Origin of the sequence: Streptococcus nasisuis (assembly GCF_040836615.1) — a bacterium.
Lineage (GTDB): Bacteria > Bacillota > Bacilli > Lactobacillales > Streptococcaceae > Streptococcus > Streptococcus suis_V.
Genome location: NZ_CP162268.1, coordinates 2,302,307 through 2,359,977, shown reverse-complemented (window position 1 = coordinate 2,359,977; position 57,671 = coordinate 2,302,307). Strand labels below are relative to the sequence as shown.

Annotated in this window: 48 protein-coding genes, 1 tRNA gene and 3 pseudogenes (1 of these 52 cut by a window edge); 39 read left to right on the top strand and 13 right to left on the bottom strand. The window is 44.7% G+C overall.

What is annotated here, in order from left to right; translation table 11 throughout:
* Positions 1-93 precede the first annotated feature (93 nt).
* The 5 genes from AB1F57_RS11945 (at position 94) to AB1F57_RS11925 (ending at position 7,112) form a co-directional block, all read left to right on the top strand.
* A complete protein-coding gene (locus AB1F57_RS11945) occupies positions 94-1,008 on the top strand; it encodes a zinc ABC transporter substrate-binding protein (RefSeq protein WP_367985783.1) in 915 nt (304 codons plus the stop codon).
* Between the two features lie 10 nt (positions 1,009-1,018).
* The gene (locus AB1F57_RS11940) at positions 1,019-4,165 is read left to right on the top strand and encodes a pneumococcal-type histidine triad protein (RefSeq protein ID WP_170238901.1); all 3,147 of its coding nucleotides are present in this window, start codon (positions 1,019-1,021) and stop codon (positions 4,163-4,165) included.
* A 361-nt stretch (positions 4,166-4,526) separates the two neighbouring features.
* Positions 4,527-5,111 carry a DNA-directed RNA polymerase subunit delta gene (gene rpoE, locus AB1F57_RS11935; protein WP_105137706.1) on the top strand — a complete coding sequence of 195 codons (585 nt, stop codon included), beginning with the start codon at positions 4,527-4,529 and terminating at the stop codon, positions 5,109-5,111.
* A gap of 149 nt (positions 5,112-5,260) precedes the next feature.
* Entirely contained in the window at positions 5,261-6,859 is a 1,599-nt protein-coding gene (locus AB1F57_RS11930) for a CTP synthase (RefSeq protein WP_167785153.1), read from the top strand.
* A gap of 167 nt (positions 6,860-7,026) precedes the next feature.
* A tRNA-Leu gene (locus AB1F57_RS11925) sits at positions 7,027-7,112 on the top strand.
* Between the two features lie 69 nt (positions 7,113-7,181).
* Here AB1F57_RS11925 and AB1F57_RS11920 read toward each other — a convergent pair.
* Complete coding sequence (locus AB1F57_RS11920) at positions 7,182-8,438, bottom strand: ISL3 family transposase (protein WP_167785830.1); 1,257 nt, start codon at positions 8,436-8,438, stop codon at positions 7,182-7,184.
* Positions 8,439-8,628: 190 nt separating this feature from the next.
* On the opposite strand from AB1F57_RS11920, the pseudogene AB1F57_RS11915 reads away from it, so the two are divergent.
* The 10 genes and pseudogenes from AB1F57_RS11915 to rpsR form a co-directional block, all read left to right on the top strand.
* Positions 8,629-9,293 (top strand): annotated as a pseudogene (locus tag AB1F57_RS11915) (LytS/YhcK type 5TM receptor domain-containing protein); the annotation flags it as partial.
* A gap of 1 nt (position 9,294) precedes the next feature.
* Positions 9,295-9,822 (top strand): annotated as a pseudogene (locus AB1F57_RS11910) (LrgB family protein); the annotation flags it as partial.
* Positions 9,823-9,969: 147 nt separating this feature from the next.
* Positions 9,970-10,851, top strand: a complete 882-nt coding sequence (locus tag AB1F57_RS11905; RefSeq protein ID WP_167785154.1) for a class II fructose-bisphosphate aldolase — start codon at positions 9,970-9,972, stop codon at positions 10,849-10,851.
* A gap of 109 nt (positions 10,852-10,960) precedes the next feature.
* A protein-coding gene (locus AB1F57_RS11900) for an IS630 family transposase (RefSeq protein ID WP_367985596.1) occupies positions 10,961-11,807 on the top strand; the annotation gives its coding sequence in 2 pieces (ribosomal slippage) (positions 10,961-11,268 and positions 11,267-11,807; 849 coding nt in all).
* 269 nt (positions 11,808-12,076) lie between these two features.
* On the top strand, positions 12,077-12,265 hold the full coding sequence (gene rpmB, locus AB1F57_RS11895) for a 50S ribosomal protein L28 (RefSeq protein ID WP_001140948.1): 189 nt from the start codon (positions 12,077-12,079) through the stop codon (positions 12,263-12,265).
* A gap of 133 nt (positions 12,266-12,398) precedes the next feature.
* Positions 12,399-12,764 carry an Asp23/Gls24 family envelope stress response protein gene (locus tag AB1F57_RS11890; RefSeq protein WP_167785168.1) on the top strand — a complete coding sequence of 122 codons (366 nt, stop codon included), beginning with the start codon at positions 12,399-12,401 and terminating at the stop codon, positions 12,762-12,764.
* A 2-nt stretch (positions 12,765-12,766) separates the two neighbouring features.
* Positions 12,767-14,431, top strand: coding sequence for a DAK2 domain-containing protein (locus AB1F57_RS11885; protein ID WP_167785169.1), 1,665 nt, complete (start codon positions 12,767-12,769; stop codon positions 14,429-14,431).
* Between the two features lie 158 nt (positions 14,432-14,589).
* Positions 14,590-14,880: a 30S ribosomal protein S6 gene (gene rpsF / locus AB1F57_RS11880; RefSeq protein ID WP_105111495.1), complete on the top strand. Its 291-nt coding sequence runs from the start codon at positions 14,590-14,592 to the stop codon at positions 14,878-14,880.
* An 11-nt stretch (positions 14,881-14,891) separates the two neighbouring features.
* Positions 14,892-15,386 (top strand): single-stranded DNA-binding protein, encoded by a 495-nt coding sequence (locus AB1F57_RS11875; protein ID WP_002942409.1) that lies wholly within the window; start codon positions 14,892-14,894, stop codon positions 15,384-15,386.
* Positions 15,387-15,418: 32 nt separating this feature from the next.
* A complete protein-coding gene (gene rpsR / locus AB1F57_RS11870; RefSeq protein WP_002939250.1) occupies positions 15,419-15,658 on the top strand; it encodes a 30S ribosomal protein S18 in 240 nt (79 codons plus the stop codon).
* Between the two features lie 237 nt (positions 15,659-15,895).
* On the opposite strand, the gene AB1F57_RS11865 is transcribed toward rpsR, so the two are convergent.
* Positions 15,896-16,558 (bottom strand): DUF1129 domain-containing protein, encoded by a 663-nt coding sequence (locus AB1F57_RS11865; RefSeq protein WP_367985782.1) that lies wholly within the window; start codon positions 16,556-16,558, stop codon positions 15,896-15,898.
* Between the two features lie 15 nt (positions 16,559-16,573).
* Positions 16,574-17,518, bottom strand: coding sequence for a magnesium transporter CorA family protein (locus AB1F57_RS11860; protein WP_105137698.1), 945 nt, complete (start codon positions 17,516-17,518; stop codon positions 16,574-16,576).
* Between the two features lie 863 nt (positions 17,519-18,381).
* Here AB1F57_RS11860 and uvrA point away from each other — a divergent pair.
* Positions 18,382-21,207: an excinuclease ABC subunit UvrA gene (uvrA, locus tag AB1F57_RS11855; RefSeq protein WP_367985781.1), complete on the top strand. Its 2,826-nt coding sequence runs from the start codon at positions 18,382-18,384 to the stop codon at positions 21,205-21,207.
* A gap of 29 nt (positions 21,208-21,236) precedes the next feature.
* Here the strand turns inward: uvrA and AB1F57_RS11850 are convergent, their stop codons facing one another.
* A complete protein-coding gene (locus tag AB1F57_RS11850) occupies positions 21,237-21,410 on the bottom strand; it encodes a YlcI/YnfO family protein (RefSeq protein ID WP_002942417.1) in 174 nt (57 codons plus the stop codon).
* A gap of 138 nt (positions 21,411-21,548) precedes the next feature.
* Here AB1F57_RS11850 and AB1F57_RS11845 point away from each other — a divergent pair, with 138 nt between their 5' ends.
* The 8 genes from AB1F57_RS11845 to nusB all read left to right on the top strand — a co-directional run bounded on the left by AB1F57_RS11845 (position 21,549) and on the right by nusB (position 30,184).
* Positions 21,549-24,449 carry a G5 domain-containing protein gene (locus AB1F57_RS11845; RefSeq protein WP_367985780.1) on the top strand — a complete coding sequence of 967 codons (2,901 nt, stop codon included), beginning with the start codon at positions 21,549-21,551 and terminating at the stop codon, positions 24,447-24,449.
* Positions 24,450-24,506: 57 nt separating this feature from the next.
* Positions 24,507-25,595: a hypothetical protein gene (locus AB1F57_RS11840; protein ID WP_367985779.1), complete on the top strand. Its 1,089-nt coding sequence runs from the start codon at positions 24,507-24,509 to the stop codon at positions 25,593-25,595.
* A 12-nt stretch (positions 25,596-25,607) separates the two neighbouring features.
* Positions 25,608-25,955 (top strand): hypothetical protein, encoded by a 348-nt coding sequence (locus AB1F57_RS11835; RefSeq protein WP_367985778.1) that lies wholly within the window; start codon positions 25,608-25,610, stop codon positions 25,953-25,955.
* A gap of 131 nt (positions 25,956-26,086) precedes the next feature.
* Positions 26,087-27,433, top strand: a complete 1,347-nt coding sequence (locus tag AB1F57_RS11830) for a DUF1266 domain-containing protein (protein WP_367985777.1) — start codon at positions 26,087-26,089, stop codon at positions 27,431-27,433.
* 118 nt (positions 27,434-27,551) lie between these two features.
* Positions 27,552-28,613 carry a M24 family metallopeptidase gene (locus AB1F57_RS11825; protein ID WP_367985776.1) on the top strand — a complete coding sequence of 354 codons (1,062 nt, stop codon included), beginning with the start codon at positions 27,552-27,554 and terminating at the stop codon, positions 28,611-28,613.
* Between the two features lie 184 nt (positions 28,614-28,797).
* Positions 28,798-29,355 carry an elongation factor P gene (efp, locus tag AB1F57_RS11820; protein WP_105111509.1) on the top strand — a complete coding sequence of 186 codons (558 nt, stop codon included), beginning with the start codon at positions 28,798-28,800 and terminating at the stop codon, positions 29,353-29,355.
* Between the two features lie 27 nt (positions 29,356-29,382).
* A complete protein-coding gene (locus tag AB1F57_RS11815) occupies positions 29,383-29,775 on the top strand; it encodes an Asp23/Gls24 family envelope stress response protein (protein ID WP_105111510.1) in 393 nt (130 codons plus the stop codon).
* Positions 29,765-30,184: a transcription antitermination factor NusB gene (gene nusB / locus AB1F57_RS11810; RefSeq protein WP_367985775.1), complete on the top strand. Its 420-nt coding sequence runs from the start codon at positions 29,765-29,767 to the stop codon at positions 30,182-30,184. Before AB1F57_RS11815 ends, nusB begins: the two co-directional genes overlap by 11 nt.
* Before the next feature lie 214 nt (positions 30,185-30,398).
* Here nusB and AB1F57_RS11805 read toward each other — a convergent pair whose 3' ends face one another.
* Both AB1F57_RS11805 and AB1F57_RS11800 read right to left on the bottom strand, forming a co-directional pair.
* On the bottom strand, positions 30,399-31,364 hold the full coding sequence (locus tag AB1F57_RS11805; protein WP_172080019.1) for a LacI family DNA-binding transcriptional regulator: 966 nt from the start codon (positions 31,362-31,364) through the stop codon (positions 30,399-30,401).
* Entirely contained in the window at positions 31,345-32,799 is a 1,455-nt protein-coding gene (locus AB1F57_RS11800; RefSeq protein ID WP_174852624.1) for a sucrose-6-phosphate hydrolase, read from the bottom strand. The genes AB1F57_RS11805 and AB1F57_RS11800 overlap by 20 nt, the downstream gene beginning before the upstream one ends.
* 200 nt (positions 32,800-32,999) lie before the next feature.
* On the opposite strand from AB1F57_RS11800, the gene AB1F57_RS11795 reads away from it, so the two are divergent.
* From AB1F57_RS11795 to AB1F57_RS11740, 12 genes and pseudogenes are all read left to right on the top strand, one after another.
* The gene (locus AB1F57_RS11795) at positions 33,000-34,889 is read left to right on the top strand and encodes a sucrose-specific PTS transporter subunit IIBC (RefSeq protein ID WP_367985774.1); all 1,890 of its coding nucleotides are present in this window, start codon (positions 33,000-33,002) and stop codon (positions 34,887-34,889) included.
* 92 nt (positions 34,890-34,981) lie between these two features.
* A complete protein-coding gene (scrK, locus tag AB1F57_RS11790; RefSeq protein WP_105122504.1) occupies positions 34,982-35,863 on the top strand; it encodes a fructokinase ScrK in 882 nt (293 codons plus the stop codon).
* 111 nt (positions 35,864-35,974) lie between these two features.
* Positions 35,975-36,916, top strand: coding sequence for a mannose-6-phosphate isomerase, class I (gene manA, locus AB1F57_RS11785; RefSeq protein WP_167785175.1), 942 nt, complete (start codon positions 35,975-35,977; stop codon positions 36,914-36,916).
* Positions 36,917-37,162: 246 nt separating this feature from the next.
* Positions 37,163-39,682 (top strand): preprotein translocase subunit SecA, encoded by a 2,520-nt coding sequence (secA, locus tag AB1F57_RS11780; RefSeq protein ID WP_367985773.1) that lies wholly within the window; start codon positions 37,163-37,165, stop codon positions 39,680-39,682.
* 88 nt (positions 39,683-39,770) lie between these two features.
* The gene (gene acpS, locus AB1F57_RS11775; RefSeq protein ID WP_167785209.1) at positions 39,771-40,133 is read left to right on the top strand and encodes a holo-ACP synthase; all 363 of its coding nucleotides are present in this window, start codon (positions 39,771-39,773) and stop codon (positions 40,131-40,133) included.
* Positions 40,123-41,229: an alanine racemase gene (gene alr, locus AB1F57_RS11770; protein ID WP_167785177.1), complete on the top strand. Its 1,107-nt coding sequence runs from the start codon at positions 40,123-40,125 to the stop codon at positions 41,227-41,229. Before acpS ends, alr begins: the two co-directional genes overlap by 11 nt.
* Before the next feature lie 147 nt (positions 41,230-41,376).
* A complete protein-coding gene (gene nagA, locus AB1F57_RS11765; protein WP_170239168.1) occupies positions 41,377-42,525 on the top strand; it encodes an N-acetylglucosamine-6-phosphate deacetylase in 1,149 nt (382 codons plus the stop codon).
* A gap of 103 nt (positions 42,526-42,628) precedes the next feature.
* Positions 42,629-43,630: a tagatose-bisphosphate aldolase gene (gene lacD / locus AB1F57_RS11760; RefSeq protein WP_174852617.1), complete on the top strand. Its 1,002-nt coding sequence runs from the start codon at positions 42,629-42,631 to the stop codon at positions 43,628-43,630.
* A gap of 643 nt (positions 43,631-44,273) precedes the next feature.
* Positions 44,274-44,723 (top strand): pyridoxamine 5'-phosphate oxidase family protein, encoded by a 450-nt coding sequence (locus tag AB1F57_RS11755; RefSeq protein WP_167785179.1) that lies wholly within the window; start codon positions 44,274-44,276, stop codon positions 44,721-44,723.
* A gap of 81 nt (positions 44,724-44,804) precedes the next feature.
* A complete protein-coding gene (locus tag AB1F57_RS11750; protein WP_105111524.1) occupies positions 44,805-45,146 on the top strand; it encodes a metal-sulfur cluster assembly factor in 342 nt (113 codons plus the stop codon).
* A gap of 253 nt (positions 45,147-45,399) precedes the next feature.
* Positions 45,400-45,567: pseudogene (locus AB1F57_RS11745) on the top strand (alanine:cation symporter family protein); the annotation flags it as partial.
* Positions 45,568-45,888: 321 nt separating this feature from the next.
* Entirely contained in the window at positions 45,889-47,091 is a 1,203-nt protein-coding gene (locus AB1F57_RS11740) for an IS110 family transposase (protein ID WP_367985527.1), read from the top strand.
* 619 nt (positions 47,092-47,710) lie between these two features.
* Here the strand turns inward: AB1F57_RS11740 and AB1F57_RS11735 are convergent.
* The 7 genes from AB1F57_RS11735 to AB1F57_RS11705 form a co-directional block, all read right to left on the bottom strand.
* Positions 47,711-48,874: a carbohydrate-binding domain-containing protein gene (locus tag AB1F57_RS11735; protein WP_367986359.1), complete on the bottom strand. Its 1,164-nt coding sequence runs from the start codon at positions 48,872-48,874 to the stop codon at positions 47,711-47,713.
* Between the two features lie 21 nt (positions 48,875-48,895).
* Positions 48,896-49,567: a DUF4956 domain-containing protein gene (locus AB1F57_RS11730; protein WP_367985772.1), complete on the bottom strand. Its 672-nt coding sequence runs from the start codon at positions 49,565-49,567 to the stop codon at positions 48,896-48,898.
* Positions 49,551-50,294, bottom strand: a complete 744-nt coding sequence (locus AB1F57_RS11725) for a polyphosphate polymerase domain-containing protein (RefSeq protein ID WP_174852614.1) — start codon at positions 50,292-50,294, stop codon at positions 49,551-49,553. Before AB1F57_RS11725 ends, AB1F57_RS11730 begins: the two co-directional genes overlap by 17 nt.
* 134 nt (positions 50,295-50,428) lie before the next feature.
* Entirely contained in the window at positions 50,429-52,141 is a 1,713-nt protein-coding gene (gene ilvD / locus AB1F57_RS11720; protein WP_174852613.1) for a dihydroxy-acid dehydratase, read from the bottom strand.
* 135 nt (positions 52,142-52,276) lie between these two features.
* Positions 52,277-52,678 carry a hypothetical protein gene (locus AB1F57_RS11715; RefSeq protein ID WP_105137677.1) on the bottom strand — a complete coding sequence of 134 codons (402 nt, stop codon included), beginning with the start codon at positions 52,676-52,678 and terminating at the stop codon, positions 52,277-52,279.
* Positions 52,659-53,564, bottom strand: a complete 906-nt coding sequence (locus tag AB1F57_RS11710) for a phosphodiester glycosidase family protein (protein ID WP_170239365.1) — start codon at positions 53,562-53,564, stop codon at positions 52,659-52,661. Before AB1F57_RS11710 ends, AB1F57_RS11715 begins: the two co-directional genes overlap by 20 nt.
* Positions 53,551-54,603 (bottom strand): glycosyltransferase, encoded by a 1,053-nt coding sequence (locus AB1F57_RS11705; protein WP_367985771.1) that lies wholly within the window; start codon positions 54,601-54,603, stop codon positions 53,551-53,553. The genes AB1F57_RS11710 and AB1F57_RS11705 overlap by 14 nt, the downstream gene beginning before the upstream one ends.
* Positions 54,604-54,824: 221 nt before the next feature.
* Between AB1F57_RS11705 and AB1F57_RS11700 the strand changes: the two genes are divergently transcribed.
* The 3 genes from AB1F57_RS11700 to ilvC form a co-directional block, all read left to right on the top strand.
* Positions 54,825-56,528: an acetolactate synthase large subunit gene (locus tag AB1F57_RS11700; protein ID WP_167785188.1), complete on the top strand. Its 1,704-nt coding sequence runs from the start codon at positions 54,825-54,827 to the stop codon at positions 56,526-56,528.
* Positions 56,521-56,997, top strand: a complete 477-nt coding sequence (ilvN, locus tag AB1F57_RS11695; protein WP_105137673.1) for an acetolactate synthase small subunit — start codon at positions 56,521-56,523, stop codon at positions 56,995-56,997. Before AB1F57_RS11700 ends, ilvN begins: the two co-directional genes overlap by 8 nt.
* Positions 56,998-57,189: 192 nt before the next feature.
* Positions 57,190-57,671, top strand: the 5' portion of a protein-coding gene (gene ilvC / locus AB1F57_RS11690; RefSeq protein WP_105111536.1) for a ketol-acid reductoisomerase. It continues 541 nt past the right edge of the window; 482 of the gene's 1,023 nt are visible here — the first part of the coding sequence; the start codon lies at positions 57,190-57,192; the stop codon falls past the right edge of the window.

Below are 57,671 nucleotides of genomic sequence, written 5' to 3'. Positions count from 1 at the left end.
ACTGTTTTGTCTTTTTTTATCAAAAAATACTTGACCAGTTAACCATTTTTGTGTTATAGTTAACTGGTTAACAAAAATACAAGGAGAAATTTAATGAAGTGGATGAAATATCTCTTTTTATCACTCATGCTACTAGTCCTCTCGGCCTGTGGCCAGCAGAGCCAGTCTAGCCAAGTCCAATCTGGCCTGCGGATTGTGACTTCCTTTTACCCAATTTATTCACTGGTTAAGGAAATTTCTGGTGACTACAATGACGTCCGTATGATTGGCTCCAGAAATGGGATCCATTCCTATGAGCCCTCGCCAGCAGATGTCAAGGGAATATACGACGCAGATATCTTTATCTACCATTCTAAGATTTTGGAGTCCTGGGCCGGTCGCCTGGAGCCGAATGTGCAAGGTTCTAAGGTCAAGGTCCTGGAGGCCTCCAGTGGTTTAGAGCTACAGCGAGTTCCTGGTCTGGAGGATGTGGAGGTGACAGAGGGCATGGACGAGGCCAGTCTCTACGACCCCCATACCTGGTTGGACCCAGTTCTGGTGGGGCAGGAGGCGGTCTTGATTGGTAATTTACTGGCTGAGGCAGACCCTGAACGAGCTAGTTACTACAACGAAAATGCCAGCAAGCTCCAGCAGCAATACCAGGATTTGGCAGACAAGTACAAGCCTATCTTTGAAAAAACAAGATCCAAGACCTTTGTCACCCAGCACACAGCCTTTTCCTATACGGCTAAGCGCTACGGCCTCCAGCAACTGGGCATAGCTGGTGTGTCAGAGGAAGAGCCTAATCCACGACAATTGGCAGAAATCAAGGAATTTGTCGATACCTACGATGTCAAAACAATTTTTGTGGAAAAGGGCAAGTCAGACAAGCTGGCCCAGACCTTGAAGAGCTCCACAGGTGTTGACCTGAAAATCTTGGACCCGCTTGAGGCAGACCCAGAAAACAATCTAACCTATCTGGAAAATCTAGATGCCGTCTTAGACACCCTCGCCAAGGAATTACAGTAAAGGAGAAAACATGAAAAACAAGAAATTAGTTGGTTCAGTAGCCGCCCTGGTTCTGGGCATGAGCATTTGTAGCTACCAGCTGGGACGTTACCAAGCCACGGAAGACAGCAAGAACCGAGTAGCCTACATCGAAGACAGCCAGACAGAAAAGAGTATGCTGGCTGAACAGTTGACGCCAGAGGAAGTTTCTGCCAAGGAAAATATCGACGCCGAGCAGATTGTGGTCAAAATCACCGACCAGGGCTATGTGACTTCCCACGGTGACCATTTCCATTACTACAATGGCAAGGTGCCCTTCGACGCGATTTTCAGCGAAGAGCTGATTATGACCGACCCAGCCTATGTCCTTCAAGACAGCCACATTGTCAATGAAGTCCAGGACGGCTATGTGATTAAGGTGGATGGCCAGTATTACCTCTATCTCAAAGATAAAAAGCAGCAGAAAAATGTGCGGACCAAGGAGGAAGTTCAGAGACAGAAGGGTGTATCCTCTTCGGACAAGGCCTATCAGGAGGCTGGTGGCGGCCGGACAGCAGATGGTCGCTATAAGACCGATGACGGCTATGTCTTCAACCCTACTGATGTGATTGAGGACACGGGAGACGGCTTCATCGTGCCTCACGGTAGCCACTTCCATTTTATTCCTAAGAAGGACCTGTCTCCGTCCGAGTTACAGGCAGCCCAGGCCCATATTGACGGCAAGTCCCCAAACAAGGGTCAGTCGACCAAGGCCACTTACCCGTCTCAGGGCCAGACTGGCTCGGCCGTCCTTTCAAGCCACTCAGGTCAAGATTTGAACAGCCTCTTGGCCCAGCTGGATGCTACACCGCTCTCCCAGCGCCATGTAGAGGCCGACGGTCTGGTCTTTGACCCACGCATGATTAGCAAAAAGACCGCTGCCGGCGTCATCATCCCCCACGGCGACCACTATCATTTCATCCCTTACAGCCAGATGTCGCCACTGGAGGCTCAGATTGCTCGGATGATTGGGGAAAATAGCAGAGCAGGCTCAGGGCATACATCTGACCAGCCGACGCGGACTGACTATCCGACAGGCACAACCCAGCCAGCCACACCAGCCAAGCCCCCTCATCAAGCCCAGCCAAGTCCTGCACCAAAACCAGGTCCTACTGATTCCCAAGCCACTAACCAGCCATTTGTTACCTATCTAGGTCGCCGCATCCCTGCCTACGGCAAGGGATTGGATGGCAAGGTCTATTTCACCAGCGACGGCTACACCTTCAGCAAGGCCAGCATCACATCTGTTGATGACCAGGGCTTGATTGGTAGCCACGGCGACCATTTCCACTATGTCGGCTTTGGCGAATTAGAAGACTTTGAAATCAAGCAAGTCGAAGAATGGGTTCGTGAAAAGCAAGGCTTGACAGGAAATACTAAGCCTGCTAATAAACCAGCCACTCCAAAACCAAGTCAGCCGACAGCGCCGACACTTCCAGTCCTGCCAAGCCAACCAGCTCTTCCTGAACAACCGACTCAACCAAGTCCAGTTGATACGAGCGTAAACAAACCAGTCTTTGATCCGCAAGCCGTGATTGGCAAGCAGCTTGAGGCAGGCAAGGTCTTCTACCAAGTTCAGCTGGACGGCAAAAGCTACCGTTACAGCCGAGATGAATTGGACCTGATGAAGATTTCCTTTGCAGAATTGCGCCTGATGGAACTGGACAAGGACTACCGCTTTGACACGGCTCCACAGGTTGCTGGAGATTTGGCACCAGCTATGCACGTCAGCATCGACAAGATCCCAATGAAGGGAGCCAATGCGACCTACGATACAGGCGAGTCCTTTGTCATTCCCCATATCGACCATATCCACATCCTGCCTTATAGCTGGCTGAGCAAGGAGCAGATTGCGACCATTCGCTATATTATGCAGCACCCAGAGGTTCGTCCTGCAGCTTGGACCACAGCAGGTCATGGCGATGATGTCATGGATCCAAATGCCCTGACACCGATTGCCAATGCGACCGACCAGGCTCAGCGTACCGGCCTGAAAAACTGGCAGATTATCCACACAGCTGAGGAAGTGGCAGCAGCACGTGCCCAGGGCCGCTTTGCTACCAACGACGGCTATATCTTTACCCCAGAGGACGTCCTGGATCCGGCCAGTTTTATCTTCAGCGACGCCTTCAGCCTGCCACGGGCGACCGGTGGTTCCCTCCGATCTATCACCAAAAAAGAGCTGTCAGACAAGGAGTTGGCGGCAGTCCAGGCTCTCTTGGACCAGCGTGATGGAGAAATCCTGGCTAAAAATGTTACACCGATTGAAAAACGTGAAGGGTTGAAAAACTGGCAGATTGTTCACTCTGCAACAGAACTGGCTGAAGCTAAGTCTGCAGGGAAATACACAACAAAAGATGGCTATATTTTTGATCCAGCAGACCTATTAGATCCAGCTGTCAGAATTGGTGAGGACAATTACCGGATTCCTCGGGTCACTGAAACCGGCTACCGCCGTATCAATAAGTCAGACCTCAATTACTTCAGAGAGCTGATTGCGGCAGAGGCCATGGTTGCCAAGCGTGAGACGGCTGGACCAGAGACTGAAAAACCAGCAGTAACTCCAGCTGCCAAACCAGCAGACAAACCTGCAAGCGCTGAAACAGCGGCTGCTATTTATGGTCGAGTGGCAGCGCAGAAGACTGTTCCGTTTGAACTCCTGCCGTTTAACCTTGGCTACGCACACCGTGTCGAGGATGGCCGTTTTGTGGTGCCTCATAAGGACCACAACCACTATTATGCCTTTGTCTCCTTTGATGAAGGGCATTACCAGGCACCGCAAGGCTACAGCCTGGAAGACCTCTTTGCCACTATCAAGTACTACCTGCACCATCCAGAAGAAAGACCCCAATCTAGCGATGGCTGGGGACGTCTGGAAGTGGCACAAGTGACAGCAGAAACACCTGCGTACAAAGTAAACTCTACTGAGACAGTTGGAAAGGTAGTGGAGGGCAAGGCAGCAGCTACTACTGAAAGTGAGGAGACGGCTAGCCAGGCTCTCCCAGTCCTTTCAGAAACTACTCCTAGCTCTGCAGAAGCATCCTCAGTTTCTCCAGCACCTGAACAGCCGGTAGCAGAGACGGCACCTATCTCCTCTGAACCTACAAGAGACAAGGCAGATAATCTGGTTCAAGAGTGAAAAAACATTCTAGAAGTTGGACTTTGATTAACAAAATCATATGACGCAGGGGTTGATTGGCTTTCACAGTTTAGGGAACTGTGAAAGGTTGGAAATAAGGGGTGCGTAGCAAGCCTCATTTCGTTCGCGTTTTACGATCCGAACCAGTCCTAACGAATGATACGAACTCCGTTCGTTCAATTTCCAAGCTCCAACAGTCACTCCTCTGACTATTGGAGCTGTGCGGGGACGAGAAGACGAACTCTCTTTTTCATTAGTCAAGTTCTTTCCCGCTCCCTTCTTTTAAAATCTTGTTCATTCCTTTGACTATTTGGTTAATTTAGCGTAAAATAGAAAGGAAAGACAAAAAAGGAGAAGAGCCTTGGAACTTAATGTATTTGCAGGACAAGAAAAAAGCGAACTTTCCATGATTGAAGTAGCGCGTGCTATTTTGGAAGAACGTGGACGTGACAATGAAATGTATTTCAATGACTTGGTCAATGAAATTCAGAATTATTTAGAAAAATCAAACAGTGAGATTCGTGCAGCCTTGCCAACTTTCTATTCTGACTTGAATGTGGACGGTAGTTTCATTCCGCTAGGCGAAAACAAATGGGGTCTTCGTTCATGGTATGCGATCGATGAGATTGATGAGGAAGTTATTACTCTCGAAGAAGATGATGAAGATGCGCCAAAACGTCAGAAAAAACGTGTCAATGCCTTCATGGATGGTGATGAGGATGCTATCGATTATGGCAACGATGATCCAGAAGATGAAGATGGTTACGAAGACAAGCCTGGTTCAGAATACGATGATGAAAATCCAGATGATGAGAAGGATGAAGTAGAATCATACGACTCAGAAATCAATGAAATTATCCTCGATGATGAATTGACGGATGATGAAGAAGTTGATGTCGGTGAAGAAGATGACGACTATTCTGACGACGAGTCGACAGAAGACTAAGTTCAAGATTGACAAACGCATCGAATTGAGTTAGTATATTATCGGGCACCTCTTTTGAGGTCAGGGCTCCCTAGTTGATAGGGAGCTATTTTTGTTTTTCTTCATGTTGCTTACCCCCCATGCGACATGAGCAGAGGAAAGGAGTTTGCATGACAAAATATATTTTTGTAACTGGTGGTGTGGTTTCGTCGATTGGTAAAGGGATTGTGGCGGCAAGTCTGGGTCGTTTGTTGAAAAATCGTGGTCTCAAGGTGACCATTCAGAAATTTGACCCCTATATCAATATTGACCCAGGGACGATGAGCCCTTACCAGCATGGTGAAGTGTTTGTTACGGATGACGGTGCGGAAACGGACTTGGATTTGGGACATTATGAGCGGTTTATTGACATCAATCTTAATAAATATTCCAACGTGACAACAGGGAAAATTTACAGCGAAGTCCTTCGAAAAGAACGCAAGGGCGAATACCTTGGGGCTACTGTGCAGGTTATTCCACATATCACGGATGCTTTGAAGGATAAGATTAAACGCGCTGCTCGGACAACAGATGCCGATGTGATTATTACAGAAGTCGGTGGAACTGTCGGTGATATTGAAAGTCTGCCTTTCCTTGAGGCTCTGCGTCAGATGAAAGCAGACGTGGGCGCGGACAATGTCATGTATATTCACACGACGCTCTTGCCCTATCTCAAGGCGGCTGGGGAAATGAAAACCAAGCCGACCCAACATTCGGTTAAAGAATTGCGCGGATTGGGCATTCAGCCCAACATGTTGGTCATTCGTACAGAAGCGCCAGCCGGCCAAGGGATTAAAAATAAATTAGCCCAGTTCTGCGATGTGGCACCGGAGGCGGTTATTGAGTCACTCGATGTGGAGCATCTTTATCAAATTCCGCTCAATTTACAGGCCCAGAATATGGATCAGATTGTCTGCGAACATTTGAAATTGGATACACCGCCAGCGGATATGACAGAGTGGTCAGCTATGGTTGACAAGGTACTCAACCTCAAGAAAACCGTTAAGATTGCCTTGGTCGGCAAGTATGTTGAGCTACAAGATGCTTATATTTCTGTTGTTGAGGCGCTCAAGCATTCAGGCTACGCCCACGATGCGGCCATTGATTTTGATTGGGTCAATGCCAATGATGTGACTGCTGAAAATGTCGCTGACTTGTTGGGAAATGCGGATGGCATCATTGTTCCGGGTGGATTTGGTCAACGCGGTACCGAGGGGAAAATTGAGGCTATTCGTTATGCGCGTGAACAGGATGTGCCTATGCTCGGTGTCTGTCTGGGCATGCAGTTGACCTGTGTCGAATTTGCCCGTAACGTTCTAGGCTTGGAAGGTGCCAATAGTTTTGAATTGGACCCAGAAACCAAGTATCCAGTCATTGACATTATGCGCGACCAGATTGGCGTTGAAGATTTGGGTGGAACCCTGCGTTTGGGTTTGTATTCAAGCAAGCTTAAGCGTGGTTCAAAAGCTGCTGCAGCCTATGATAACCAAGAAGTCGTGCAACGTCGCCACCGTCACCGTTACGAATTTAACAATGAATACCGTGAACAATTTGAGCAGGCAGGATTTGTCTTTTCTGGCGTCTCACCGGATAATCGTCTGGTGGAAATTGTTGAAATTCCAGACAATAAATTCTTCGTGGCTTGTCAATACCATCCAGAATTGCAGTCGCGTCCAAATCGTCCAGAGGGCCTCTATACAGCCTTTGTCAAGGCAGCGCTTGAGGACTAAAATATGTTCGTTTGGGTGCATTTCTTGAAAGTCTGATGTTTGACTAGGTTGGGGTGGCTAACTTCATTATAGAACTTTCGATTGTAACGGCTACACCTTGAAATAAATATTTTTCAAAAAAGTGTTGACAAGGTTCCGTCCTCGTGATATACTATTTCTTGTGTTAAGCGGGGATGGCGGAATTGGCAGACGCGCAGGACTAAGGATCCTGTGACCGCTTTAGGTCGTGTGGGTTCAAGTCCCACTCTCCGCATGGTAGTCGAGTGGTGTTCACTCGACTTTTTTTTAGGCTCTTTGTCAACTGTAGTGGGTAGATGAAAAGCTAACACCTAGAGAGGACGAACTTCGTTCTCTCTTTCTTTATGTTCAAAGCAATCAAAATTCGTTTTTTAAAGTTTTCAAAGTTCCTGAAACCAAAGGCATTTCTCTTAATGACTTTGATGAGATTATTGGTAGCTTCCAGTTTGGCGTTGGAATAAGGCAATTCTAGGGCATTCAAAACCTTGTCTTTATCCTTTAGAAATGTCTTAAATACCGTCTGGAAAATAGGATTAACAGTGGCTATTTCCTGTTCGATGAGACTGAAGAAATGATCTGAGTTTTTCTCTTGGAAATGGAACAAGAGAAATTGATAGAGTTGATAGTGTTGTCGTAGTTCCTCTGAAAAAGACAGTAGTTTTTCTAGGATTTCCTTATTAGTCAAATGCATGCGAAACATAGGGCGATAAAATCGTTTATCATTGATTTTACGGCTATCTTGTTGTATCAATTTCCAGTAGCGTTTCAAAGCACGGTATTCGTGCGATTTTCTGTCGAATTGATTCATAATTTGAATACGGACACGGTTCATAGCACGGCTAAGGTGTTGTACGATATGAAAGCGATCAAGGACGATTTTGGCATGCGGAAAAAGCTGTTTAGCCAATTGGTAGTATGGGCTATACATGTCCATAGTGATGACTTTAACGCGGTTTCTAACCTTTCTAGGATAGCGTAGAAAGTGGTTTCGGATGGTTGCTTGAGTTCTTCCGTCAAGGATAGTAATGACGTTTAGGGAGTTGAAATCTTGTGCGATAAAGCTCATCTTCCCCTTCTTAAAGCCATATTCATCCCAGCTCATCACCTCAGGTAAGATATTCCAATCTGTTTCAAACTTGAACTCATTAAGCTTTCGACTAACTGATGATGTTGAGATAGATAGCCTGTGTGCAATATGTGTCATTGCTTGATTTTCGATGAGTAACTGGGCGATTTTCTGGTTAACAGCGACAGAGATTTGGTGGTTCTTCTTGACAAGAGGAGTTTCAGCGACAGCCATTTTTCCGCAATCTTTACACTTGAACCGACGCTTTTTAAGGCGGATGAGGAGTGGATAACCAGCAGTTTCTAGGTAGGGGATTTTGGAGGCTTTTTGGAAATCGTATTTAGCCATTTGTCCCTTACAAGAAGGACATTTAGGGGCTGTGTAATCCAAGTGACCATGTAGTTCTAAGTGAGTTCCCATATCATATTCATCAGTGATAAGGATATTTTTGTCTTTAATTCTGAGAAAATTTGTGATAAAATTTAGTTGTTCCATATGAGCCTTTCTAATGTGAGTTTGGTTGCTTTTCATTATAGGTCATATGGGACTTTTTGTATATACTTAAAAAGCTCCATAATCTCCACGGTGGTTTTACCCACTACAGAAATTATAGAGCCTTTTTTTACTTCTGATTTTTGAAAGTTGTTACATGTCTGATAAATGAATCTAGCTGAGGAGGTCTCTTATGTTAATGATACTCTTGTTCCAACGGCTTGGCATCATCATGATTTTAGCCTTTCTTTTGGTCAATAATAGCTATTTCAGGCAGTTGATTGTTGCCAGGTCCAAGCGTGAAAAAGTGCTTTTGGTAGTGATTCTCGGTATCTTCGTTATCATTTCAAATATCACGGGTATCGAGATTTCAAATGACGGCGACTTGGTGGAGCGCCCGATTTTGACCAGTATTTCCCAGTCGGATTCCTTGGCTAATACGCGAACGCTTGTGATTACAACAGCCAGTTTGGTCGGTGGACCCATTGTCGGGGCTATGGTTGGACTTGTCGGGGGATTCATCGATTCTTTCAAGGAAATTTTTCAGGAGCCTTTTATATTATCAGTTCTCCCTTGGTGGGTTACATCAGTGGCTATATTGGTGACAAATGGAAAACCGAAGGGCTCTATCCATCCCGCACGCAAGTAATCGCCATCAGTATTCTTGTCGAATGTATCCAAATGCTGTTTGTCGGTATCTTTACGAGCTGGCAGATGGTTGAGTGGATTTTTCTGCCTATGATTTTGCTCAACAGCCTTGGTTCGACCATCTTCTTAGAGATTTTGAAAACCTATCTCTCCCACGAGCGCCAATTGCGGGCGGTGCAGACAAAGGACGTACTGGATTTGACTCAACAACCCCGGTTGGGATTTGATTTATTGGTTCCTCAATCCTGCCACCATCGCCTTTGCTGTCCCACTTTATAAGAAAAATAAGGAAGTTAAAAAGTACTGGAAAGAAATTATCAGCGGTTTGGTTGCTGGAATGGTTGTTTCCTTGTTCGTGATTATTGCTATTTCAAGGATGGTTGGTCTGAGCCAATTGAGTGCGGCTTCTATGCTGTCCCAGGCGGCTACCACAGCCATTGCCCTGCCAGTCACTCACGCTCTTGGCGGCAATCCGGGACTGACTGCGATGGCTTGTATCTTGAATGCCGTGATTATCTATGCCTTGGGTGGCAAGTTGGTCAATTGCTTCAAGCTTAATAAGAGTGAGGTTGGGGTTGGTCTCGGCTTGGGAACTTCTGGGCATACTATCGGTGTAGCCTATGCGCTGGAATTAGGTGAATTGCAGGGAGCCATGGCTGCGATTGCTGTAGTCGTCATCGGTCTAGTCATTGTTTTTGTCGCTCCGCTCTTTATCCCTGTTTTGGCAGCTATGTATTAAAGCGAAAAATGTTCTTTGAAAGTTTCATGAAAGGATATGTGAAAATTTTCTCAAAACTATACGGTTTCAGCTAGCATTTTCAAAATAAAAGTGGTAGAATAGAGAGGTATGAGGTCTAACCTCAAAAAATATTAGGAGGCTATCGAAATGCCATTAGTTTCAGCAGAAAAATTTGTCCAAGCAGCGCGTGACAACGGTTATGCAGTTGGTGGATTTAACACAAACAACCTTGAGTGGACTCAAGCTATCTTGCGTGCAGCAGAAGCAAAACAAGCTCCAGTTCTTATCCAAACTTCTATGGGTGCAGCTAAGTACATGGGTGGTTACAAAGTAGCTCGCAACTTGATCGCAAACTTGATCGAGTCAATGAACATCACAGTTCCAGTTGCTATTCACCTTGACCACGGTCACTACGAAGATGCACTTGAGTGTATCGAAGTTGGTTACACTTCTATCATGTTTGACGGTTCACACCTTCCAGTAGAAGAAAACCTTGCAAAAGCAAAAGAAGTTGTAGAATTGGCACACGCTAAAGGTATCTCAGTTGAAGCTGAAGTTGGTACTATCGGTGGTGAAGAAGACGGTATCGTTGGTACTGGTGAATTGGCTCCAATCGAAGATGCAGTAGCAATGGTTGCAACTGGTATTGACTTCTTGGCAGCTGGTATCGGTAATATCCATGGTCCATACCCAGAAAACTGGGAAGGTCTTGACCTAGATCACTTGCGTAAATTGACTGAAGCTGTACCAGGTTTCCCAATCGTATTGCACGGTGGTTCAGGTATTCCAGATGCACAAATCCAAGAAGCAATCAAATTGGGTGTTGCTAAAGTTAACGTAAACACTGAGTGCCAAATCGCATTTGCAAACGCAACTCGTAAATTTGCAGCAGCTTATGAAGCAAACGAAGCAGAATACGATAAGAAAAAACTCTTTGACCCACGTAAATTCTTGGCAGACGGCGTGAAAGCTATCCAAGATTCTGTTGAAGAACGTATTGACGTATTTGGTTCAGCGAATAAAGCTTAATGTTATATAAGTAATGCTATCTAAACCAACCGCAAGGTTGGTTTTTTGAGTTTTATCTAATCTATAGCACAATGAAACAAAAACAGTACATTTGTGGTATAATGTACTTATGGCATATTCATTAGATTTTCGTAAAAAAGTTCTCGCATACTGTCAGAAAACCGGCAGTATTACTGAAGCATCTGTTGTTTTCGATATTTCACGCAACACCATCTATCAATGGCTAAAATTAATGGAGACTACTGGCGAGCTTCATCACCAAGTTAAGGGAACCAAACCAAGAAAAGTTGATAGAGAAAAATTAAAGAACTATCTTGAAGCTCATCCAGATGCTTTTTTGACTGAAATAGCTTCTGAATTTGGCTGTCATCCAACAGCTATTCATTACGCTCTCAAAGCTATGGGATATACTCGAAAAAAAGAGCTGTACCTACTATGAACAAGACCCTGAGAAAGTAAATCAGTTCCTTAAAGAATTTAATAACTTAAGTCACTTGACACCTGTTTATATTGACGAGACAGGGTTTGAGACATATTTTCATCGAGAATATGGTCGATCTTTGAAAGGTCAGTTGATCACAGGTCAGGTCTCTGGAAGAAGATTCCAGCGGCTATCTTTAGTCGCAGGTCTTATAAACGGTGAGATTATAGCCCCAATGACCTACAGAGAAACCATGACGAGTGACTTTTTCGAAGCTTGGTTTAAAACATTCTTACTACCCACTTTAGATAGACCATCTGTTATCATTATGGACAATGCAAGGTTTCATCGGATGAGTAAGCTAAAAGAGTTATGCAAGGAGCAGGGTCATAGACTTTTACCACTTCCTCCTTACTCACCTGAGTATAATCCCATTGAGAAAACATGGGCTCAAATGAAAAAACACCTCAGAAAAGTATTGCCAAATTGTGATACTTTTCTTGAGGCACTTTTGTCCTGCTCTTGTTTCAATTGACTATACTGTTTCAAACAGTCCTATTCTGTGAAGCAATCTCCGATTGCGAACAAGGAAATCCTTTTTTCAATGGCTTGTCCTTACAAGATTTGAAACAAGCTTGGTCAAATGTCCATTCTGTCTGATAGACAGGCTTCAATATTCTTGGAGAACTGTCGAAAGAAAAAAATAAAAATAATCCTTGCCAAGTCAGCTGTTTTTTGATAGACTAGTATGGTATGTGGTGCTAGCACATCCGATATATTTGATCAAATGAGGAGGAAGATACAATGGCTAAAGTATGTTATTTCACTGGTCGTAAGACTGTATCAGGTAACAACCGTTCACACGCAATGAACCAAACTAAACGCGCAGTTAAACCAAACCTTCAAAAAGTTACTGTTCTGATCGACGGTAAACCTAAAAAAGTTTGGGCTTCAGCTCGTGCCCTTAAATCAGGTAAAGTAGAACGCGTTTAAGAAATGACCCTTTTGGGTTATTTTTTTTTTGCCAAAGAAACCTAGTCTTCCGTCTGCTGTCACAAGCTTGTTTTTTACAGAATGGCTAAAGTATGGTAAAATGGAGTGATAAAACTATTTGAGGTAAAGTAATATGACTGTTAAAATCAATACAAAAGACGGCCAAATTGAATTGACTGACGACGTGATTGCCACAGTTGTCGGTGGAGCTACGACCGAGATTTTTGGTGTGGTCGGCATGGCTAGCAAATCCGCCATCAAAGACAATTTCCAGGCTCTTTTGAGAAAGGAAAACTATGCCAAGGGCGTTGTCATCAAGACCTTGGAAGATGGTCGTATTGCAGTTGATGTCCACACTGTTATGAGCTACGGTGTAAAAATCAGTGAAGTATCTCGCAATATCCAAGAACGTGTCAAGTTCAACTTGGAAAATCAACTGGGTATCTCTGTGGATACCGTTAATGTTTTCATCCAAAATATTAAAGTCGTAGGAGAATAATTGTGTCTAAAATTACTACTAGTTTATTTCAAGAAATGGTGCAAGCAGCATCTACTCGATTGAATAAACAAGCTGAATATGTCAACTCATTAAACGTATTTCCAGTACCAGATGGCGATACTGGAACCAACATGGGCATGACCATCACCAATGGTGCCAAAGAAGTGGCAGACAAGCCAGCAAACACAGTTGGTGAAGTCGCTCAAATCTTGTCAAAAGGTTTGCTTATGGGTGCTCGCGGGAACTCTGGTGTGATTACGTCACAATTGTTCCGTGGTTTCGGTCAGTCTGTCAAGGGCAAGGATGAATTGGACGGTAAAGACTTGGCACAGGCCTTCCAACATGGTGTAGAAGTGGCTTATAAGGCCGTTATGAAGCCGGTTGAGGGGACCATTTTGACCGTTTCTCGTGGTGCAGCGACGGCTGCCCTTAAAAAAGCAGAAGAAACAGATGATGCCATTGAAGTCATGCGTGCAACCCTTGAAGGAGCCAATCGTGCCCTCAAGAAAACCCCTGAAATGTTGCCAGTCTTGAAAGAGGTTGGGGTTGTCGATTCGGGTGGTCAGGGTCTGGTTTACATCTACGAAGGTTTCTTGTCAGCTTTGACTGGTGAGTACATTGCTTCTGAGGATTTTGAAGCAACTCCAGCAGTCATGACAGAAATGATCAATGCAGAGCATCACAAGTCTGTAGCTGGCCATGTAGCGACAGAAGACATTACCTTCGGTTACTGTACGGAAATCATGGTGGCTCTTCGTCAAGGTCCTACTTATGTGAAAGACTTTGATTATGAAGAATTCCGTAACTACCTCAACGACCTAGGGGATTCTCTCCTTGTAGTGAATGACGATGAAATCGTCAAAGTCCATGTCCATACTGAAGATCCTGGCTTAGTCATGCAGGCAGGTCTTCAATATGGTAGCTTGGTCAAGGTAAAAGTGGACAACATGCGTGAACAACACGAAGCGCAGGTTGAAAAAGAAGAAGCCTACCAAAAACCAGCTGAGCAAAAAGAATACGGTATTATTGCCGTTGCAGCTGGTGAAGGATTGACAGAAATCTTCAAATCACAAGGGGTTGACTATGTGATTTCAGGTGGTCAGACCATGAACCCTTCAACAGAAGATTTTGTTAATGCCATTGAATTGGTTAATGCCCGTAATGTCATCTTGCTTCCAAACAACAAGAATATTTTGATGGCGGCTCAAACGGCTGCTGAGGTGGCAGAAGTGGCGGTTAAGGTTGTGGAAACCAAGACCCTACCACAAGGCTTTACTAGCTTGCTTGCCTTTGACCCAAGTCGTGATTTGGACAGCAACTTTGAGGCTATGACGGCATCTCTTACAGAGGTGAAAAGTGGTAGTGTAACAACTGCAGTCCGCGATACAACAATTGACGGTCTTGAAATTCATGAAAATGACAACCTTGGGATGGTTGATGGCAAGATTGTTGTATCAAATCCTGATATGATGGAAACCCTTGTTGCAACATTTGAGAAAATGTTGGATGAAGATAGTGAAATCGTGACTATTTATATTGGTGAGGATGGTGACGAGGATACAGCACAAGCCCTTGCTGACCAATTGGAAGAGAAATTTGAAGATGTCGAGGTTGAAATCCATCAAGGAAACCAACCAGTCTATCCATATCTATTTAGTGTAGAATAATCCATGAGAAGAGCAGTCTGACTGTTCTTTTCTTGTGTATTTTGTGGATGTTTTGCTTGCTATTTAGTCCAAATATGATATAATAGTTTCTTGTGAGTATCCCTCACTTCCCACAGGCTAGGACCTGGGGGCATTAGACCAAAAGGAGGAACATATCAATGGCTAAATACGAAATTCTTTATATTATTCGTCCAAACATTGAAGAAGAAGCTAAAAACGCTTTGGTAGCACGCTTTGACTCTATCTTGACTGACAACGGTGCAACAATCGTTGAATCAAAAGCATGGGAAAAACGTCGCCTTGCCTACGAAATCCAAGATTTCCGTGAAGGTTTGTACCACATCGTTAACGTTGAAGCGACTAACGACGAAGCTCTTAAAGAGTTTGACCGTTTGTCAAAAATCAACGGCGACATTCTTCGTCACATGATTGTGAAACTTGACGCGTAAGAAGGTTTTATATGATAAATAATGTAGTATTGGTTGGTCGCATGACCCGCGATGCAGAACTTCGTTACACTCCGTCAAACCAAGCTGTTGCGACTTTTACACTTGCGGTTAACCGTAATTTTAAAAATCAAAATGGCGAGCGTGAAGCGGACTTTATCAACGTAGTTATCTGGCGTCAACAAGCTGAAAATTTGGCGAATTGGGCTAAGAAAGGTGCTCTCATTGGCGTGACTGGTCGCATTCAGACCCGTAGTTACGACAATCAGCAAGGGCAACGCGTTTATGTAACTGAGGTAGTTGCAGAAAGTTTCCAACTCTTGGAAAGCCGTACTGCCCGTGAAGGTCAAGGTGGCGGATATTCTGCTGGCAATTCATTTGCTGGTGGCAATGATTACAATTCACCTTATCAAGCACCTGCACAATCTACACCGAACTTCGCTCGAGAAGAAAGTCCATTTGGTGCATCAAACCCAATGGATATTTCAGACGATGACCTACCATTTTAGGTCGATACTAAATATATAAAGGAGAAAAACACATGGCTCAACAACGTCGTGGCGGTTTCAAACGCCGTAAAAAAGTTGACTATATCGCAGCTAACAAAATTGAATATGTTGATTACAAAGATACTGAGCTTCTTAGCCGTTTCATTTCAGAACGTGGAAAAATCCTTCCACGTCGTGTAACTGGAACTTCAGCTAAAAACCAACGTAAAGTAACAACAGCTATCAAACGTGCTCGCGTTATGGCCTTGCTACCATTCGTAAACGAAGATTAAAAAAATGACCCCAACGGGTCATTTTTTCTTGCGCTCTAGAAATGTGTAAAGCGCAATGACAGAATGGACCATTTTTTCATGAGCTCGGAAATCAAAAGGCGAATTGAGACCCTGATGGGTCCTTTTAGCTTGCGCTCCGAAAATATAAGAAGCGCAACAGCCCTATGTGGCGATTTTTTTGAATTAAATAAATAGGAAAAGATCAGAAAACGACCCAATACTTAGGTCGTTTGAGGTCTATTGCTGCATAGGTGTCATGGCGTTGCGGATATTGTATTTCTTTTTCAAGAGATAGCGGATTCCGAAGGCAATAGCACAGATTAAGATAGTGAGAATTGGATGAGGAATTGGGTTGAGGTTGGCTGGAACTAGGGCAGCCAGGAAGAAGACTACAGACCAGGCCAAAGTTGCCACACCCAGGAACAGAATAGCCTTGAGCAGATTTGGTCGTTTACCGGTTTTAGCTTGCTCTCTGTAAACAAAGTGGTACATGAAGTACATACCTGCACCCACACCGAATCCGATAACCAGCAGGGTCACCAAACCATACTGAGCGCCTTGATTAAAGAGATTCATCAGACCGTTGATACCGGCAATGATGGCCAACATAAAGAGACTAGAGTCCAGCCACATGAGCCATGGATTTTCATTGTATTCGACCGTTTCTTGCTTTTCTTGGCTGGGAGCAGCAGATTTGCTTGCGGCCCACTCACTAGGTGCACCAAAAAGACTACGGGCAGTTTGGCCTGTTTTTTGCTTTTCGATGATGGTCGGCAGGATTTCTTCCAAAAGCCCCTTGATTTCGGCATCCGTCTTGCCATCCTTGATCAATTGGTTGGTGGCAATGTGGATAAATTCCTGGTTTTTCTTAGTTAATTCTTTAAATTCTGTAAATGACATAGCAATCTCCTTGGATTAGAACCATTTCTTTTTTATGAAATAGAAGGTTAGCGATAAGCTGATAGCAAAGGCAAAGAGGATAATCCACCAGAAGGCATGGGGAATATCGTTGAAGGGAATAATATTGTCCTTGAAGTTCATGCCGTAAGCCGAGAAGACCATGGTCGGTATGGACATGACGATGGTCATGAGGGCCAGGGTTTTCATAATGGTATTCTGGTTGTTGGAAATGATCGAGGCAAAGGCATGGGTCATGGAGTTCAGGATAGAACCATAGATGTCCGCCATCTCAATAGCCTGTTGGGTTTCGACCAGGGTATCTTCCAGCAAGTCCTCATCCTCCTCGTATTTGCGGAGGAGGCGGGTGGAGCTGGCCAGTTTTTTGACCAGGCGTTCATTGGTTTTGAGAGAGGCCTTGAAGTAGACGATAGTTTTTTCCAATTCCATGAGGACAATCAGTTCTTCATTTCGGGTAGCCTCGTGGAGCTGTTTCTCGATTTCCTCGCTCTTTCGGTCAATGGTCCGCAGGGCAGACAGGTAGAGCTGGGCATTTCGATAGAGAATTTGGAAAACGAAGCGTGACTTCATAAAGGTAAAGAAGTTGCGCAGGCGTCTGTGGATAAATTGATCAAAGAGCGGCAGTGGCTCTAAACAGGTCGTGATAATGGCGTCATCTGTCAGGATAATACCAAGCGGAATGGTGATATAGTAGGTCTTGTTATTCCGCTCTTCCAAGATGGGAACGTCGACGACGATCAAGGTGTAGTCATCTTCGACCGTAATACGAGAAGTTTCTTCTGCATCGAGCGGTGCCCTCAGGTCGGCGATATCAATCTTGTAATGCTCGGACACTTCCATGGACTCACTCTGGGAGGGGTTGACCAAGTTGATCCAAGCGCCTGGTTCAAAGGTTTGGATTTCTTCTAAATCAGTCATCGTTGATAGAAAAATCTGTTTCATATCAGTGCCCTCCTTTTCATTCTTGCATGTAAACGTACCCTTTATTATACCAAAAAATGCAGGAATACGGAATGATTTTTTTGAAGTGTGATATAATGGGATATATTTTATGCTGGATAGGATGCTTGCCTATTTATAGCTGATTTTGAAAGGAACTGAACACGGGCTAAATGCAGTGTCAAAAAGTACTAGTTTCTTCATGTTTAAGCATGTGGAACTGGCTTCTGCGTCGTAGACATCTGTGCTTTCTTCGGTTTTCGACTTGTGAAAGCACTAGTTGTCTTGACGGGGGTGCGTCTTCGAAATCACAGATTTCGGACTTGCCGCCTATTTTGATGGTGCATTTTACGCCCTTTGTATCTTAGAAAGGATTCGAATGCGTGCTAAAAGCGTCGAGAAAAAGATACATAGATGTTTCAACTTTAGTTGATTACAGCTGTGGATACTGTAAAGTACAAAATGCTTGGTCACTGATGTGACGTCACATTTTCCTATTTTCTTCTCGCTTTCTTAACGCACTTATATCTAGAAAGGAATTGAACACGCCCTAAACGCTGTGTGAAAAAAGTGATGCTTCTTCGTGTTCAAACATGGAGAACAGGTTTCTGCGTCGTAGACATCTGTGCTTTCTTTGGTTTTCAACCTGTGAAAGTACTAGTTGTCTTGACGGGGGTGCGTCTTCGAAATCACAGATTTCGGACTTACCGCCTATTTTCACCGTGCGTTTTACGGGCTCTGTATCTTAGAAAGGATTCGAATGCGTGCTAAAAACCTAGCAAAAAAGATAAATCTTCTCGTGTGTTTGGCACACTTCGCAGATTTCCTATTTTTGTACGGTTTTCTTAACGCACTTATATCATGTTATGCAAGAAAATATTGTGATTCATGGGGCGCGCGCCCATAATTTGAAAAATATTGATGTGACCATTCCGCGTGAGAAGTTGGTGGTGGTGACTGGTTTGTCGGGGTCTGGTAAGTCGAGTTTGGCTTTTGATACTCTGTATGCCGAAGGCCAACGTCGTTATGTGGAGTCTTTGTCTGCCTATGCTCGTCAATTCTTGGGCAACATGGACAAGCCAGATGTGGATTCCATAGAGGGTCTCAGCCCTGCTATTTCCATTGACCAGAAAACAACCTCGCGTAACCCACGATCGACAGTCGGGACGGCAACGGAAATCAATGATTATCTCCGTTTGCTCTATGCGCGTGTTGGGGTACCTTACTGTATCAACGGCCACGGGGCGATTGCTGCATCTTCGGTGGAGCAGATTGTTGATGAGGTCTTGGAATTGCCAGAACGCCAGCGGTTACAAATCTTGGCGCCGATTGTGCGAAAGAAAAAGGGGCAACATAAGACAATTTTTGAAAAAATTCAGAAGGATGGCTATGTTCGGGTCCGTGTCAATGGAGATGTCTATGATGTGTCGGAAGTGCCTGAGTTGTCCAAGAGCAAGGCTCACAACATCGAGGTTGTGGTCGATCGGATTGTCATCAAAGAGGGCATTCGTTCGCGGCTCTTTGACTCGATTGAGGCGGCACTTCGAATTGCGGACGGCTATGTTATCATCGATACCATGGACGACAAGGAAATGCTATTCTCCGAATACTATGCCTGTCCAGTTTGTGGTTTTACGGTGCCAGAGTTAGAACCACGTCTTTTCTCCTTCAATGCGCCTTTTGGGTCTTGTAGTGATTGTGATGGACTTGGCATGAAGCTCGAAGTGGATACAGATTTGATAGTCCCAGATGCCAGCAAGACCTTGCGTGAAGGTGCCTTAGCCCCTTGGAATCCAATTTCATCGAATTATTATCCTCAAATGTTGGAACAGGCCATGAATCACTTTGGTGTGGATATGGACAAGCCTTTCGAGGAATTGACGGAAGAGGAGAAGAACCTGATTTTCAACGGCTCTGATGGGAAGGAATTCCATTTCCACTATGAAAATGAATTTGGTGGGGTGCGGGATATTGACATTCCATTCGAGGGCTTGATTACGAATATAAACCGCCGCTACCGTGAAACCAATAGTGATTATACACGGACAGTCATGAAGACTTACATGAATGAGCTGACCTGTGGAACTTGCCACGGCTATCGCCTCAATGACCAAGCCCTGTCTGTCAAAGTTGGTGGCGAAAAGGGACTGCATATCGGACAATTATCAGACTTGTCCGTGGCGGATCATTTGCAAGTGATTGAACATCTGACCTTGTCTGAAAATGAAGCGACGATTGCGACGCCCATTGTCAAGGAAATCAAGGATCGCCTGTCCTTCCTTAATAATGTAGGTCTCAACTACCTGACCCTTTCACGAGCAGCGGGGACGCTTTCTGGTGGTGAAAGCCAGCGGATTCGTCTGGCGACTCAGATTGGCTCGAACCTGTCTGGTGTTCTTTACATCTTGGATGAGCCATCGATTGGTCTGCACCAGCGGGACAATGACCGCCTGATTGCCAGTCTCAAAAAGATGCGGGACTTGGGCAATACCTTGATTGTGGTGGAGCATGACGAGGACACCATGCGGGAGGCGGACTGGTTGATTGATATCGGTCCAGGTGCGGGTGTCTTTGGCGGAGAAATCGTGGCCTCTGGAACGCCTGCCCAAGTGGCTAAGAACAAGAAATCCATTACAGGCCAGTACCTATCTGGTAAACGTGAAATCCCAGTTCCTCTAGAACGCCGTGTTGGAAATGGTCGGTTCTTAGAGGTAACAGGAGCCAAAGAAAACAACCTGCAAGATGTGACTGTTCGTTTCCCGCTCGGAAAATTTGTGGCGGTGACAGGGGTGTCTGGCTCTGGTAAGTCAACTCTGGTCAATTCCATTTTGAAAAAGGCAATTGCCCAGAAACTCAATCGTAATTCGGACAAGCCAGGCAAGTTCAAGTCCATTTCAGGAATTGAACACTTGGACCGCCTGATTGACATTGACCAAAGTCCAATTGGACGGACACCGCGTTCCAACCCAGCTACCTACACAGGTGTCTTTGACGATATTCGGGATTTGTTTGCCCAGACCAATGAAGCCAAAATCCGTGGCTACAAGAAGGGGCGTTTCTCCTTTAACGTCAAAGGTGGTCGTTGTGAGGCTTGTTCTGGTGATGGTATCATCAAGATTGAAATGCACTTCCTGCCAGATGTCTTTGTACCTTGTGAAGTCTGTCATGGACACCGCTACAACTCTGAAACCTTGGAAGTACATTACAAGGAGAAAAATATCGCCCAAGTCCTTGATATGACGGTCAATGACGCGGTCGAGTTCTTCAAACACATTCCGAAAATTGAGCGGAAACTCCGCACCATTCAAGATGTAGGTTTGGGCTATGTTACTCTAGGTCAGCCAGCAACGACCCTATCAGGTGGGGAAGCCCAGCGGATGAAACTGGCTTCGGAACTCCATAAGCGGTCAACTGGTAAATCCTTGTATATCTTGGATGAGCCGACGACAGGTCTGCATACGGAGGACATTGCCCAGTTGCTCAAGGTCTTGGCTCGTTTTGTTGATGATGGCAATACCGTGCTGGTCATCGAGCACAATCTGGATGTTATCAAGACAGCCGACCACATTATCGACATGGGGCCAGAAGGCGGTGTTGGCGGTGGTACCGTTGTCGCGACAGGAACGCCAGAAGAAGTGGCGGAGAACCCGGCCAGCTTTACAGGCCAGTATTTGAAAACTAAGTTGAAGTAAGCAAGTAAAAAAGAGCCATCGGCTCTTTTTTACTGTTCTTTATCCATATTATTCAAGGCATAGTCACAAGCCTGAATGACAAAGCTTGAGAAACTGACATCTTTTTTGACGATTGCTTCCTCAATTCTATCTACCAACTCTGACGGAAATCGAATAGTTTTGATTTCTGTTTCTTTTTTATCTGATTTTAATTTAAATGCCATTTATTTGCTCCTTGTTACAAGTGTATAGCGAAATAAATGAATATGAAATATTACAGATTGTATTACTAAATGTATTGCAAAAATAAAAATTGTATAGTAAAATATTTTGGAAGACTATTTCATAAAAGGGAGAATTATATGGTTTATAGTAGAACTCAGCGCATCCAAGAAGAAAAGAAGCAGCGTTTACGATATGGGATTCGTAAATTTACAGGCTTAGGAGCCGCATCTGCTCTATTAGGAGTAGGTTTACTAACAAGTTTATCGGTTCATGCACAGACTAAGACGGCAGAGGTTCGTTATGATTATGTAACGACTGAGGAATTGACTGAGGCAGAGAAAAAGGCGATTTTTACAGAGCTTCCAGCTCAGGTGACAGAAGATGTGAACTACTATCTTGTGTATAGAAAAGTAGGGTCTTCAATTTTGCCACAGACAGGAGAAAGCACAGGTGTATTAGCTGGAGCTATTGGGGCAGGCTTGCTACTGGTTGGTATAACTGTTGGTCGGAAAAATCAACGGATGGTTCGCTCAGCAATGACCTTGACCTTGGTAGGAGGAAGTCTGGTTTTCACCTCTGTATCTGCCGTGACGGTTGCCCAGCTGGCTCAGTATGGTCAAACCCAAACATTGACAGTAGGATCAGCACTCCCAGATGGAAAGATTTCAATTGCAGGTTATGAGTTTGTAGGTTATTTGGAAGGGAAAAAGCAGAGCAGAGAGACAAGTTCAGCACTGCCTATGGGTTCAATAGATAAGGCAGAAGAAAATGAGAATCTACTTGTCCAACCAACCCAACCAGCAGATGAGAACAAATCAGACATCCCAACAGAATCAATTCCGTCAGAGGACAAGGTAACAGACATCCCAGCAGAATCAACTCCGTCAGAGGACAAGGCAACAGACGCTTCGGCAGAACAGAAACCATCTGAAGACAAGGTTGAAGAAGTCCCAGCAGAAAGTAAGCCAGCGGAGAAACCTGTTGAAGAAACAGGAGGTGGTCAGGTTATCGGTACAGAAGACAAGGTTATTTCCGAAACGGAGAAATCAGTCCAACCAGAAATACCTGCGTCGGTGGAAAAACCAGCTGTACCAGGGGAAACGGAAACGACTGTTACACCTGGTGAGGAGAAACCTGTTAGTCCAGAACTCCCAACTAATCCAGCAGAACCAGATCGACCTGTTGATACAGTTCGAACAGATGTAGAGAAACAGGTAACGGTCATCAAGTATGGAACTAGCTATGTGAAAGATACAAGTTTGCCAGCTGGAGAAAGCAAGGTTCTTACACAAGGTGTGGATGGAAAGCAAACAGTCACCACTAAAGTAACCTATACCAATAATGTAGAGACCGCTCGTGAGATCGTTGCGACTGAAACAATTGAACCTGTTACAGAAGTAATCGCCTATAATGATGAGATTTCTAAAAATCGAGAAGAGCTTGTCGAGAGCTTGACGACTATTTCATTTGCTACAGAGCGTCGTGCCAATGCTGATCTGGAAGTAGGTTCCGAACGTGTACTGGTAGCAGGAGTTAATGGACAAACCAAGACCCTTACAAAGAAAGTCTATGATTCTACAGGTGCAGTCATTAGTGAAGAAGTGGTCAGCACGGAAGTTATTGCTCAACCAGTTACGCAAGTCATTGAATACGGTACTAAGCCAAAGTCTGTTGTTGAAACAACAGAGGAAACCAAGGTAACAGAGCTTGACTACACTGTTGAAACTCGTCAAAATCCAGACTTAGAAAAAGGTCAAACTCGTACACTTACAAAAGGAAGAAAGGGAACACTAACCCAAACCTACCGCATTACTAAGACAAACGGTAATGAAACGGCGCGCGAACTAGTAAAAGAAGAGCGTGTCGAGCCGGTAAATGAGATTATTGAAGTCGGTACAAAGGCTGTTGTTCGTTACCAAACTCGCCAAGAAACAAGTGTCATTCCATTTACTACAGAAACTCGTCAGGTGGATAGCTTATTTGAAGGTGAAAGTCGTGAGTTGGTAGCAGGAGTGGACGGTCAGCAAATACAGACCTATAAGGATACCTATGTGGACGGCGTCAAGGTTGCCTCTGAAATGGTGGGTCAACCAGAGGTTATTCAGCCAATTAAGCGTATAGTAGAAGTTGGTATCAAGAAAGAAGAGACGAGTCAAGTTCTGACAGAAACGGAGGTGCTTGCCTATACTTCAATCAAAGAAGAAGATCCGAATCTCCCAGAAGGTGAAACAAAAATCAAAGTTCAGGGAGTAAACGGGGAGCGTAAGGTCCGTATCACACGGGTCACCAATAACCGTACTGGTCAAGTAAGCGAAACCCGCGAGGTCATCTCTGAGACTGCACCAGTCAATGAGGTCCTTGTGGTCGGCACTAAACCTGCCAGCACTAGCCTACTCGACAAGAAGACGCTAACGCTGGATGAGTTCATGAGCCTCACCGAGGAGCAGCAGGACGCCTTCATCGCTAAGAAAGGAACCGTGCCTGGCACGACCATCCGAACTGGCGCAACCAAGGACACCCTTGAGAAGGTGGAGCAGCTTATCAACCTCGACAAGCTCAACGCTGAGTTCGTCAGCCTGCTTAACGCAGCCCGTGCGGCAGAAGGCCTATCGGCTGTAACATACGCAGGTCAGGGCTCAGACGCTCAAAACGCGGCGACTGCCCGTGCCAACGAAATGGCGGACCACGGTAGTCTTCGCTATCAAGGTACCGCCGACGGCGCTCACAAGCGCCCAGACGGCTCTAAGTGGACCACCATCTACACGGCAGAGCAGACCGCTCGACAAGGCTGGCGCGGCGAAAACGCACTCCAGCTAGGCTCAGCTCTTAGCGCATACAGCGCCATCGACGAGAGCAGCATCGCAAACAGCCTCTTCAACGAGTGGATGAACTCCGCAGGACACAAGGCTGTCATGATGAAGAACCTGGACAACCTCCAGGTGGCAGTCGGCATCGGACTCAACGACAAGGCTATCGAGACCACCTTCCGAAATGGTGTGACCGTGGCCATGCTGGAATTGGTTGAGCCAAAACCGTAGAGGAACTGAGAAAAATTGTCGAAATTGCATGGATGGTATTATACTATAGGAGAACATATGAAAAAGAATTTTTTAAAATTGTTGGTGGCAATATCAACGTTAAGTCTAGTAGCTTGTGGTCAGACGGATCAGACTGGTCAAGTGAACCAAGAAACCTCTAGTAGTACACAAAAGGTAATGGAAAGCTCAAGTACAACGAAGAGTGAGAAAGTAGTCAACAGCCCAGATGATTTTCCTCGTGTAGATGAACATACTGAAATCGATGCTGAAGTAAAGCAAGCTGTAAAAGACTATGTAGGATTTTATTCAGGAGTAGTTGAAATTCCGTCAGCTGAAACAAGTCATGCTCCCGATGATAATTTGACCGTATTTTATAAGATTGATTTTGCAATCAACGAAGATGGTAGTTATGAATTGTATCTAGAGCGAGATGTTCCGGGAAGTCAAATAGGGCATTTGTATGTTACCAAGGACAATCAAATGGATGCTAAACTAAAGGTTGGTGAACTTCATCAAGGTAAGTTCGAACTAGAATATGGACAGCTGTTGCTTTTAGAAGGTCCTAGCCTAACTCAAGGTTTTCTTGGAGAAGATGGAGAATTATTGCCAATGTATGGCTTTTATGGCAGTGATACACCAACAAACTATCTTGGTGTAACAGATAATGATGAAATTGTTGTAAAAGACGGTAAAGTACAGGCTACCTTTTATTTATCTGCTTATACCGACAAAGCAACTGTTATTGACCTTGAAAAACAAACAACAAGACCAACATCATTGAAGTATAGTACAGAACAGATTAGCCAATATTCAGCGGAACATTACAAAGAATTGGGGATGGCGTCTGAAGTGACCTATCAGTACAATACAGTAAATGAGTTTCTACAGGCACTCAGATTGCGTCATACGACAGAGAAAAAAACGTTAGAAAAAATAAAAGTTGTTGATGGTAGTAGTCTGACTAACTATTATACTTCTGATAATAAGGAAATTAAAAATATCAAATTTGCGATATTCGATGGGCTATCTAACTCTTACTATGTTTATACAGGAGATAAGGTTTATCAACTCGAAAATGAACATGAAGCCAAAGAAATAAAAGTTATACCAGAACTCATTGATTACATTAGTTACTCTGTAGGTTAAAAGGAGAGTAGGATGAAAAAATTATTAACCCTTATTTTAACGAGCGTAACCGTATTATTCTTAGTTGCTTGCGGAGCTAAAAATGATAATGGGACCTATACCTATTCAAGGGAAAAAGACGGAACTACTTACACAGTAATTATCAAAATTGAAAATAATACTGGAACTCTTACGTTTGAAGAAAAAGGGGAAGATGGTCAAACCCAGTCTGAAGAACAGGGACTGACTGTCGATCAAGAAAGAAAAACGCTAACAGCAGAAAATGATAATTCGACCGTGGATTATAAAATTGTTGATGGAGTCCTAACATTAGACACTCTTGATTCAACTTTAGCAAATGCAGAGTTTACCAAAGAATAAACGTAAATACTCTGTTCCATTTGTCAGAAAAGTCGCTCTAGCGGCTTTTTTGTCTGATTTTTTCTAGGCTTGATAAGCTAGTACAAATCAGATATAATATAAAAAATAAATTTCTTAACAAGGAGACCTTCATGCAATCGGAATACGTTTTATTGTGCAGTCCATACAGATACAGTTCAGTTTTTGCCAATTCAGTCAATAGACAATTTATCGAAAAAGAACTAATGAGTGTCGTCATGCCAGGTGTCAATATAATGACCAGAGGCCTGTTGCGAACCATGTTAGAAACAAACTATGGCATTACAGATTATTCAAGTTTAAAAGAAGAAATTGATAAGCTTGAAGATGGTCGTTATCATGCTTTAGAAGATGTTTCTTCATTTATTGATGGAATAGGCACTCCTGATGTAAAAGACTTTTACCTTTCTTTAAATTCATTAACAGGTTCTCAACTAATCAAAGGCTTTGACGACTGCCGTATAATTGATGTCTTGACGAAATCGTATGCTACTCGCTTGATTACTAAAGAAGAATTTGAGGAACTGTTTACCAAACAAACAGAGCGTATCAAAAATAGTTATCAGACTTGGGAACAATACCTAGCATCTTGTGTAATGGGAAAATTACTTCAGTATGTTCCTAGCTCAGAAACGATTACAAGCGTTGAGGAATATGTGGTAGATGTTTATTCTTTTTGTATTACACCGACGAATGTCTTTTCTTATGGTACTTTTTGGGCAAATCATGAGTTAGCCAACTTGACAGCCTTTTTAGAAAACTTCTTACCTGAAGAAATTGTTAAAGAGTTAAAATCAAGGCAAGATCGTGTGGATTATAAGGGTGAGATTCCAGGACTTACTGCGCCTTCAAATGATTTGCTTGCTTCCCTAGAAGGAACCTCTATAGACCCAACTTTTATCGATTATGAACGCTATCAGTACCTGAGCGAACTTGCAGATTACGTTTTTTGGACTCCCCTTATTGAGAATAATCTTGAATGGATGATTACAGAAAAAAACTTGCAAGAACAAGATACAATTCTTTTACCAAAGGAGTATGCAAGTCTTTATTCGGCTAGAGTATTTTGGTATCATTATCCAAGCTACAAGGAGTTGCATGAAGAACATATTTTTGCCATGTTTGAAGGAACTCTAAGTTTAAATCTTATCTTTACAGAGGAAGCTGTCTATACCTTTAAGAAGAAATTATTCGGCAAACCAGCACTTGTCAGAATCCCTTGGGAACAAGTTGAGTTAAGCTCCTCACTTAATTTATGGATGGAAGAAAGTAAAATTCATTTTGGCAAAAAGACAATCTCTAATGTCAGTCCAGTTTTAAGCGAAATCGGCCTAAATAGTAAGGCTATTGACGACCTAGATTCTCAAGAAAGGAAAGCTCTTGAAAATGAATGGCAACAAAAAATGAATCAATTTTTAGAGGGTATTCCTCAACGGATTCGTGAATTTAAAGGGAGATGATAAACAACTCTTAATGCTGTTTTGAAAAGTCGCTCTAGCGGCTTTTTTGTCTGCTGAAAATAATTGGTAAATCCTAGTATTTCTGCTATAATAGTTAAAAAATCATTGGAGGAATAGGATGCAAAAAAGACTTGAAAAATTTGAAGCAAAATTAGCTCAATTAACTGTTGATGGAATCTTGGTGACTGGTCAAAACAATATTTACTACCTGACAGGTTTTTGGGGGACAGAGGCGACTGTCTTCATCAGTGGCAAGCGTCGCTTGTTTGTGACTGATTCGCGTTATACCTTGATAGCCAAGGCATCAGTAAAAGGTTTTGATATTATCGAGAGCCGTTTTGCCCTTGAAGAGATTGCAAAGGTGATTAAGGAAGATGGGATTGAAAAAATTGGTTTTGATAGCGAGGTGACCTATGGTTTCTATCAAAATCTGACCAGTATTTTTGAGGGCTATCAACTGGTTGCTATGTCAAACTTTATCGAAGACTTGCGCATGATTAAGGATGAGAAAGAAATTGCGACCATCCGCCGTGCATGTCAAATTTCGGATCAGGCTTTTATTGATGTTCTTGACTTTATCAAACCAGGTCAGACGACTGAGATGGACGTCAATCATTTCCTAGATCACCGCATGCGTCAACTCGGTGCCGAAGGGGCGTCATTTGAGTTTATCGTGGCATCTGGCTACCGCTCTGCCATGCCCCATGGAAGAGCGTCTGAAAAGGTTATCCAAGCTGGTGAAACGCTGACCTTGGACTTTGGCTGCTACTACCAACATTATGTCAGCGATATGACGCGTACCATTCATATCGGTCATGTGACAGATCAAGAGCGTGAGATTTACGATGTGGTCTTGCGTGCCAATAAGGCTTTGATTGAGCAGGCCAAGGAAGGTGTCACCTACCGCGAGTTTGACGCTATTCCTCGTGAGATTATCAATGCGGCGGGTTACGGAGCCAACTTTACACACGGCATCGGTCACGGTATCGGTTTGGATATTCATGAATATCCGTACTTTGGAAAATCTGACGAGACTATCAAGGCTGGTATGGTCTTGACGGATGAGCCTGGTATTTATTTGGATGATAAGTATGGTGTCCGTATCGAAGACGATCTACTGATTACGGAAACGGGTTGTAAGGTGTTAACTTTGGCACCCAAAGAATTGATTGTCCTATAGTTTTCAGTTTATCTTGTATCACGTCATCACTTTCGTCTTGCCTAGCTCCAGTGATGTCTGCGTCACAGTTCCTAGTCTGAAAGTGATTGAAGAGACCGGATTAAAGTTATAGAAGATTTGAGATTTTTATCCCTTTGTGGTAAAATAAAACGAATAAATTATTTTTTATGAGGTATAAATTCACATGATTGAAGCAAGTAAACTTAGAGCTGGTATGACCTTCGAAGCAGAAGGTAAGTTGATTAAGGTTTTGGATGCGAGCCACCACAAACCAGGTAAGGGCAACACCATCATGCGTATGAAGTTGCGTGATGTGCGTACAGGTTCAACTTTTGATACGACCTATCGTCCAGATGAGAAGTTTGAGCAAGCTATTATCGAAACCGTTCCAGCTCAATACCTTTATCAAATGGATGACACAGCTTTCTTCATGAACACGGAAACCTACGACCAGTATGAAATTCCAGTAGCAACTATTCAAGAAGAATTGCTCTACATCTTGGAAAACTCAGATGTGAAAATCCAATTCTACGGAACAGAAGTAATCGGTGTGACCGTGCCAACAACTGTTGAATTGGTCGTTGCTGAAACACAACCATCTATCAAAGGTGCGACTGTAACAGGTTCTGGTAAGCCAGCGACAATGGAAACAGGCCTTGTGGTCAACGTGCCAGACTTTATCGAAGCGGGTCAAAAACTCGTTATCAACACAGCAGAGGGAACTTACGTATCACGCGCTTAATTGCCCCCTCTTAGAAAAGGAGAGCCTATGACAACAGAATACCAAGGCGAAATCGTTATTGCGCCACGCGTTCTTGAAGTAATTACAGGCATTGCAGCAGCAAAAGTTGAGGGGGTCCATTCTCTTCAGAACAAGCGGGTTGCAGATAGCCTGTCAAAATCATCTCTCAACAAGGGTGTCTACCTTCATACAGATGAGGAAGGGCAAGTGACGGCTGATATTTACGTTTACCTGGAGTATGGCGTCAATGTCCCTGCTGTATCAATGGATATCCAGCGAGCTGTCAAGACTGCTGTCTTTAACTATGCAGAGGTGGAGTTGGCTGCGGTTAATATCCACGTCAACGGCATCGTTCCAGATAAGACACCAAAACCAGCCCTGAAAGACTTGTTCGGAGAGGATTTCCTCGATGAAGAATAATAGACATGCCCTGCGGAAGTGCGCTTTGCAGGCGATTGTATCCCTAGAATTTGGCCAAGAGCCTGTCCAGGCTGCTCAATTTTCTTACCTCTATGACCGTGAGGAAGAGACAGAAGGTGTGGAAATTCCTCTCTTTCTCCTCAACTTGGTCAATGGTGTGGCAGCCTATCGAGAAGAATTGGACAAGGAATTGTCTAACCGATTAAAAGCAGGTTGGACTTTAGACCGATTGACCTTGATTGATAAAAATATCATGCGTTTGGGCTTATTTGAAATTCAATATTTCCAAGAAACACCAGACCGCGTCGCAGTCAATGAGGCTATCGAGCTAGCCAAGGAATTTTCAGACGAGTCATCCGCTAAATTCGTAAACGGCGTATTAAGCCAATTTATCCAAGAAGAAGCCTAATCAGGTTTCTTTTTTTCGTTTCTTTTTGAGTTGGGAAAGGGAGATTACTCTCAGAAAGAATTCAGCCCACCTGACTTAATAAACGCTCAGTTTCGGAAGGATGCCATGAAATGTTCAGAGTTGACTAGTTTGGCTGTTTATGGGATGATACAGGAGAAGTAGAATTTAATATATTTGTATGAATAAAAAAGACAAGCATTACACAATACTTGTCTTATATACTAGCTCCGGCGGATAGGCTGACTGGCAAAATGTAGTTCCGTTTATCCAGTTCCTTGCCTTCGATTTTATCAATCAACAAATCCACCATCAATTTGGCGATGTCAGCCAATGGCTGCTTAATGGTTGTCAGCTGTGGGTAATAATTTTCAATGAAATAAGTCCCATCGTAGCCAATCAATTTGAGGTCTTGCGGAATAGTCAAATTGAGCGATTGGGCAACGTTCCAGACCAGCATAGCTGTCAAATCGTCTGACACAAAGATGCCGTCGGGGGCGTGCTTTTCCAGAATGGACTTGATTTCCATTTCCTTGCGAATGGGTGTAAAGTCGCTGGCAACGTGATAGACGGTTTCATCTGGTAAGACGGAGAGGAAACCAGACCGGCGCAGACCAGTAGGGGAGTCGGAATTATCATTCCCCGAAATCATGATAGGTCGTTTGCAGCCTGCCTTTTTCAGGGTTTGGGCCGCCAAGACTCCTCCTCCGTGGTTATCAGAAGAGACAACGGGAATAGTAGGAGAGAGATTGCGGTCAAAGGCAATAATTGGGGCGGAAACCCGGTCATAGTCCTTGATGCCCAGGTTGTGACTGCCCGAGATGATGCCGTCAACCTGATTGGCCGCTAACATCTCTAGATACTCTCTTTCCTTGTCCGATTCATGCTGGCTGTTGCAAATAATGGTCTTATAACCTCGGTTGAAGAGTTGGCTTTCCAGGTGTCCAATCAGCTCGGCATAGAAAATATTATTGATAGTAGGGAAGATGAGTCCGACTAGCTTGGCCGATTTTCCCTGCAAGCTCCTCGCCAAATTGTTGGGCTTGTAGCCCAATTCCCGCATGGCATCCTGGACTTTTTTGACAGTTTTTTCTGACAAGTAGCCTTTTTTATTGATGACGCGGGACACGGTTGTGGGACTGACGCCGGCTAGGGCAGCAACATCAGTTAGTTTTGCGACCATAATCTAAATGGTAGTAAGTTCCGGTTGGATTGCCACTGGTAATGGCAATGCCATTTTGATCAGCATCAGGGAAGACGCGACCAGAAAATACTTTTTCTCCTTTATTGATGAAAATTTCAAAGACAGACTTGTCTATGAAAATATTGGCAGTCAAAGCTCCAGACCCAATGTCACAAGTTCTGCTTGTTCCATATTCAAGGGCAAACGGCTGACCACAATGTTCGCGGTCCAAGCTAATATGTCCCTTTTCTGTATCAACTGTCAGCACCAAGCCTTTTTGGTCTGCATTGGCAAAGAGGACGATTTCATGCTTACCATTGGCAGCAAAGTCCAGCTCCAATTCGTAGACATTGTTGGTTTCTTTTTTAGCTGAAAATGGCAGAGCTTCTTGGCGGAGGCTAGTAATGGCTTCGACCGGGTACTGGTAGAGCTTGCCGTCCTTGATAGTCAATTCCTTGACCAGGGACAAGCAGCCCTGGTAATCATAAGCATCCGTAGGATATTCCACATCTGGCAGGGCCAACCAGCTGACAGACAAGGTACGACCTTCTGGTGCGTTAAATGCCTGTGTTGCATAGCACTCAAAACCGTAGTCAAGGTTGATTAACTCACTCGGTTCTACAATTTTTCCTGTTTCAGGGTCAAATGCCTGGCCAATCTTGTACATATTTGGATAGATGTTGCCGTAGTCCAGAACAGACTTGTCCAGACCCTGTGGGCAGTAGAGCAGGACGGGCTGGTCACCGACGAAGGCAATGTTTGGACATTCCATCATGTAGGCCGTCAGGTCATTTTCAAAATCCAAATCCGCCACATAGGTCCAATTGAGGTAGTCGTTGTTTTCAGCCTTGTAGAGCTTAACAATCCCCTTCAAATCCAGATTTTGTCCACCGACGATGGCGTAATATTGTCCCTTGTAGTTGAAAATCTGTGGGTCACGGAAATGGTCTGTCGTGTCCTCTGGCTGTTCAATCAAGACCTTGTCAATCTTCTCGATCTTGCCATCCTTGTCCATGAGGGCGCCAATCTGATAGGTGTGGCGTTGCCAATTTTCATCGCGGACATTTCCTGTGTAAAAGAGGAAGAGTTTGTCATCAAACTGCATGGCAGAGCCAGAATAAGCTCCGTGGCTGTCCAGAGGAGTATCTGGATAAAGAACAGTACCTGTTTCTTCAAAATGAACCAGATCGGTTGATTCAGTATGGACCCAAGATTTGAGACCGTGGGCTGCACCAAAAGGAAAATATTGATAAAATAATGTCCATTTTCCATTGAAATAAGAGAACCCATTGGGATCGTTCAAGAGTCCATGTGGTGTTTCGATGTGGAAGTTAGTTCTCCAAGGTGAGCTTGCAGTATTTTGTTTAATTTTTTCAATGTATTCTGGCGTCCAGTCAGCATAGGCTCTGTAACGCTCTTCAGTTGTAAAGGCCATATTTTCTCCAAAAATCTATACTATTTCATCCTATATAGTAAACGTTTCCTGCTTAAAAATCAAGTTTTTACCGTTATTTTGGCTGAATTTATAAAAAAATATGACAAACGTTTGACATATTTCTCAAAAGTGATATAATAAAAACACTGAAAGGTTTGAAAACACTTTCAAAAAATAAAAAAATAAGGAGATTTTGCAAGATGAATAACACACAAATTGCAAAAGAAGTCATCGAAGCCCTCGGTGGACGTGAAAACGTACGTAGCGTAGCTCACTGTGCGACACGCCTCCGTGTTATGGTCGTTGACGAAGGAAAAATTGATAAGGATAAGGCTGAGAACATTGAAAAAGTTCAAGGTGCCTTCTTTAACTCAGGTCAATACCAAATCATCTTTGGTACTGGTACTGTAAATAAAATCTACGATGAAGTCGTAGCACTTGGCTTGCCAACAGCAACAACTGGTGAGCAAAAAGCAGAAGCAGCGAAACAAGGAAATGGTTTCCAACGTGCTATCCGTACTTTCGGTGACGTATTCGTTCCAATCATCCCTGCCATCGTAGCGACTGGTCTCTTCATGGGTCTCCGTGGATTGTTGGCTGCATTTGGCTACACTTTGCCAGAAGATTTGAACGTTTACTCACAAATCTTGACAGATACAGCCTTCATCGTATTGCCAGCCTTGGTAGTATGGTCTACCTTCCGCGTATTCGGTGGTAACCAAACCATCGGTATCGTTCTTGGTATGATGCTGATCGCTGGTCAATTGCCAAACGCTTGGGTGGTTGCTAACGGTGGTGATGTTGTACCTCTGAAATTCTTTGGTTTCATCCCAGTTGTTGGTTTGCAAGGTTCTGTTTTGCCAGCCTTCATCATCGGTTTGGTCGGTGCTAAATTTGAAAAAGCAGTCCGTAAGGTTGTTCCAGACGTTCTTGACCTCTTGGTAACGCCATTCATTACCCTCTTTGTAATGTCAATCCTCGGTTTGTTTGTCATTGGTCCAGTCTTCCACGTAGTTGAAAACTACATCTTGGCTGGTACTCAAGCAATCTTGCACTTGCCATTTGGTCTTGGTGGTCTCCTTATCGGTGGTGTTCACCAAGTTATCGTCGTATCTGGTGTTCACCATATCTTCAACTTCTTGGAAGCTCAATTGGTAGCAAACACTGGTGCTAACCCATTTAACGCGATCATCACAGCAGCTATGACAGCACAAGGTGCTGCAACAGTAGCGGTTGGTGTGAAAACAAAAAATCCTAAATTGAAAGCTCTTGCTTTCCCAGCAGCTCTTTCTGCCTTCCTTGGTATTACTGAGCCAGCTATCTTCGGTGTTAACTTGCGTTACCGCAAACCATTCCTTCTTTCATTGATTGCAGGTGCAATCGGTGGTGCCTTTGCCTCCTTCCTTGGACTTGCTGGTAACGGTATGGGTGTAACCATCATTCCTGGTGCGACACTTTATGTTGGTAACGGCCAATTGTTCCAATACATCCTTATGGTAGCTGTATCGTTTGCTCTTGGTTTTGCATTGACTTACCTCTTCGGATTCGAGGATGAGACTCCAGCACAAGCTGTTGAGACTTCTACTTTGAAAAACGAAGCATCAACAGGTGCAGTTGCGCCAGCAGCGGACCTTGCTGAAGAAACTCTTGTTTCTCCATTGTCAGGTGACGTTGTAGCTCTTGAAAATGTGAACGACCCAGTATTCTCATCAGGTGCTATGGGTAAAGGTTTGGCAGTTAAGCCAACTGAAGGTGTTGTCTATGCTCCGGCGGATGCTGAAGTAACCATCGCTTTTGAAACAGGCCATGCCTACGGTTTGAAAACAGCTTCTGGTGCTGAAATTCTTATCCACATTGGTATTGACACTGTTTCAATGAACGGTAACGGATTTGAAAAATTAGTAGCAGCTGGTGATAAAGTAAAAGCTGGTACTCCAATCGCTAAATTCGATGCTGCGAAAATTGCTGAAGCAGGTCTAGATGATACAACGATGGTAATCGTAACGAATACAGCAGACTTTGCTGAAGTTTCACCACTTGCTGAAGGAACAATTGCTCACGGAGCAGACTTCTTGAAAGTTGTTAAATAATCCGTAAAATAAGCACAGAAAAAGGCGGTAAGCCTTTTTCTTCTATTTCTTTCTATGGTATAATAGATTGATAAAAATAATGGAGAAATCAGATGACAAAATTATACGGTAGCTTGGAAGCTGGTGGTACAAAGTTTGTTTGTGCGGTCGGTGATGAAGATTTCCAAGTCATTGAAAAGACACAGTTTCCGACAACAACGCCCTATGAAACCATTGAGCGTACGGTAGAATTTTTCAAACGCTACGAAGATCGTTTGGCTGGGATTGCTATTGGTTCGTTTGGTCCGATTGATATTGACCAAAACTCACAAACCTATGGCTATATCACTTCAACACCAAAACCTCATTGGTCAAATATTGACTTGCTGGGCTTGATTGCAAAAGAATTTAACATTCCTTTCTACTTTACGACAGATGTAAACTCTTCTGCTTTTGGTGAGACCTTGGTGCGCAAGGGTGTGAAGAGCCTGGTTTATTATACGATTGGTACAGGTATCGGTGCTGGGGCTATTCAAAATGGTGAGTTTATCGGTGGTCTCGGCCATACCGAAGCAGGCCATACTTACGTTGCACTCCACCCTTACGATGTAAAAAATGAATTCAACGGCGTTTGTCCTTTCCACAATGGCTGTTTGGAAGGTCTGGCTGCTGGTCCTTCCTTGGAAGGTCGTACAGGCATCCGCGGTGAGTTGATTGAGCTCAACTCTGATGTCTGGGATGTACAGGCTTACTATATTGCCCAGGCCGCAGTGCAGGCAACACTTTTGTATCGTCCGCAAGTCATCGTTTTCGGTGGTGGTGTGATGGCGCAGGAGCACATGCTTAACCGTGTCCGTGAGAAATTTACAGGCCTCATGAATGACTATCTGCCAACGCCAGATGTCAAGGACTACATCGTGACACCTGCTGTTGCGGAAAATGGTTCTGCGACACTCGGAAACTTTGCTTTAGCCAAAAAAGTAGCTGAAAAATAAGTCTGACATAAGAGAGAAGCTTGGCTCTGCCAGGCTTTTCTGTGGCTCTTCATTGGCATTTATCGGGAAATTTGATAAGATTGGGCTAGAAGAATTGAGAAGGAGACAATTATGGCACAACCATTATTTTTAAACTCTGTCATGCAGGAAAAAATCTGGGGTGGGAATCGTTTAGAGACCGAATTCGGTTATGAAATTCCCAGCCAGACGACCGGTGAATTTTGGGCCATTTCGGCTCATCCCAACGGCGTTTCCGTCGTAGCCAATGGCGATTACAAGGGTACTCCCTTGGACAAGTTATATGCTGAGCGTCGTGATTTATTTGGCGACAGTGACAGTCCAGTTTTTCCGCTTTTGACCAAAATTCTGGATGCCAATGATTGGTTGTCTGTTCAGGTTCATCCGGACGATAGCTATGCCTTAGAGCATGAGGGCGAATTGGGAAAGACTGAGTGCTGGTATGTGATTGCGGCGAATGAGGGAGCTGAGATTATCTACGGTCACGAGGCCAAGAGCCGTCAAGAATTGGCCCAGATGATTGAGGAAAAGGAGTGGGACAAATTGTTGACCCATGTGCCGGTCAAGGCAGGTGACTTTTTCTATGTACCAAGCGGGACCATGCACGCTATCGGCAAGGGAATTATGATTTTGGAAACCCAGCAGTCCAGCGACACGACCTATCGGGTCTATGATTTCGACCGCAAGGATGATGTTGGCAACCTCCGTGACCTCCATATCCAGCAGTCTATTGATGTCCTGACCATTGGTGAGCCAGCAAACAGCCACCCCGATACTATTGAAGCTGGGGCGTTGAGAGCCACAACTTATGTCAGCAATGAATTTTTCACGGTTTACAAGTGGGAAATCGAAGGTGCGGTCATTTTCAAAAAACAAGCTCCCTACTATCTAGTCAGCGTCCTTGATGGTGTAGGCCAATTGCAGATTGATGGTCAAGTCTACGAGATTGAAAAAGGTAGCCACTTTATTTTGCCAAGCAATGTGCTGGAATGGGAATTTTCAGGGCAATTGGAAATGATAGTTAGTCATCCATAGAATCTGGAAGGCAGTCCTGCTAAGGGGCTGTTTTCTTTGTGAAAAGCGTGTTTGAGAGTTGTTCCAACCTTGAAAAAAACCAAATCTTGTGCTAGAATATATTATTGAACTATGTCACCTGGCCTGGAATTTTTAGGTTCTTGTCAAATGGTTGTCAGCTATTGATGGATGTAGCTTACCCAAAGACGGAAGGGTATCCTTGTGACAGGTCAGACAAGCAAAATCAAGTTAAGTAGGAAGTACAGAATGGTTAGAAATATGCTCCGCTCCATTATTGAAAATGATAAGGGTGAGCAAAGAAAATTAGAAAAAATGGCGGACAAGGTTTTCTCTTACGCAGATGCCATGGAAGCCTTGACGGATGAGCAGTTGCAGGCCAAGACGCAGGAGTTTAGGGACCGCCTTGCCAAAGGTGAAACCTTGGATGAACTCCTCTATGAAGCCTTTGCCGTTGTTCGTGAGGGTGCGCGTCGTGTCCTGGGCCTCTATCCTTATAAGGTTCAGGTCATGGGTGGTATCGTTCTCCACAATGGTGACGTTCCAGAGATGCGTACTGGTGAAGGGAAGACCTTGACGGCGACCATGCCGGTTTACCTCAATGCCCTGACAGGTGAAGGGGTACACGTAGTAACGGTCAATGAGTACCTTTCTACTCGTGATGCGACTGAGATGGGTGAGCTTTATTCATGGTTGGGTCTGTCGGTTGGGATCAACTTGGCAGCCAAATCACCTTTTGAAAAGCGTGAAGCCTATAACTGCGATATCACTTACTCCACCAACTCGGAGATTGGTTTCGACTACCTTCGTGATAACATGGTGGTGCGTGCAGAAGATATGGTACAGCGCCCGCTCAACTATGCCTTGGTCGATGAAGTTGACTCAATCCTGATCGACGAGGCCCGTACACCTTTGATCGTTTCAGGTCCTCAAGGCTCAGAAACCAACCAGCTCTATTTCTTAGCGGATAAGTTGGTCAAATCTTTGGATCGCGACGACTATATCATCGATGTACCGTCTAAAACCATTGGTTTGGCGGATTCAGGGATTGACAAGGCTGAGAAATTCTTCAAGCTGGACAACCTCTATGATATTGAGAACGTGGCTATTACCCACTTCTTGGACAATGCCCTCCGTGCCAACTATATCATGACCTACGATGTTGACTATCTGGTCAATGAAGAGCAGGAAGTCATGATCATCGATCCATTTACAGGTCGGACCATGGAAGGACGTCGCTATTCTGACGGTCTGCACCAGGCTATTGAAGCAAAAGAAGGTGTACCTGTCCAGAATGAATCCAAGACGTCTGCCTCTATCACCTATCAGAACCTCTTCCGTATGTATAAGAAATTGTCTGGTATGACGGGTACTGGTAAGACAGAAGAGGAAGAATTCCGAGAAATTTACAATATCCGCATCATTCCTATTCCAACCAACCGTCCAATTCAACGTATCGACCATGAAGACTTGCTCTATCCAAACTTGGAATACAAGTTTAATGCTGTAGTGCGTGATGTCAAAGAACGTTACCAAAAAGGTCAACCAGTTCTTGTCGGTACCGTTGCGGTTGAGACCTCTGACTTGATTTCTCAAAAATTGGTGGCTGCAGGGGTTCCGCACGAGGTTCTTAATGCTAAGAACCACTACCGTGAAGCCCAAATTATCATGAACGCTGGTCAGCGTGGTGCTGTTACCATTGCCACCAACATGGCCGGTCGTGGTACGGATATCAAGTTGGGTCCTGGTGTGCGTGAACTTGGCGGTCTTTGCGTTATCGGTACGGAGCGCCATGAGAGCCGCCGTATCGATAATCAGCTCCGCGGACGTTCCGGTCGTCAAGGGGATCCAGGTGAATCACAATTCTACCTATCCTTGGAAGATGATTTGATGAAACGCTTTGGTTCAGAGCGAATCAAGGCCTTCATGGAGCGGATGAACTTGTCTGAAGAAGAGTCTGTCATCAAGTCTGGCATGTTGACCCGTCAGGTTGAGGCGGCGCAGAAGCGTGTTGAAGGAAACAACTACGATTCTCGTAAACAGGTCCTTCAGTATGATGATGTTATGCGTGAACAGCGCGAGATTATCTACAGCCAACGCCATGATGTGATTACTGCTGAACGCGATTTGGGTCCTGAAATTCGCTCTATGATTCAGCGGACAATTGAGCGCCTGATTGACTCCCATAAGAGCTTCAGTCGTGAAGAGGCCTTGGATTCAATTCTCAAATTTGCTCATGCCAATTTGGTTGACGAGGAGAGTTTGCGCCTATCTGATTTGGAAGGCCTCAGCTATGGGGAAATTGCAGATGAATTGTACGACAGAGCCATTGCGGTTTATGATTCACAGATTGCCAAATTAAAAGATGAGGACCGTATTCGCGAGTTCCAAAAAGTCTTGATTTTGCGTGTAGTGGATAATAAATGGACAGATCATATCGATGCTCTGGATCAATTGCGAAATGCAGTTAGTCTGCGTGGTTATGCTCAGAACAATCCGATTGTCGAGTACCAGTCAGAAGCCTTTACCATGTTCAATGACATGATTGGTTCGATTGAGTTTGATGTGACGCGTTTGATGATGAAGGCTCAGATTCACGACAATATTGAACGTGAACGTGCAGCCCATGAGGCGCATACAACAGCAGTTAAGAATATCATCCCACCGACTCGTGCAGTTTCGAAAGAGGCCTTTGAGGGTGTCGATCGCAATGCACCATGTCCATGTGCTTCAGGGAAGAAATTTAAAAACTGTCACGGAAGACAGTGACAGCTTTTCGAATCGATAAAGAATAAACAGAACAGGAGCGTGGTGGGGCAGGAATGAGTAGCCTCCCCGCTCTATTTTTTAGGTGAAAATGATTATTGGTCACGGTATAGATTTACAGGAAATCGCAGCAATTGCGGCAGCAATGGAGAGCAAGCCCCGTTTTGTAGAAAAGGTGCTGACTGAATCAGAGAGAGAACGGTTTTCGAGCCTGTCTGGGCGCAGACAAGTTGAATTTTTGGCTGGTCGTTGGGCGGCAAAAGAAGCCTTTGTCAAGGCCCTGGGAACGGGGATTGGAAAAATCGGTTTTCAGGATTTGGAGATTTTGCCGGATGAGAAGGGGCGTCCAGTGGTCACAAAATCGCCTGTAGCCTGTAAAGTTTGGCTGAGTATCAGTCATTCAGGGAATTTTGTCCAGGCCAGTGTCATTTTGGAGGAAGAGGATGAAAGCTAGCATACATCGGCCCACAGTAGCTAAGGTGAAGGTGGGCAATATTGGTCACAACTTTGATAGGCTGACAGAGAATCTGCCAGCTCGAACGAAGAAGTTTGCGGTTGTTAAGGCCGGTGCCTATGGCCATGGGGCTGTGGAAGTGGCGCGTGAATTGTCATCCAAGGCAGATGGCTTCTGTGTTTCCAATATGGACGAGGCCTTGGAGCTCCGCCAGGCCGGTCTGGAACATCCAATTTTGATTCTTGGTGTGGTCCCAATCGACTGCATTCCTCTGGCCCGCCAGACAAATATTAGTCTGACACTGTCTAGTCTGGATTGGTGGCACTTGGTGCAGGAGGCAGGATTGGAACTGGACGGCCTGTCTGTCCATATCAAGGTGGATACAGGTATGGGGCGTCTGGGTTTTCGGAATGTTGAGGAAATCACTGAACTGATTGAAGAATTGGCAGCTGCTGATGTAGATTTTGAAGGTATCTTTACCCATTTTGCGGCTGCAGACCAGGCGGACGATTGCTATTATCAGGAACAGTTGCAAAATTTCCGGAGCATTCTGGACCAATTGACAAGCCTGCCGGATTTGATTCATGCTAGTAATTCTGCGGCCAGTATCTGGCATCCAGATGCTGTTTTCAATATGATTCGCCTGGGGGATGCTCTCTATGGCCTCAACCCAAGCGGTCGGGAGTTAGAACTGCCCTATGCTCTTCTGCCGGCCCTGAGCTTGGAGTCCCAATTGGTACAGACGAAGCTCTTGGACGCGGGCCAAAAGATAGGTTATGGTATGACCTACGAGAGCCAGGGGGACGAGTATATCGGGACGGTGCCAATTGGCTATGCAGATGGCCTGTTGCGGGCTATGCAGGGATTCTCAGTTCTTGTTGATGGGGAGCCTTGTCCGATTGTTGGTCGTGTCTCCATGGATCAGATTACCATTCGTCTACCAAAACCTTATCCCCTGGGGACCAAGGTGACCTTGATTGGTCAGGATGGGGACCGAGAAATCACCGTCCAAGACTGGGCAGATTATGTGGGGACTATCAATTATGAGGTGGTTTGTCTGCTGTCTTCACGCATTTATCGACAATATATAGAATAGTTAGATGGGCTGGGAATATTCTCAGCTCTTTTTGCTTGTTGAAGAAATTTGGGAAAGAATGATCAATCTTTCGGTTTCTACTTGACAAGTGAAGCATTATACAATATAATAATAAGTGGATATAACCAGTTTAATAGGAGGAATAGCATGCCAACCTATATTAAAGCAAAATCAATTATTCTTGCTGAACAAGAAATAGAAAATGCTTACTTAGAAATTACAGAAAACGGTCAGTTCGGTCAAATCTTGACAGAAGAGCCGACGGGCGGTCAAATCATTGACCATTCAGCTTATCACCTTGCACCGGGATTGGTCGATACGCATATTCACGGCTACGCTTCTCACGATGTCATGGACAATGACTTTGAGGGGATTAAGACCATTTCAGAAGGTCTGCTGGCTTGCGGTGTGACCTCATGGCTGCCAACGACCTTGACGGATTCGGTTGAAAATTTGGATGCGGTCTGTGAAACCATTGGTCAACATGCTGGTGAGGAGACCGGTGCGAAAATTCAAGGAATCTTCCTCGAAGGGCCATTTTTCACTGAAAAATACAAGGGTGCCCAAAATCCAAAATATATGAGCGACCCTTCGATTGAGAAATTGGACAAGTGGTACAGTCTTTCCAATGGCTTGGTCAATAAGATTGCCATTGCACCAGAGCGCGAGGGCGTTAAGGAATTTATCGAATTTGCCAACAGCAAGCAAATCCATACAGCGCTGGCGCATTCGGATGCGACTTTTGCACAAGCGCAGGCAGCAGTTGATGCAGGTGCCAATATCTTTGTCCATGTCTACAACGGGATGAGCGGTCTTCATCATCGTGAACCGGGTATGGTGGGCGCTGCGCTTAGTCTCAAAGATGTCTACGCAGAAATGATCTGTGACGGCCATCATGTCCACCCTGCAGCAGCTGAAATTGTTGTCAAAGCCAGAGGAGCGCGGGAAACGGTCTTGATTACGGACTGTATGCGGGCAGGTGGTATGGGCGAGGGCGAGTCTCGTCTGGGTGAATTTGAAGTCGTGGTCAAAGACGGCACAGCTCGCCTCAAAGACAGCGGTAGCTTGGCTGGTTCTATCTTGGAGCTTATCCAAGCGGTGCAAAATGTGGTCGAGTGGGGCTTGGTCAGCTTGCCTGATGCCTTGAGAATGGCCTCTCTTGCCCCAGCACGGTCTGTCAACATTGACCATGTCTGCGGTCAAATCGCTCCAGGTCGCGCAGCAGATTTCATTGTCGTGGATGATCAAGGTCAGCTCAAAGCAACCTATCTGGACGGTGTGAAGCGCTTCGGCTAAATTTCGTCATTTCGTTTATCTTTTATTGCTTTGTTATTAACTTGTTAGGCACTAGGCTAGCCTACTTAACTCTGTTTATCTCATTTTCCTAAGGAGGATTCTAATGACAAAACTACAACTTTCGCAAGCTAAGTTTGATCATATGACACGTTTGTCAAACAGTGATCAAGTCATTGCGGCTCTTGCTATTGACCAACGCGGTGCTTTGAAACGCCTTTTGGCGGCAGCTGCTGGTGGTGGTGAATTCGGCGACGATATTTTGATTGATTTCAAAAAAGTGATTTCAAGTGACCTGACACCTTATGCCAGCTCTATCCTTTTGGATGCAGAATTTGGTGTACCTGCGTCAGAATTGCGCCATGCGGACTGTGGCTTTATCGCTGCCTATGAAAAAACTGGTTATGATGCCTCAACTCCGGGTCGTTTGCCAGATTTATTGCCAAACTGGTCAGCGAAACGGATCAAGGAATTGGGCGCAGATGCCGTGAAAATCTTGCTCTACTATGATGTGGATGACAAGCCAGAAATCAACGACATCAAACACGCTTGGGTTGAACGCATCGGTAGCGAGTGTTTGGCAGAAGATATTCCTTACTTCGTGGAAATCTTGACTTACGATGCAAGCGATATGGACGTGACTTCTCGCGAATATGCTGCCCTCAAACCGCACAAGGTCAACGGCGCTATGCGTGAATTCAGTAAGGCGCGCTATAACGCTGACGTTCTCAAGGTGGAAGTACCTGTCAACATGAACTTTGTGGAAGGCTACACAACAGAAGAGCCAGTCTACACTGCAGAAGAAGCAAAAGCCTACTTCAAAGAGCAGTCTGAAAGCACGCATTTGCCATATATCTACCTCAGTGCGGGTGTATCTGCAAAACTCTTCCAAGAAACGCTTGTTTTTGCCAAAGAGGCAGGTTCAGACTTCAACGGTGTTCTCTGCGGACGTGCAACTTGGAAAGATGCTGTGGCAATCTTTGCCAAAGAAGGTGAAGAGGCTGCTAAGGCATGGTTGGCAGACCAAGGTCGTCGTAACGTGGAAGAACTCAATGGAGTTCTAGCTACAACAGCCCGTCCTTGGACAGAAAAAGTAGAAGTGAAATAATCGTGAATTACTAAGAGCCTGGGTTCAAGCCTAGGCTCTCTTTTTTTAGTTCGTGTTAACATCTTAGCGCAGGGTTGATTGGCTTTCACAATTTGGGGAACTGAGAAAGGTGGGAAATTGGGATTGTGAAACAATCCTCAGCACTTCGCGTTTAACGCTCCAAACCTATCCTAACGAATGATACGAACTCCGTTCGTTCAATTTCCAACCTCCAAAGGTTTCCCAAACCTTTCTGATGCGAACAATGTTCGCCTTATCTCCAACCTCCAACAGTCACTACTCTGACTTAACGACTGATGAGAACAGAGTTCGCTATATCTCCAGCCTCCAAAGGTTCCCCGAACCTTTGGAGCTATGCGGGGGCGGGAGTTTAAAAGGTCTCCCAGACCTTTTAAAGTGGGAGATATAAGCTGACGGCAGTCAGCTCACATAAATTGAAGTCTGGGGATAGATCGTTTTAGGTCAACAAAAAGAAATAAAGACTTGTTGACGAACTCTTTTTAGCTTTGTCGAGTTGAGCCCATTCCCTTTTTAAGTGGTTGAAAGCTCTAAAAATCTCGATAGGATCACTAAGTTAGGCTTAACAATAAATCTATTTTTTGCTATAATCAAGGTATAGAATCCGTTTTCAAGAGGTGTCATCATGGAACTAAAAGAAGTCATGCAATTGTTGGAAGAGATGAAGTTGGGGGTTTTTGCGAGCTTGGATCAAGATGGAAATCCGCATGCCCGTCACATTCATATCACAGCGGCCACTGAGGAGGGGATTTTCTTCATGACCAGTCCCGAAACTCATTTTTATAAGCAATTAATGGGGGATCCGCGTATCGCTTTGACAGCCATGTCAGAAGATGGTTATCTGCTTCAGGTCGTGCGGATTGAAGGCTTGGTTCGTCCGGTGGAAAATGATTATTTGAAGACCATTTTTGCGGACAATCCTTATTACCAGCATGTTTACAAGGATGAGGATAGCAATGACATGCAGGTCTTTCAATTGTATGAGGGGAAAGGCTTTTACCATAGTTTGACCCAGGGACATAAGTATGTCTTTTCAATTGGTAAGGGTGCATCTGGCACCATTCGGACCTTGTAAACTAAACTAGCCAAGAGGTGTAGATTTCTTAAAATTGTGGTAGAATAACAGTTATACTATCTAAACAATGGGGGAAGACTTGTGAGAGAGGATATTAAACTCAACGAGAGAGCCGAGGTGCTGTCTGAGCAGCTAATTGCTGTTTTGGAAACCATTTATGATCCGGAAATTGAATTGGACATCTACAATCTTGGTTTGGTCTATGAAATCACTGTGGATGAGGCTGGTCTATGCAAGGTCATCATGACCTTCACGGATGCAGGTTGCTCCTGTGCAGATACCATGCCGGGTGAATTGATTGCGGCCCTAAAAACCATTGACGGAATCGAAGATGCCCAGGTGGAAATCGTTTGGTCACCGGCCTGGAAAATGACCCGTATCAGCCGTTTGGGACGCATTACACTGGGGATTAGCCCGAGATAAAGGAAAAAAGTTGAAGATGGAGTGTCTTCAACTTTTCTTTGTACGACGGGCATGTCGTACATCTGAGGTGGAAGTCCTCTGTGGGCACCCGCTACCGGTGAACCCAATAGCGACTCCCAAGTCTGACGCTGGAAACCAAGACAGTCAGAGGAAGGGATAGCGAAATCGTGGCACTACGAACAGAAACGTGATACAAAGACTTACTTTTGTTATTATTTTCTAATATAGCCTTTTGTAACTGTCCAATAACAAGGTATTGATGGTAGCTTTCGGTGGTTTCCTGAAGTTGGATTTGATTTGGATGATTGTAGATATTGTCAATGGTCTCATGGGCTTACCAAACTTAATTGCTTTACTAGCCTTATCACCAGTTATTATCAAGGAAACACGGCAGTATTTTTCAAAAGATAAAAAATTGTAATGGATGGTATAATACGACTACTTGTTAATCGAGGTCAATAATCTCGATTGGGAGTGGGAAATTACTCGACCGAGATAAAACATACTAAGATTAGTAGTGAGGAAATCTCCGACGGGAGAAAGTACTCACTACTTTTTCTTTATGATAAAGTAGAGGTGTCTTGTTAAGTCGAGAACTCTTTTGACGCTAGACGTCGCATCAAAAACTGGCAAGGCACCTGTTTTAGAAAGAATGTTATCAAAGTATGTGGGACGCCAGACGTCGAGTATTGAAAATGACATCACTAAAACAAGGAATCATTCAAGACAAAGAGGTAATATCATGCGAGTAGTATTTGGGATTGACGTGAGTAAGGTAAGTTCAGAAGTAGCCATTCTAGTCAACGGCGAGAAGGTTCATAACTACACCATGTCCAATGATGCCATTGGCTTTTCTCGGCTACTTGGCGATTTGAAAACCGTCCACAAGCCAGAAATCATCTTTGAAGCAACAGGCGTCTATTCTCGTCGTCTTCAAGCTTTTCTGGATGAACATAGCTACGCTTATACACGACTCAATCCCTTAGAAGCCAAGAAGCAACTGGATAGCTTGCGTGTGAGAAAAACAGATCAAATTGACGCCGAAAAACTAGCTCAATCTCAGTTTGTACTGAATCGTAAATCGACGTATGTCCAAGAAGAAGTCTACCAAAACTTGCGGGATCTCAGTCGATTCTATCAGAACTTAACTGAGGACATCGTTCGAGCTAAAAACCGCCTGCACAAGGTCTTACAGGTCACTTTCCCTGAATTGGAAACTATCTTGTCAACACCAACTGGGGAACAATACTGGAACTTAGTTATAGCTTTTCCTTGCAAGGACTTCGTGCTTGAGTTAAGCAAGGATGAACTCTCAAAGAGCATCCGTCTGTCCACTTCAAAACGGATTTCTGACAAGCGTGTGGCTTACTTAGTTGAGAAGCTGACAGCACTAGCTAATCAATCTTATTGTGCCGTTAAGAAAACCTCTCCGATCATGGAAGAGGTGCGTTACTATGCAAAAGAATTGCTTAGACTTTCTGAACAGAGACAAACTGTCTTAGACGAAATGGTGGAACTAGCTCAGCCATTACCAGAATATGAGATTCTGCTTTCTATTCCTGGTATCGCTGAGACGACTGCAACAAGTATTATTGGCGAACTGGGAGATATTCGCCGTTTTCAGTCTGCCAATCAAATCAATGCCTTTATCGGTATTGACCTAAGACACTATGAATCTGGAAGCTTCCTCGCTAAGGAGCACATTACCAAGCGTGGCAATCCCTACGCTAGAAAGATTCTGTTCAAGTGCATTCACAATATCGCTTCAGCTAGTCACACTAATCCTTGCCATATCGCAGACTTTTATGAGAAACGAAAAAGACAATCGCAAACGACTTCAACCAAGCCACACACGATTGCCTCCATACATCGACTCATTCGGACAATGTATTACCTCATTATGCATAACAAACTTTACGATTACGCTTCAACCCAAAATCGATAAAACTGTTTATGCTCTATCATTGTAACACCTTATCAAAAAATTTCAACATAAGGTGTTGGTTTTGTATACACTTTTTTCACTAAACTTTAGTCCAAAAGAAAACAATTTCCTTATTTTGACTATTGAACTCAAAATATTTTTCGTCAAATACCTTGATGGACTTGACAAATGGTAGAAAAAGAGTTCATCAACAAGTCTTTATTTCTAGTTGTTGAGCTGAAACAGTCTATCCCCAGACTTCAATTTATGTGAGCTGACTGCCGTCAGCTTATATCTCCCACTTTAAAAGGTCTCCCAGACCTTTTAAACTCCCGCCCCCGCATAGCTCCAAAGGTTCGGGGAACCTTTGGAGGCTGGAGATATAGCGAACAAAGTTCGCATCAGTCGTTAAGTCAGAGTAGTGACAGTTTGAGGTTGGAGATGAAGCGAACTCTGTTCGCATCAGTCGTAGAGGTTAGATTTGGAGTGTAAAATACGAACTGATGAGATTTGCTGTGCAAATCTTATCTCCAACCTTTAACAGTCCACTGGACTGTTAAACCCAATCAACCACTGCGCTGAGATGTTGACACGAACTCTGAAAAGTGGTGCTAGGCTTTTTTGACCAGTCCCTACTCGATTACCATCCACCGCGACCTGCAGGTGCGCCGCCCCTTGCGCCGGGACCGGTTTGGACAATGTCAGTTTGTTTCTCACCGTTGACCGTGACGTCACCGCCTGTAAAGGAGACGGAACCGTCAAAGTCAAAGGCTGATGTAGGAGCAGTTATGTCAATGGTGCCACCAGAAATGATCAAATCGCCATTGGAATCAAAGGCATCCGTATTGCCATTTCCGACTGCAACGGTCAAATCGCCTCCGGTGACCTTGATGAAGATATCAGTAGCTGTATCGCTTGCGGCATTGATGGCATCATCAGAACCATAAACATCCAAGGTTCCACCATTGATAGTGATATTGCTTCCTTCCAAGGCCTCGGTTGACTCAGTTACTTTAATCGAACCATCTTCAATGGTCAAGGCAGATTCGGCTTTGATACCGTCGTCACCTGCAGTGACAGTGATGGTTCCGCCCGTGATAGTAGTATTTCCTTTCGTAGTATCCTCGTCGTTTGTCGCCTTGATACCATCGCCACCTGCTGTCACATCAATAGTACCGCCTGCGATGGTCAATGAATCCTTACCACGAATACCATCATCTTGAGAGTTTACGGTGATAGATCCAGACTCAATGGTCAGGTCATCGGTAGAGACAATCCCGTCTTGGAAATTGCCTTCAACGGTCAGTTTACCATTGCCAGTGATAACTAAATCCGACTCCGAATGAATGGCCCCTTCAATATCTGCATCGGAATGAGTGCTAGTGTCTGAGACAGTATTTTCGGTGCCATCTTGCAAGTTAATTTCAAGATTATCAGCAGATAGGACATTGATAGCTGCGGTATCTGTGCTAGAAATGGTAGCTCCAGCCAAAATCAAACGCACATTTTCCTGAGTGTCAATGGTTACACCTTTTGTCGTCGAACCGCTTAGAATATAGGTTCCGCCTTCAGTGATGGTCAAGCCCTCGTCAGACAAGGTAACTTCTTGACTAGGGAGTGACGACCAATCAATGCTAGAAGTGCTTGCGGTGTTACTCGTGCTTGAATTGGTCGTCGTTACTTGGCTGTTGGCAATCGTCTTGTTGGTTTGGGTCTGTCCTTGGGCAGAAGAACAAGCAGCTAACGTTGCGATAGTGAGGAGGGCAATGCCAGAGGTGAGTAGTTTTTTCGTCTTAGTTTTCATCATAATGATTTCCTTCTTTCTTTATAAATATTTCTTTTTCGGTGTCTGTTTATTGACAATAAAGTTGAGTGGTTGGGCGTTTACAATGGTTTCTGTCAAGACTTGGTCTGAAATGCTTAGCTCCAGAACCAGTGAATATTCGAGGACCAGAGCCTGTTTTTTCTTTTTGTAGCTAATGGATAGGATTTCTTCCTCCTTACAAGCTGCTTTGAAGACCTTCTTGAAAAAATGATGGTAATCAAAATCCAAGGGAACAGTTAGGAGAATGTGTCGTCTCCTGTGATCGGTTTGACCAAAATTCACCGTTTCAAAGAAGAGCATGGCGCCGCAGATGACGAGCGTCAGGAGGCTGGCCAGTCCCAGATAACCGGTTCCTGTTGCTAATCCGATGGCCATAGCCAGTAGGACTGCCAGCATTTCTTTGGAAGAGCCAGAGGCAGAGCGGAAGCGAATGAGACTAAAGGTCCCAGCGACTGCTAAGCTAGTCCCCAGACTGCCGTTGACCAAGAAGATGATAAAGGCAATCAGGGTTGGCATCAGGGTCAAAGTTATGACAAATTCCTTGCTGTAGCTGGATTTGTGCTTGTAGGTCATTGCCAGTAGATAACCCAGCACCAAGCTGATCCCCATAATTAAACTGATTTGCAGGGCGATGGAGCTGGTGGTAGATAAGATACTATCGAATAGGTGCATAGGCTATCAACTCCTTTTCTGGGCTAGTCGCGAGGCGGTAAGCCGTTCCGTATTTGGAGAAGGATTTTCTCTCAATGGCGTGCTTTTCAAGGAGCGCGGATAGCCAATCTGGAATCGTCTCAGCTGCTTTGATTTCCATAATCATTAGGTCAGGGTCCAGCAGGACCTTTTCTTTTGCAGCTGATTTAAGCGCCGGATGTTTGTCTGAATAGATAACGTTTTGGTCAATGGTCAAGCGGAGTTTTGGATCCTCTAGCCCCTTGAAGGACTGGCGTTCATAGCGAATGAGAATTTTCGGATAGAGATTGCCATACCGTTTCCGAAGCGATTGAATTTCTTGGCAGACAGGTTGGTCTGGTAGGCTGCTGTCGCGCAAACCTGTACGGAGGAAATATTGAATAATGTGCGGTGTTGATTCCAGTCGGTACTTGTAACCAATGCCATCGATTTTTTTCTTGATTTCCAAAAAGGCGGTGCTGTTGGCATGAGGCTGGGCATCGTAGATCCGAATCCGAACCTTTTCACGCTGATGCTTTTTGGCTAAGGCATCCTGGACCATGTCAAAATCCTCATTATCAAAATAAATGCTGGTAATGGTTGAATGAGCGTAGTCATCTGCAAGGAGATGGGGCTGGGCATCGCGGAGGAAGAGTCTCCAGGTCGCTTTACTGAGGATGTATTTAGTTTCCTTACGTTTGAATTGTTTTTGGCTGATAGTGGTTTTCATGTAAGACCTCTTTCTAATGGACTGTTTATGTTTCTAAGTATAAAGGTCAAATATTAAACCAAACTTAAAGTTCTGTTTTGAGGAGCAAAAAAATCCCCCATCACGAGGATAGGGGGAAAAATGGAGTAAATAGGTTATTTTCCTGAACGGTCGACTTTCCAGAAATCTGTAACAGCTCCTTTGGAGGCAGAAGACACGGTGTGGGCGTATTTGCCGAGAACACCACGAGAGTAAAGTGGAGGAATGATCGTCGTTTTCTTGCGTTCTTCGATTTCTTGGTCAGAAACGTGCATGGTGATTTCTTTAGTATCTTGGTCAACGGTCACCAAATCTCCAGTGCGGAGGTAGGCAATTGGTCCTCCATCCTGGGCTTCAGGAGCGATGTGGCCGACAACCAGACCATAGGTACCGCCGGAGAAACGACCGTCTGTCAAGAGGGCAACCTTGTCACCCTGTCCCTTACCGACAATCATAGATGAAAGCGACAGCATTTCAGGCATTCCCGGACCGCCTTTTGGTCCAACATAGCGGACAACGACTACATCGCCGTCTACAATTTCGTCAGTCAAGACTGCTTCGATAGCTTCTTCTTCAGAATCAAAGACTTTGGCTGGACCTGTATGGCTGCGGACTTTCACACCAGAAACCTTGGCTACGGCACCTTCAGGAGCAAGGTTACCTTTGAGGATGATGAGTGGGCCATCTGCACGTTTTGGATTTTCAAGTGGCATGATGACATCTTGACCTGGAGTCAAGTCTGCAAAATTTTCCAAGTTTTCCGCAACGGTTTTTCCTGTACAGGTGATACGATCGCCATGCAGGAAGCCATTTTTCAGCAAGTATTTCATAACTGCTGGTACACCGCCGACATTGTAGAGGTCTTGGAAGACGTATTTTCCTGATGGTTTCAGGTCAGCCAAGTGAGGTACTTTCTCTTGGAAATCATTGAAATCTTCCAAGGTCAAGTCAACGTTGGCAGCATGGGCCATGGCCAGCAAGTGGAGAGTGGCATTGGTTGACCCCCCGAGCGCCATGGTGACTGTAATGGCATCTTCAAAGGCTTCACGAGTCATAATGTCAGATGGTTTGATGCCAAGTTCTAGCATGCGGACAACCGCACGTCCGGCTTCTTCGATATCCGCTTTTTTCTCAGGAGATTCGGCAGGATGTGAAGATGAGCCTGGGATAGACATACCTAAGACTTCAATGGCAGAGGCCATGGTATTGGCTGTGTACATACCACCACATCCACCAGGTCCAGGGCAGGCATTACACTCCAAGCGACGGACATCTTCTTCGGTCATATCGCCGTTGTTCCATTTTCCGATTCCTTCAAACACTGAAACCAGGTCAATGTCCTTGCCGTCCAGATTACCTGGCGCAATGGTTCCGCCGTAGGCGAAGATAGCAGGAATATCCATATTGGCGATGGCAATCATGGAACCCGGCATGTTCTTATCACAGCCTCCGATAGCGACAAAGGCATCCACGTTGTGCCCTCCCATAGCAGCTTCGATAGAATCTGCTATGATATCGCGAGAGGTCAATGAATAGCGCATCCCCGGCGTTCCCATGGCAATTCCATCTGCTACCGTAATGGTTCCATACTGTACAGGCCAAGCACCGGCGTCCTTAACACCTTCTTTGGCTAATTTCCCAAAATCATGCAGGTGGATGTTACAGGGTGTATTTTCAGCCCAAGTCGAAATAACCCCAACGATCGGTTTTTCAAAGCTATCGTCGGTCATGCCTGTGGCACGTAACATAGCACGGTTGGGCGATTTAACCATAGAATCGTAAACAGAACTACGATGACGGAGGTTTTTTGTATTTGATTGTTCAGTCATATCTCTTCTCCTCTTGAATTTTTTCTATTATACCATAGTTTTCCCGCATAGAGTTAGTCATTTGATAAATAATGTGAAATTTCTGACAATTTGTTCATTTAGCGCTTCAAAAAAACAAGAGGTTTCCCACTTGTTTTAGGTTGATATTTTTTGTTTTTTTTCTTCAAAAATGAATAGATGAAGCAAGGCCAGAGCTAGAAAGCCAGCACCTATATACCAATAAGGTTGGTCCAAAGAGGTCGAACGACCTGAGAGATTGATAATGCCACGGAGCAGAAAGCCAGCCGTGATAGTCGCAATGCCGGAATTCCAGAGGTTGTAGGCCGTTCGCGATAGACTTGGCTTGAATAGGAGCAGCCCCGTGAGCAAAATGCCGCCAATCAGAGGGATGCAGAAGAGATAGTTCATAAAGAAGGAGACTTCTCCGTAGCCCAATGCTTGATAGATTCTGCTAAATATGAAGAGGAAGATGCTGCCGGTCAGGTAGCTGATCAGTGTGCGCGAAGTACGACTAGATTTAGTAACCGATGTAAACAATATCGCTCACCGCCCTTTCTGAGATAGTGTTGCCATTTGTTGTAGGCTGATTGATGACTTGACCGTTGAAATAGAGGGTAGAAGATCCGCCACCGTCCAGGTTGTAGGCGGTTTTGGCACCATATTCCTGCATCACTTGTGCCAGTTGATAGAGGGAGAGACCCTCACTTTCAGAAGTTCGTCCGTCTGCCACCACGATGATATAGTGATTTTCATCAATGATACCAATAGCTGTGCGAGGGTTGTAGGCCATTGCACGACCGACTTCTGTGGAAGTATCGACGACGATTTCTCCGTTTTCGACCAAGGAAGGTCCGAAGGCTAATAAGTTGACAACACCCTGGTCCACCAATTCCTGAGCGGAAATCTCATCTTCATAGACGATACCAAATGAACCGTCAGCATAGATAGCCAAATCTCCGTAGGAGGCATTGTCTCGGACAGTATCTCGGTAGACGGTTCCATTTTTGATTACATAGCCGGTCGCATTCGCTCCGTAATAATCGCCGTTGACTGCTAAAATGGCATTGTTGGCTGCTGCAGTTTCAGAAGTTTTGGCCGTTACATTGGTTCCGTAGGTATTTTGCGCCAAGGCAGTTTGCAGGTATTCTGGCGAGCTGACCTGAATATCTGCCACGTACACCGTCGTGTTATCTTTGCTTATGGTTTGGAGCTGGATTTGAATATTATCATCTGAGTAGCTATTTTCTGTCACGTCGGCTGAAGTTGGTGCCGCTGTGGATGATGTCGTAGTCGTATTACTACTGGCGACTGTCGCAATGGTTTCTGACAGGACAAAGGTCTTGAGCATGGAGTAGGTAAATCCGCTGGTCAAAAGGAGACCAAAGACGGAGGCGTAGGCAAAGGGTTTTTTAAGCCATTTCATGGGAAAATGAGTTCCTTTCATTGAAAATAATATGTTTTTGAATATACCAAGAGAAGAAAAAGAGGGAGAGGCCAACTGTGATTTTCACCAAATAAAGATTCAAGCCAAACAGTTGGTAGAAAATATAAATCAGAGAGGTGTCGCAGATGAAGAGGGCCAAAGCTAGGGTCAAATAACCGAGGCTAGTAGTTTGGACGCTCTGCTCGCTTTGAAAGACCAACTTTTTATTGAGGTAATAATTGGATAGAGAGCTGATAACACGAGCCAAGCCATTGGCAATGAGGATATGAATACCCGAGGGCAGAGCAGTCAAACTTGCGATAAGCAGGGCATAGGCACCGTAGTCTACCAGAAAGCCGCCCAGTGAGGCCAGGGCAAATTTGAAGAGGTTTTTGTAGATGAGTAAGCCGTCCTTGATAGGTCGGAAATGCGAGCTAGCATTATCATCTATATAAATGGTCTGAATGGGAACCTCGGTAATGGGGAACGCTTGGCTAGCTTGAGTCAGCATATTCATTTCGTACTCATAACGTTGGCCTTCGATTTTCAGCATAAAGGGCAGGAGCTTGGAATGAAAGGCGCGTAGACCAGTCTGGGTATCGCTAACCTTGACACCAGTTTGAAGTCGGAAGAGCAGACGGGTCAGCTTATTACCAAAACGACTGCGGAAAGGCACATCATTGCTAAATTGACGGACTCCCAGAACCAAGTGATTGGGCAAATTCATAGCAGCCCGGGCCACTCTATCCATATCGTTGACGGAGTGCTGGCCGTCCGCATCAGCTGTTAAGATGACAGAATTGGAGTCACGTTCTTGAATATATTGAAAAGCAGTTTTTAAGGCCTGCCCTTTTCCTAAATTACGCTCGTGGTGAAGAACGGTTGCGTAGGAACTAGCTTGCTCGATGATGGCTTTCGAAGCTTCAGTGCTTCCGTCGTTAACTACAATAATCTTGCAATTGAGCCGATGCTTTAAAGCGTTCAATAGCTCCAGTAATTTCTGATCTGGCTGATAGGCGGGGATGATGACATAATACATGGGAATACCTCGTTTCGTTTTTTGCTATACACCCACTATAGAGGAGTTTTCTGAAAGAAATCTGAAAATAACCTACATCTTGATTTGACTTAAGTTTGGTTTAAGATTTCGGCTTGAAATAAGGAAAACGAACAAATGTAGGAATTTTCAGAATATTCCTTGACATTTAAGTTCCATGTGTTATGATAGTAGATACAACATTGCAGAGAGGAGGAATACATGTGCAAGAAATCCAATTAGATCAACCGCGTTCAGGTTCCTATTTAATCTTAGATAGCTTGCATCAATTGGGTGTGGACCTGGTCTTTGGCTATCCAGGTGGGGCAGTCCTCCCCTTATATGATGCTATCTATCAATACGAGGGGATTCAGCACGTCTTGGCTCGTCACGAACAAGGAGCGGTCCACGAGGCGGAAGGCTATGCCAAATCATCAGGAAAGGTGGGCGTAGCCATCGTCACATCTGGACCAGGGGCAACTAATGCCATTACAGGGATAGCGGATGCCATGGGCGACAGCGTGCCTCTTCTGGTCTTCACAGGACAGGTTGCGACGCGCGGTATCGGTAAGGATGCCTTCCAGGAGGCCGATGTCATTGGTATGACCATGCCGATCACCAAATACAATTACCAAATTCGGGACACAGCAGATATTCCTCGAGTGATTACAGAAGCCTATCATATTGCGACCACAGGCCGTCCAGGTCCAGTAGTCATAGATGTGCCAAAGGATATCCAGGAAAGAATTGTTGAAGCCTATCACGATCCGACGGTTCATTTGCCAAGCTACCAACCAACGGTAGAGCCAAATGGTTTGCAGGTCAAGAAAATTCTCCAGCAGCTCAGTCGGGCCAAAAAGCCAGTGATTTTGGCTGGTGGTGGGGTTAACTATGCAGAAGCCCAGGAAGAATTGATTGCTTTTGCAGAGAAATACCGCTTGCCTGTTGTTTCAACCCTGCTTGGGTTAGGAGCCATGCCGATTGAACACGAATTAGCCCTAGCTATGGGTGGCATGCACGGAACTTACTCAGCCAATATGGCCATGAATGATGCGGATTATATTATCAACATCGGTGCCCGCTTTGATGATCGCCTGACGGGAAATCCGACAACCTATGCGCCTAATGCGACTATTGCGCACGTGGACATTGACCCAGCAGAGATTGGCAAGGTCATGAAGACAGCAATTCCAGTAGTCGGAGATGCCAAAGCGACTTTACAAGCCCTGTTGAAATGCGAAACCGTTGAGACAGACTATGCTGACTGGACGGAGCAGGTCTTTAACAACAAGCGTCGAGCACCTTTCTGGTATGAGGAAGATGCCAACTTTATCAAGCCACAAGCAGCTATCGAGCTGATTGGTCAATTGACAAATGGCGATGCTATCATCGTGACAGATGTGGGACAACACCAGATGTGGGCGGCTCAATTCTATCCTTACAAGCACCAGCGCCAGCTGATTACTTCGGGCGGCATGGGGACTATGGGATTCGGAATTCCAGCAGCAATCGGCGCTAAACTAGCCAATCCAGACAAGGAAGTTGTAGTCTTTGTCGGTGACGGTGGTTTCCAGATGACCAACCAGGAATTGGCTATCCTCAATGGCTATGGTGTGCCCATCAAGGTTGTCTTGATTAATAACCATTCCCTGGGTATGGTTCGTCAGTGGCAAGAATCCTTCTATGAAGAACGTCGCAGTCAGTCAGTCTTTGATGCAGAGCCAAACTTCCAGCTCCTAGCGGAAGCCTATGGTATCAGCCATTACAGTTTTGACAATCCGGCGACCTTGGCAGAAGATATGAAGGTCATCTTGGAAAACAAACCAATGCTGATCGAGGTCCATATCTCCAAAGCTGAACATGTGGTACCAATGGTACCGGCCGGCAAGAGCAATGCGGAAATGTTGGGGGTGAAGTTCAATGCGTAGAATGTTAACAGCAAAATTACGAAATTCTTCAGGTGTCCTCAACCGCTTTACAGGTGTCCTATCCCGGCGCCAAATCAATATTGAATCCATTTCAGTCGGCCCGACTGAAGTTGCAGGTATTTCTCGGGTAACGGTCATCGTTGATGTTGCGACCATGGACGAAGTGGAGCAAATCATCAAACAGCTCAATCGCTTGATTGATGTGGTCCGTGTGCGAGATATTACTGATATTCCGCATTTGGAACGGGAAGTTCTCCTTGTCAAGATTGTCGCTCCGCCTGCTAAACGGGCAGAAATCTTGGCCATTATCCAACCCTTCCGTGCCAGCGTCGTTGACGTAGCACCCCACTCTATCACCATTCAAATGACTGGTGATGGCGATAAAATTGAAGCCCTCCTGCGCGTTATTCAGCCCTATGGGATTAAGAATATTGCAAGGACGGGGGCGACTGGTTTCAGTCGTGACTAACCTAGTCACTCACTTGTCTTTTACTTCGTCGTTAGCTCGGCTTGGCATACCTCAGTATAGCCTTCGCCTCACTGCCTAGAATTAAAAGAAAGTTGAGCAACTAAGGATGCACATGATAGACAAAATTACAGAATGTTCATTATCTTTGAACATCCGAATTTATAAATAAAAAAATAGAAAAGAGATTAACAAATGGCAGTAGCAATGCAATATGAAAAAGATGTAACAGTTCCAGCACTTGACGGTAAACGTATCGCCGTTATCGGTTATGGTTCACAGGGCCATGCCCATGCGCAAAACTTGCGTGATACAGGGCACGATGTTATCATCGGCGTGCGTGCTGGTAAGTCATTTGACAAGGCTAAAGAAGACGGTTTTGAGACCTTTGAGGTAGCTGAAGCAGCTAAACAAGCTGATGTTATCATGATTTTGGCTCCAGACGAAATCCAAGCAGACCTTTACAATGAAGAAATCGCTCCAAACTTGGAAGCGGGAAATGCCCTTGGTTTTGCCCACGGTTTCAACGTTCATTTTGAATTTATCAAGGTACCAGCAGATGTGGATGTCTTCATGTGTGCACCGAAAGGACCAGGTCACTTGGTTCGCCGTACCTTTGAAGAAGGCTTCGGTGTGCCAGCTCTTTACGCTGTCTATCAAGACGCTACTGGTAATGC

What these genes read in the sequence shown, in the direction of transcription:
- AB1F57_RS11945 (WP_367985783.1), top strand. Translation starts at nt 94, where the DNA reads ATGAAGTGGATGAAATATCTCTTTTTATCACTCATGCTACTAGTCCTC.
- AB1F57_RS11940 (WP_170238901.1), top strand. Translation starts at nt 1,019, where the DNA reads ATGAAAAACAAGAAATTAGTTGGTTCAGTAGCCGCCCTGGTTCTGGGC.
- AB1F57_RS11930 (WP_167785153.1), top strand. Translation starts at nt 5,261, where the DNA reads ATGACAAAATATATTTTTGTAACTGGTGGTGTGGTTTCGTCGATTGGT.
- AB1F57_RS11920 (WP_167785830.1), bottom strand. Translation starts at nt 8,438, where the DNA reads ATGGAACAACTAAATTTTATCACAAATTTTCTCAGAATTAAAGACAAA.
- AB1F57_RS11905 (WP_167785154.1), top strand. Translation starts at nt 9,970, where the DNA reads ATGCCATTAGTTTCAGCAGAAAAATTTGTCCAAGCAGCGCGTGACAAC.
- rpmB (WP_001140948.1), top strand. Translation starts at nt 12,077, where the DNA reads ATGGCTAAAGTATGTTATTTCACTGGTCGTAAGACTGTATCAGGTAAC.
- AB1F57_RS11890 (WP_167785168.1), top strand. Translation starts at nt 12,399, where the DNA reads ATGACTGTTAAAATCAATACAAAAGACGGCCAAATTGAATTGACTGAC.
- rpsF (WP_105111495.1), top strand. Translation starts at nt 14,590, where the DNA reads ATGGCTAAATACGAAATTCTTTATATTATTCGTCCAAACATTGAAGAA.
- AB1F57_RS11875 (WP_002942409.1), top strand. Translation starts at nt 14,892, where the DNA reads ATGATAAATAATGTAGTATTGGTTGGTCGCATGACCCGCGATGCAGAA.
- rpsR (WP_002939250.1), top strand. Translation starts at nt 15,419, where the DNA reads ATGGCTCAACAACGTCGTGGCGGTTTCAAACGCCGTAAAAAAGTTGAC.
- AB1F57_RS11865 (WP_367985782.1), bottom strand. Translation starts at nt 16,558, where the DNA reads ATGTCATTTACAGAATTTAAAGAATTAACTAAGAAAAACCAGGAATTT.
- AB1F57_RS11860 (WP_105137698.1), bottom strand. Translation starts at nt 17,518, where the DNA reads ATGAAACAGATTTTTCTATCAACGATGACTGATTTAGAAGAAATCCAA.
- uvrA (WP_367985781.1), top strand. Translation starts at nt 18,382, where the DNA reads ATGCAAGAAAATATTGTGATTCATGGGGCGCGCGCCCATAATTTGAAA.
- AB1F57_RS11850 (WP_002942417.1), bottom strand. Translation starts at nt 21,410, where the DNA reads ATGGCATTTAAATTAAAATCAGATAAAAAAGAAACAGAAATCAAAACT.
- AB1F57_RS11845 (WP_367985780.1), top strand. Translation starts at nt 21,549, where the DNA reads ATGGTTTATAGTAGAACTCAGCGCATCCAAGAAGAAAAGAAGCAGCGT.
- AB1F57_RS11840 (WP_367985779.1), top strand. Translation starts at nt 24,507, where the DNA reads ATGAAAAAGAATTTTTTAAAATTGTTGGTGGCAATATCAACGTTAAGT.
- AB1F57_RS11835 (WP_367985778.1), top strand. Translation starts at nt 25,608, where the DNA reads ATGAAAAAATTATTAACCCTTATTTTAACGAGCGTAACCGTATTATTC.
- AB1F57_RS11830 (WP_367985777.1), top strand. Translation starts at nt 26,087, where the DNA reads ATGCAATCGGAATACGTTTTATTGTGCAGTCCATACAGATACAGTTCA.
- AB1F57_RS11825 (WP_367985776.1), top strand. Translation starts at nt 27,552, where the DNA reads ATGCAAAAAAGACTTGAAAAATTTGAAGCAAAATTAGCTCAATTAACT.
- efp (WP_105111509.1), top strand. Translation starts at nt 28,798, where the DNA reads ATGATTGAAGCAAGTAAACTTAGAGCTGGTATGACCTTCGAAGCAGAA.
- AB1F57_RS11815 (WP_105111510.1), top strand. Translation starts at nt 29,383, where the DNA reads ATGACAACAGAATACCAAGGCGAAATCGTTATTGCGCCACGCGTTCTT.
- nusB (WP_367985775.1), top strand. Translation starts at nt 29,765, where the DNA reads ATGAAGAATAATAGACATGCCCTGCGGAAGTGCGCTTTGCAGGCGATT.
- AB1F57_RS11805 (WP_172080019.1), bottom strand. Translation starts at nt 31,364, where the DNA reads ATGGTCGCAAAACTAACTGATGTTGCTGCCCTAGCCGGCGTCAGTCCC.
- AB1F57_RS11800 (WP_174852624.1), bottom strand. Translation starts at nt 32,799, where the DNA reads ATGGCCTTTACAACTGAAGAGCGTTACAGAGCCTATGCTGACTGGACG.
- AB1F57_RS11795 (WP_367985774.1), top strand. Translation starts at nt 33,000, where the DNA reads ATGAATAACACACAAATTGCAAAAGAAGTCATCGAAGCCCTCGGTGGA.
- scrK (WP_105122504.1), top strand. Translation starts at nt 34,982, where the DNA reads ATGACAAAATTATACGGTAGCTTGGAAGCTGGTGGTACAAAGTTTGTT.
- manA (WP_167785175.1), top strand. Translation starts at nt 35,975, where the DNA reads ATGGCACAACCATTATTTTTAAACTCTGTCATGCAGGAAAAAATCTGG.
- secA (WP_367985773.1), top strand. Translation starts at nt 37,163, where the DNA reads ATGGTTAGAAATATGCTCCGCTCCATTATTGAAAATGATAAGGGTGAG.
- acpS (WP_167785209.1), top strand. Translation starts at nt 39,771, where the DNA reads ATGATTATTGGTCACGGTATAGATTTACAGGAAATCGCAGCAATTGCG.
- alr (WP_167785177.1), top strand. Translation starts at nt 40,123, where the DNA reads ATGAAAGCTAGCATACATCGGCCCACAGTAGCTAAGGTGAAGGTGGGC.
- nagA (WP_170239168.1), top strand. Translation starts at nt 41,377, where the DNA reads ATGCCAACCTATATTAAAGCAAAATCAATTATTCTTGCTGAACAAGAA.
- lacD (WP_174852617.1), top strand. Translation starts at nt 42,629, where the DNA reads ATGACAAAACTACAACTTTCGCAAGCTAAGTTTGATCATATGACACGT.
- AB1F57_RS11755 (WP_167785179.1), top strand. Translation starts at nt 44,274, where the DNA reads ATGGAACTAAAAGAAGTCATGCAATTGTTGGAAGAGATGAAGTTGGGG.
- AB1F57_RS11740 (WP_367985527.1), top strand. Translation starts at nt 45,889, where the DNA reads ATGCGAGTAGTATTTGGGATTGACGTGAGTAAGGTAAGTTCAGAAGTA.
- AB1F57_RS11735 (WP_367986359.1), bottom strand. Translation starts at nt 48,874, where the DNA reads ATGAAAACTAAGACGAAAAAACTACTCACCTCTGGCATTGCCCTCCTC.
- AB1F57_RS11730 (WP_367985772.1), bottom strand. Translation starts at nt 49,567, where the DNA reads ATGCACCTATTCGATAGTATCTTATCTACCACCAGCTCCATCGCCCTG.
- AB1F57_RS11725 (WP_174852614.1), bottom strand. Translation starts at nt 50,294, where the DNA reads ATGAAAACCACTATCAGCCAAAAACAATTCAAACGTAAGGAAACTAAA.
- ilvD (WP_174852613.1), bottom strand. Translation starts at nt 52,141, where the DNA reads ATGACTGAACAATCAAATACAAAAAACCTCCGTCATCGTAGTTCTGTT.
- AB1F57_RS11710 (WP_170239365.1), bottom strand. Translation starts at nt 53,564, where the DNA reads ATGAAATGGCTTAAAAAACCCTTTGCCTACGCCTCCGTCTTTGGTCTC.
- AB1F57_RS11705 (WP_367985771.1), bottom strand. Translation starts at nt 54,603, where the DNA reads ATGTATTATGTCATCATCCCCGCCTATCAGCCAGATCAGAAATTACTG.
- ilvN (WP_105137673.1), top strand. Translation starts at nt 56,521, where the DNA reads ATGCGTAGAATGTTAACAGCAAAATTACGAAATTCTTCAGGTGTCCTC.